Here is a 56,279-nt window from a genome sequence, read left to right on the forward strand (position 1 = left end):
CATCGGCGGGAATGAAAAGCACGTCCGCCGGCCCGCCCACCCGCAGCCAGGTGATGTCCTTGAGCGCCGCCGCTTCGCGGTTCTCACCCTTGACCGCGGGAATTCAATACGGCCCTCTGGCTGGCAAGGGATTTAAGGAAAATTCTCCCTCGCCACAGGCCTGCATGTCTTGGAAAAGTTGAGTGTCCCAAAAGCCATCACTGACTGACTATTGGCGCTACTACACGGCTGGCATGACACCGGGGCGTTGGTGGTGGCTGGGTCTGACGTTGGCTGCTTGTTTCATCCTGATCGGTGTCTTTGCCTGGGCCGCGTCACGGAGTTCGGGCCTGGTGAGTTGTGGCACGGTTGATGCCCGCGTGATCCAGTCGGGTCGGTGGGTTTCCGAGGGTCAACACGCGCCGAGGGTCCGGCAGCGGACTCTCGTGGAAACCGAAGCGGGCGAGCGGTTCATACTGTCGCCCCGCTTGGTCGAATTGGAACCCGGGCAGTCTGTACGGATCGGTCTTGTGTGCGATGCATCAGGTGAGTTGCGCTTTAGGGCTCGGCTGCTGGCTGTGGGCTAGGTGTGTTTCTGGCCCCTGTAAAACACACCCTTTCCCCCGGCCGCAGTGCCGGGGCCTGCCAACCCAGCCTTCCAGCGATGAGCTTCCCGTTGGTCCCGGACAACGCTGCGCGTTTCCGGGAGAAATGTACGCACCGGCAGAGGGACATGGACCTCTGGTCCGTGTCCCGGTGGGAGTGTTCATTGCTTGATGGCCGAGCCCGTCTTCTCGGGACACGTACCGAAGGTACATGTCCCTAAGCGTGGTGCCACATCCTCGCCCTTGATGGGCGAGGGGGACCATTGCGCAGCAATGGTGGAGTGGGTGACCTCCAAGGAATCCTGAAAGCACTGCGCGCTTTCACCCCTTCCGGCCCTTCGCGGCGTCGTCGCGTCGGACAGTCTCCCGGACTGTCCTTGGGCTCCTCCGTCCCCATCAAGGGGAAGGATGGGTAGGGTGGTATTCACGCCCATTACCTGCTCCAATTGACCCCATGATCACCACACTCCTTACCCTCCTCATCACACCCAACATCATCCCGCCCTTTGCGTGTGATGAGAGCTGGGCCCGCGAGGGTGTGTCCGAGGTGGAGTTTGCGGTGGACCTTGCTGACTGCCGGGCGGCTTTCCTGGAAGCTTTGCCGGGCTCGGCGCGGGGTCTGTTCGACCGGCAGGGGGACTGGCCGCCCTATTCCACCATTCCCGGTGCGCTGTCGGCGCAATGGGTGCATGCGATGGCCGCCTATGATGAGTGTTTCGAGGCGCGCGGCTATGAGCTGGTCAATCTGACCGGGCGGGAGCGGCGGGTGATCTATGGGCGCTATACCGAGCCGGCTGTACGCGATGCGATGCTGTTCGAGGTCGCGACGGAAGGGTAGGGGGGCTTGTCGCCAGCCCCCATTCACTCTGTCTTCATCAGCGTGCGTGCAGGCTCAGCCTCGGACAGACCGGGGGATGTCATGCGTTTTTTGGTTTCGCTTTTTGCACTGGCCGTCGCCGCCACACCGGCTGGCCTGGCCCAGGACACGCCGGTTCTGCCCGCCAATCAGACCTGGACGGTCCGGCTGGGGTCGGATGCGTGTGAATTGCGTTTGAGCGAGGTGATGGATCAGTCGGACGGGCGCTGGATCGGGGCGGGTGACTATGATTGCGGCGGTGGCGGGGTGGAGATGGTCAGCTGGGGTATCGAGCTGATCGATGGCCGGCCCGACGTCACCCTGACGGGCGATGCGGATATCTTTTATGGCGAAGGCTGCGAGGAGGGCTGGCCGGACTGGGCGGTCGGGCAGCGCGAAAACACTGTGTGCTGGCTGAGCCGCGATGTCGGGATTGGCATGACCGTCTCGGTGGAACGCACGCAATAGGCTGCGGCCTCTGGCCCAGAAAGACGGACATGAAGGGGAAGACCGATATGAAAACACGGTTCAAACTGGCTCTCGCGGCCGTGCCGCTCCTCCTTGCGCCCATCGCGACGGCCCAGGATGACGCCTCGCCGGAGGGGCAGGTCTATGCCGTGAGTTTTGGCGACAGTCCGCCGGTCAGCGGGCTGACCGTGGTCTACACGTTTGTGCCGGGGGGCGAGATCAGCTCCCAGGCGCCGCGCGGCAGTTATGACGGATATGGCGATCCCGGCGGTAGCGGGATGTGGCACGCCGAGGGGATGGTCCTGATCCAGGGCAATTCCAATGACGGTCTGGGTGAAGCGCCGGAGTTTGGCACGCATCCGGACATGCATCTTCAATTGCTCGCGCCCGGGCAGGCCGAAGTGATGTGCCAGAGCTGGCCGCAGATCGCCGTCGGCGAGAGCGCGGATCCGCAATCCCTGTGCTGGATCACCAATCCCAATGTCACCGCGGTGGTGCGGCAGCAATAGGCTGAGGCGCGCCTAGTCCTGCGTGATGGCTGTGTCGAACACGGCGCTGGCGACGGTCGGGCCGTACATGGCGGTGCCATTGCACATCGCCATCACGGTGAGGCCGCTGTCCGGTGCGCGCATATGGGCGGTGGTGAAACCGACCCAGCCACCGCTATGGCCCTGATAGGTCTGGCCATAGCGTTGTCCCAGGAACATGCCGTATCCGTAGGTGATCGGACCCTCCCAGCCTTCGCGCTCGCCGGCCGGGGCGTGCGGGGCGGGGGCCAGCATGGTCTGCGCGATCCCGTCGGGCAGGGCGTTGGCGGTGAGGGCATTGTCCCACTGGCGCATATCATTGAGCGTCGTGTAGAGCCCGCCATCGCCGACCCAGTCCAGATTGGTGTCAAAGGTCTCGAATCCGCCATCTTCGAGCGCCCTATAGCCGGAGGCGCGATTGGGGATGACCTGGTTCACATCATCATTGAACAGCGTGTCGTCCATGCCCAGCGGGGTGAAGAGCTCCGCCTGCGCATAATCAGCCAGGCTCTGGCCGGAGACGCGTTCAACAACCTGGCTCAAGAGGAAATAGGCGAGGTTGGAATATTGCCATTGCGTGCCCGGCTCATGGGACAGGGCTTGCTGGGCGACGGCGGCGTAGAATTGCTCGATCGTCCAGTAATCCTCATTGCCGAAGCGGAAGGGTTCGCCCGGGCGAACCTCGAAGTCCCCGTCATAATCGCCCATGCCGGACATGTGGTGGACCATCTGCCGGATGGTGACCGGATGATCATAGGCGGTGAGTTCGGGCAGGATGGTGTGGATCTCGGCGTCCAGATCCAGCGCGCCGCGGCTGGCCAGAAGCGCGATGGCGGCGGCGGTGAATTGTTTGGAGACCGACCCCATGCGGAACACGGTGTCCGGCGTGATCGGGACGGCATGTTCCAGATTGGCCAGGCCATAGCCCTGCGCGAAGACGAATTCACCCGCGCGTGTCGCACCGACCACACAGCCCGGCGTCGTGGCGGTCACGGCCTCACCCATAGCAGCACGGGCCGCCGCGTCCAGCCGGCTCGCTTCGCTGCCGGCCGGGGTAGAGGAGGATGGTGTCTCGCCACAGCCGGCCAGACAGGTCAGTGCCAGCGCGGATACGCCCAGGAAAATGGATTTCATTCGTTTACCCCGTGAATTCGGCCGCCAGAGTGACGGTGTGCGACCCGCACGGCAAGCCTGTCGGTCGGCGAACCGCGGCTCCGGTTGAACCCTTTTGCGGTTTCGTCCCACCTTTCCACACAGCTCACCGAGAAAGCCCCGCCATGATCGCCACATTCGCCCTCATCGGCACCCTCTTGTCCGCCCTCTGGCTCGTCTTTGTGGCGGGGCTGATGGCTGTTGCGCCGCACCGGGCGCTGGCGGCTTTGCGGGCGGCGGGCTCGACCTGGACGCTGCAGATTGGCGAGCATGTCCTGCGCGGTCTGGCCGGGCTTTGCCTGATCGGCGTGGCGGACGGGTCGCGGGCACCCACCGTGTTTCTCGTCGCTGGCAGTTTCATCCTGGCAACCTCCGTGCTGATCCTGCTCCTGCCGCGGCGCTGGCATCACGCCTATGCGGTGGCCTGGGCCGAGCGGATTTCACCGCTGGCCATGCGCTGTCTGGCGCCGTTTTCGCTGGCCGGTGGTCTGGCTTTGCTGTGGGCGATGCGGGCGGGCTGAAGCGGCGTCCGGCTGCATTGCGTAAAATTGTCCGTATTTCCCGCCGGGCTTTTTAAAACCTCCGGTTTAGACCGGCCCGTGGGAAGAGACACGGGACGGGGATGTCATGACGGGATTGGGACGGATTGTGCTGGCGGCTGCGGCCATGGCGATGGTGCAGGGTGCGGCTGAGGCACAGGACACGGCACCGGATCTGGTGCGTGACGCGCTGGCTGGCGTGTTGCCGGAGGTGACGAGCCTGCCGGGTATCCGTTCGGACTCGCGCCGCATGGCGCCGGGCACGATGGATGCGGACGGGCATTACAGCGGCAAGGGCGGGCCTGAACTGGCCGGTGCACCTGTGGAACCGGCCATTGCGCCGGAAGCTGTGCCGGCTCCCCTGCCAATGGACGCCAAGGGCCAGGCCTCCGCCGATATCGTGATGCGTGGTGGCGGTCAGGGGCCGGCGTCCCAGCCTTTCCAGTTCAACATGGACGACAAAAACCCGTAGGCAGACCATCTGCGCGCCATGCCGGAGAAACCCATGAGAGTACGCGATTATCTGAAGACTGCCTTTTCGGGCCTGGTCATTCTGGTCCTGTCGCCCCCGGGCCTGGGGTCATTGGCCTTGGCGGACACGCCGGCCTCGCCGGCTGGCCAGGTCTATGAGGCACAGGCGCTGGGCGTTGACACCGGCTATGTCTACCGCTTCCTGGCCGATGGCACGCTGCAGGTGGATCAGGGATTTGGCGCCACGCCGCCGCGCTATTCCGACGGTCACGGCACCTGGGAGATGGCGGCGGACGGGTCGGTCACGATCACCGCGCAGAATGTCGAGATGATGCCGGATGGGGCTGGCACGGTGACGTGTCAGGCCTGGCCCGACGTGCCGGTCGGTTTTGAATTCCAGGACATGCCCTGCTGGTGGCCGGCCGAGGAGCCCAGCGGCCCGCTGATCCGGCGTGAATAGGAGTATTTCGCGATGATCAAGCTGAAACACATGCAGATCGGGGCTTTGGCCCTGGCGGTCAGTGCGGGCGCGCCGGCCCTTGCCCAGGATGAGGCGCCGCTCTCGCCGGAGGGGTCCAGCTTCATCCTCTCCGGAGGGATGGGCGTGTCGAGCATCATCGTCGAGTTCCAGGCCGGTGGTGTGATTTACATCATGCAGTCGACGGATGCGCCGCCGGTGGGTTTCAACTCCCAGATCTATGAGACAAGTTGGGAGATGGATGCGGACGGTTCCGTTACGGTCCATGGTCTTCTTCTGGGGGATCTGTCCCAGCCCATCACGACCTATTGTCATGAATGGCCTCGCCTGACTGCCGGGACCACGCTGGCTTTCACGGACTTGTGCTGGGTGCCGGATGATCCGGAGGCGGAGTATTACGGCAAGTATGACACGGCGACCTACCAGCAGGACTAGGGCCGCCAGGCGAACCGGGGTCCTGCCATAGCCGGATTCAATACCCTCCATCGCAAAGATCGATTTCCTATTGATCGGATCAATCGCTAGATTTGATTCGATAGAGAAAGGAGATCGCCATGTCCGAAGACACGCTGAAATCCGCCATGCTGGCCGACCGTCGCGAGCAGGAAAAACGCGCGCAGCGGCTTGCCTCCTACGCCAAGCTGGAACAGGTCGCCGAGGCGCGGCACGATGTCCAGGCCATCCAGCCGGCGGGTCGCAGCCAGGGCATCCGCACGGTCCATATCGCGCACTGAACCCCTTTGCTGGCAGGCTGGCCTCGACTTGAGGCCATAAAATCTTAAGTCCCCCGGCATAGTTAAGGCCGCTACACGCCGTATCGGCCGATGTTCGAGGGGATTGTCATGCCGCGTATCCTGATCGCCGCGTTTGTCATGCTGGCCATGCCGGGCCTGGCGAAAGCCGAATTGCCGGAGAGCTATCAGCAATTGCTGGCCGAGGCTGACCGGCGGGATACGCCCGATGAGCGTTTCGTCGAGATTGCCGACATGGTGTCAGTCCTGGTGCCGGGCGGCCGTGCCGAAGTGCACCAAGCCATTCTCGATCATTTCTCCAATCGCGCCGATGCTTTCGCGGACTGGCCCCTGCCGGCTCCGGCCCCGGAAGTGGTGGCTCAGGCGCCGCAGCCGGAACATCGCAGCATTGAGGCACCCGTGGACCTGACCGAAGCCCCGGAAGGTTCCGGCGGCTGGCTGGCCGCACCGCTGCGCGCCCTGCAGGCGGACAGCTGGTCCGGTCATGTCAGCTTCGGCGTCAATGTCGAGCGCGGCAATTCGGAACTGACCGACTTCACCTTCGCCGTCGAACTGGACCGCGAATTCCAGCATGGCTGGCAGCTGGACAGCCAGTTCGAGTATTTCTTCTCCGAGAATGCCGTGGCGACGACACGGGACAATTGGCTGGCCGAGGCGCGGGTCTCGCGCGAGCTGGACAGCGGGATCGGCTATTATGCCGGCGGCTCCTATGAGCGCGACGAAATCGGGCTTTATCAGGCCTCCGCCTTCGTGACAGCGGGCGGCATCTGGCATGTCCTTGCCGGTGAAAAGGCCGACTGGCAACTCCGCGCCGGTGCTGGCCAGCGCTATCGCGAACGGGCCCTTGGCGGAGCCACCCAGACGGACTGGGTGGGCGAAGTGGGCTCCAGCTTTTCCTACGCTTTCTCCGAAACCGTGGAATTCTCTTCCGAGACGACCGGCTTTCTGGGCGGAGGTTCACGGGTGGACCAGCGTTTCCGTCTGACCAGCCGCCTGTTCGGTGACTGGGCCCTGCAGACCGGTCTGCGCATCGAGCATGAATTCGAGGACCGTCCGGGCTTCGAGCCGACCGACACCCGGCTGGATATCTCGCTTCTCTACGGGTTCTGATCCCGCTGCCCATGGGGCGACCAGAACCGGTAAAAAGCGCCATTGCACGCTTTATTAAGGCCTTTGAGGCGAGAGTTTTGCCCTGATGCCCGTAGAGGAGGTATCGCCATGGGCAAGATCGTGACGTCCAGCTATCGCCGCGTATCCGATCATTTCGAACCGGACCTGGTCGAGGACCCGGCCGAGCAGCGCAAGCGCCGCGGCCATCTCGAACAGATCGACTATACGGTTTTTGCTGCCAATCAGGCGGTGATGTCCAAGACCATTCACTCGGTCGGGATCGAGGATTTCCAGAATCTGGCCCTGTCAGCCTCCAAGGCCCGCAGCGCTTGGGTGGATGCCGCCATGTCGGCCGCCCGTTCCCGCTCGCCGCTGACCGAGGAAGAGGTCAAACGCCTCACCCTTCTGCGCGCGGCCTATGAGGAATTGTCCGAAGCCTATGAAGCCATGCGCCGCATGGTGGAGCGGGGCTATCTCCAGTTCAAACCACCGGTTCCCAAGTCGAGCTGACCTGCCGGACATCCGGCGGTGAACTGATATCTTCATCCTGCCTTATTGAACCCTTCCGGAAAATCCGCGCACCTTTCCCTTGAAACGGGCCTTCGGGCCGTCATCGGGATTGGGCATGGCGGATACGCGCAAACGTGTGCTGGGAGAGTATCTGGTCCTGTGCGCCCAGGATGGTGACCGGGCGGCCCTTGGCCAGCTCGTGCGCCTCTGGCAGGGCGATCTGCTGCGCCATGCCCGCCGGCTGAGCGATGATGCCGAGGAAGCCCGCGACATCCTGCAGGAATCCTGGCTGGACATTGTGCGCGGTCTCAACCGGCTCAACGCGCCGGCGGCTTTCCCGGCCTGGGCCTACCGGATCGTTTCGCGCAAGGCGGCCGCCCGGGTGAAGACCCGGCAGGGCGAGCGGCGCTTGAGCCAGGACCTGACGGCCGAACTGGCCGAGGCGCGGATCGAGGGAGAGGCGGAGGCGGAAGTGCGTTCCGATCTCGCCGCGGTCCGCCGGGCCATGACGCATCTGCCCGAAGCCCAGCGCATCACACTGGCCCTGCACCACCAGGACGGGCTGACCGTTTCGGAAATTTCCGTCGTGCTCGGCGTGCCTTCAGGCACGGTGAAGACGCGGCTCATGCATGCGCGGCGAAAGCTCGCCGCCCAATTGGATCCTCATCAGGAAGGAGAGGGATATGACACGATCAACAGATGATCTCGACCGGATGATCAGCGAGGCGCTCGATGCCGAGGATCGCGAGATTTTCGGTGAGCTGGGCGAGGAGCCCGGCTATTTCGCCCAGGCCTTCGCCCTGTTCCGGGGCAAGCTGGCCTGGGTGATGTGGGTGATCTACATCACCAATATCACTTGCGCCGTCCTCGCCGGCTGGGCGATCTGGAAAATGTTCCAGACCACCGACCCGGTGATGACCATGCGCTGGGGCGTACTGGTGATGGGCTCGCTCTTCGTCGGTATTTTCATGAAATCGACCCTGGGCTACCAACTCCTGTCCAACCGCGTCCTGCGCGAGATCAAGCGCCTGGAACTCCAACTGGCCCGTGGGCAGGCGCGGGAGAGTGTGTGAGCGAACAGTGCCTGAGTCCGGAACTCAAGCATTCACGAATGGCCCTCATTCACATCACACGGGCGTGAGGGGGTTACATTCGGGGAATGCGATCCCCAAATATGTCTCGGACACGGCAATGGGGGGCGTGCAAATGACGCATGCCCGCTGTTCGCCGATGGGATAGGATGTTGCTTATGGCCAATGCAGTTTCAGTCGCGCTTTCGCCGGAACAGGGGCTCTCCAGCTATCTTGCGGAGATCCGCCGTTTTCCGATGCTGTCCAAGGATGAGGAATTCATGCTGGGCAAGCGCTGGCGCGAGCATGAGGACACCCAGGCTGCCGAAAAACTGGTGACGTCGCACCTGCGCCTCGTCGCCAAGATCGCCATGGGCTATCGCGGCTATGGCCTGCCGGTCGCCGAAGTGATCTCCGAAGGCAATGTCGGCCTGATGCAGGCGGTCAAGAAATTCGATCCCGATAAGGGTTTCCGCCTGGCCACCTATGCCATGTGGTGGATCCGCGCCTCGATCCAGGAATACATCCTTCGGTCCTGGTCGCTGGTGAAAATGGGTACGACGGCCGCGCAGAAGAAGCTCTTCTTCAACCTGCGCCGCATGAAAAGCCAGATGCAGGCCATTGATGAGGGTGACCTCAAGCCGGAACAGGTCGAAGCGATCGCCACCAAGCTGGGCGTGACCGAGGAAGACGTGGTTTCCATGAATGGTCGCCTGTCCGGCCCGGATGCCTCCCTGAATGCGCCGCTGCGCGGCACGGAAGGCGAAGGCCAATGGCAGGACTGGCTGTCGGATGATGAGGCGGAGAGCCAGGAAGAGGAACTGGCCCAGTCGGACGAGTTCGACACGCGCATGACCCTGCTGCAATCGGCGATGGGTGAGCTCAATGAGCGCGAACAGCACATCCTGCAGGAACGCCGTCTGACCGAAGAGCCCAAGACGCTGGAAGAACTGGCCGATCATTACGGCGTGAGCCGTGAGCGTATCCGCCAGATCGAGGTGCGGGCCTTTGAAAAGCTCCAGAAGGCCATGAAGCAGATGGCCGCGGATCAAGGTCTTCTCAACTAGTTTCAGCCATTTGCGTATCGCATGACTGGACCTACCGGTGGCTTGCCGGTAGGTCTTTCGTCATTCGAAAGGTCCTGTGTATGCGCTTGTTGTCTGTTCCGCTTCTTGTGGCGGGGGCGATCTATTGCCCGTCTGCCCATGCCGATCTGTCCGCTGACTACCGGACGCTGATCGAGGCGGCTGATGCCCGACAGAGCGATGCGGAATTCCTGGAAACAGCCGAGCTTCTGGCCAGTGTGGTGCCGGGCGGGCGCGACGCGATCATCGCCGCCATCGCCGAACTGGCGCCGCGCCGCATGGATGTGATGGCCAGTTGGACGACGGCCACGGCACCGGGCGAGATTGCGCATTTGGCCGGGCCTCTCCTGGAGGGTGAAACGGGCCCGGCCGGATCCGATCAGCCCGCCGGCGATGATACCGGTGTCCGCGAAGGCGTGCAGCATTGGAGCGGCGCTGTGGACTGGCTGCACCCCTATCACTGGAACGGCCGGGTCAAGCTGGGCCTGGCGATCGATCAGGGCAATACCGAACAGACGGACTACAATATCGCGCTGGAATTCCGCCGTCCCCTGAATGGTGGCTGGGGGTTCGACGGCAAGGCGGAATATTACTACACCGAGAATGCCGGCATCACGACGCGGGACCGGCTGGTCGTCGAGGCGCGGGGTGAACAGCCCTCGATTGACCGCTGGAGCTATTTCGTCGGCTCCAGCTATGAGCAGGACCGCATGTCCGGCTATGACTATTCCACCCTTCTGGCCGCCGGGGGCACTTTCCATCCGCTCGACAGTGAGCAGCAAAGCTGGATCCTGCGTGCCGGACCGGGCGTCCGCCATCGCGTGCCGGTCGGGCAGGACGGGCGGACACGCTGGGTGCTGGAGATCGGCTCGGTCTATGATCTGGCGCTGTCGGACAGCGCCCAGTTGACCTCAGAGACGACGCTCCTGGCCGGCCCGGAGCCGCGCGGTGAGCAGCGCTTCAAGCTGACCACCGCCATTTCCGAGGGCTGGGGCGTGGAACTGGGCTATCGCGTCAAGCACGAGTTCGAGCCGCAGCCGGGGGTGGACCCCACGGACAGTCGGCTCGATTTCTCGATTGTGCGCGAGTTCTAGACCTACCAGCCCACCCGCACACCGGCGCGAGCGCCGACCCGGCCCGTATCACTGCCGACACCGACCCCGAAATTGGCCGAGACCCGGTTGTCGATCCGGGCGGCACCGGCCACGGCGATGCCGCTGGAGCCGCCGTAATAGCCCCAATTGGCCGTCACCGCGAATTGCTCATTCTGCTGCAGCCAGGTTGAACCTGACAGGGCGTTCGCGATGGCGATCCCGTCCGTGTTTTCCTGGATGGCGCGGGAATTCCGGTTGGCCTGGAGCGCCAGCGCGTCGAAATTGACCTGCAGGTCCGAGACGTCGGCGCGCAGCATGTCGATATAGCTCGTATTGCTGGCAATGGCTGTCTCATTGGCCGAGATCCGCGTTGTATTGCGGGCGATATTCGTCGTGTTGGTGGCGATGTTGGCGGTATTGGTCGCGATATTCGCCTCATTGGTATCGATCCGGCCCGAATTGGTCTGGATGTTCGCCGCATTCGTCGCGATGTCGGTCGTGTTTGTAGCCACATCATTCTGCAGATCGATGAAGTCCTGGCCATTTCCGGCGACGCCGGCCTGGAGCAGGGCGATGTCCGCGGCATTCACGGCAATGGCTGAGGCATTGTCCGCGATCGCGGTGGTGTGCGTGCCCAGCGTGGACGTGTTGGTCGCGATGTTTCCGGCATTGGTGGCAATGCCGCTGGAATTGGTGGCGATATCCGTCGTGTTGCTGGCGATATTGCCGGCATTGGTCGCGATCGAGCCCGTATTCGTGGCGATGTCGCTGGCATTGGTCGCAATGCCGGTCGTGTTCGTTGCGATATTGGACGTGTTGGTCGCGATGTCCGCCGTATTGGTGTCGACGCTGGCCTGCAGGGCACCGCCGTCCGAGGCGAGATTGCCGTCGGCATCGGTGGTGACCACGCCGGTCACCGTGCCCTGGGCCGCCGTGCTGGCAGATGAGGTCAGTCCGGGCAGGGTGTAGGTGTTGGAGGCAATGCCCAGCACGAACTGGTCGTCGCGCGTGGCTGTGGCACCGAAGCCGACCGCCCAGGCATTGTCGTAGTCGGCAGACGCGCCATAGCCGATGGCACCGGATCCATCACCGGAGGCAGATGCGCCGCGCCCGAAAGCACTGGCGCCAATGCCGTTCGCCGTGGCGTCTTCGCCGGCAGCGGTGGCGTATTGCGCGGTGGCTTCGGCGTTTTCACCCAGTGCGGTTGCGCCTTCCGCCGTGGCCAAGGCCGCCATGCCGAAGGCGGCTGTATCGGCTGCTATGGCCTGTGCGCCGGCGCCGACAGCGGTCGAGCCGGAGGCGAGGGCTCCGTCACCAATGGCCACGGCCCCCGTGCTGCTGGCCGCGCTGTTGCGGCCCATGGCGATCGCCCCTTCTGCGCTGGAGGAACTCCCCCCGCCAATGGCGATGGCATCCGTCCCCGTTGCGCTGGCATCGGCACCGGTGGAGTTCACGGCATAAAAGCCCAGATCCGCGGTTTCGGTCTGCAGGTCGGAAATATCCGACGCATTGTCGGCGATGTCGGACGCATTTTGCGCGATGTCCGTGGCGTTGGTCGCGATATCCGCAGCATTGCTCGCGATGTCGGTGACGTTGTCCGCGATATCCGAGGCGTTGGTGGCGATGTCCGTCGCATTGGTCGCGATGTCGGTTGTGTTGGTATCAACGCTGGACTGCAGGGCACCGCCGTCGGAGGCGATATTGCCGTCAGCATCCGTGGTGAGGAGACCCGTCACACTGCCCTGGGCCGATGTACTGGCTGCGGAGGTGACACCGGCCAGGGTGAGCGTGCTGGAAGAGGTGCCCAGCACGATCTGGTCAGCCCTCGTGGCCGCCGCCCCATTGCCGATGGCAATCGCATTGTCGAAGTTCGCCGTGGCTGACGTGCCGATGGCGATTGCATCCGTGCCGCTGGCCGCGCTGCCGGAGCCGATGGCAGAGGCGCGTGTGCCCGACGCTGAGGCGGATGCCCCGAAGGCGAGGGCATTCGTGCCGCCCGCCGATGTGGATTCGCCGATGGCGATGGCACCCGCCGCGCTGGCCTGGGCGCCGGACAGGGCGTCCGTGTCATCGCAATCCTCGCTCATGCCGATGGCGATGGCGCCATCAGCGCTCGCAGAGGCTTCACAGCCCTGGGCGATGGACTGGTCGCCGGTCGCGCTGGCGAGCCAGCCAATGGCGTGGGCTTCCGACCCGCTGGCGACGGCATCACCGCCAATGGCCAGACTGTCGATGCCGGAGGCATTGGCGCCGGTTCCGTCACCGTCATAGTCGGCACCGATGGCAATGGCGCCATCATCCCCGGCCGTCGCGTCGGCACCGACGGCTACGGACCCGATCCCGATGGCCGCGGCATCATTGCCCAGCGCGGTCGAGCCGTCAGCACTGGCCGTCGCGCTCTCGCCAAAGGCGCTGGCGGCAAAGCCGGAGGCTTCGGAACCCTGGCCGACCGCGGTTGTGTTTTCCTCGAGCGCCATGGCGTTCTCGCCAATGGCCGTGGCATCATCGGCATCGGCGAAGGCATTGGCGCCGACCGCCGTGGCCTGGTCCGTACTGGCTGTGGCCGCATTGCCGAGCGCGGTGGAGTCAAACCCGCTCGCCGTCGCCGTCCCGCCCACCGCGGTCGCGTATTCCGCGTCCGCCAGCGCATCATTGCCAACCGCTACGGCATCGATCTGCGAAGCCGTGGCACTTTCGCCGACAGCCACAGCCCATTCGGCCGAAGCGGATGCGCCCTGGCCGATGGCCAGCGTATTGTCGGCGGTCGCCTCGGCGCCTTCACCGATGGCTGTCGCGTCATCACTGTCCGCCAGCGCATTCGTGCCGACGGCGGTGGATTGTGCGCCGCTGGCATCGGCCCCGACGCCGCACTGGGTGGAATCGGCTCCGGCGCCGACGGCGCAGTCCGCCGTGACATTGGCGGCGGCGAGGGGACCCGGGGCGGTCGCGGCAAGGGCGGAGGGTGATTTGCCCGACGCAGTGGTCAGGACCGGTTCGCTATCGGTGATCTCCGGGAAGGCCGGGGCGAGCGTGTCGGGCATGTCCAGCGCGCCGGAGGCCTGCAACTGGGCCACGAGCACACAACTCGCTGCCTGGCTTTCCTGCTCGGCACACATTTCGCCGATTGCCTGGGCGAGGATCAGGGTCTGGAGACGGTTTTGCTCGAGCTGCTGGATGAGCGCCAGATTGGTGGCATCCCCCGCGCTTTCCTTGTTGGCTTCGGAGCTGTTTTCCTTGAGATGGACATCCTGAGCCCAGACATGTCCTGCCGGAATGAGAGCAGCCAGAATCGTCGTCAGCGCCGTGCTGGCCAAAGTGTTCGAACGCATGATGTCCCCCGGGGTGTTTACCTTGCGTTAAGGATTGTGACACCGGGGGATGCAACGACCAAGCCAGAACAGGCGCGTCCTGCATGAAAATATACGCGGCGTGTTACTCCGGTGACGGTGCAGGCTCGGTGAGACCCCAGGCGATACCGGCCTGGCCGAGATAATAGGTCACCCAGACCACCCAGCCGGCCCAGGGCAGCTGTTCGGCGAACAGGCGGACGGCCAGGACACTGTCGGAGGCCACGAAAAGCAGCGCCCCGATCACGGCAATGGGGGAGGCGCGACCGATCAGGGCCAGAACGGCCATGATCAGGATGATGGCATTATAGATCGAAGCCGGGACTTGCAGCTCGCCGAAATAAGGCTGCAGCCAGGACAGGATGACGACGCCGTAGGCAGCCAGTGCCAGCGCAGCGATCCGGCTCCAGCCTGCGCGTCCGCCATGGGTCAGGCGGATCCGCACGAAAAGATAGATATAGACGAGATGTCCCAGGCCGAAGGCGGCAATGCCGAAGGCCAGCTGGGTCGGTTCCAGGGCCAGGAAAATGTCGCCCAGCGAGCCGAGGAAGAGGCCCAAAGCCAGGATCGGGTGTTTTTGCTGGAGCGCGAAGGCGGCGAGGAGAATGATACCGGCGGCCTTGATCACCACATTGGCGGGGTAGGGCGCGGCAAAACCGAAATCATTGAAGAGATAGGCCAGGCCGAACAGGGCCGACAGGCCCAGTATGATCTGTGCCACACGGTCCCCGGCGAGCCGTTGGGTGAAGCCTGTCATTGATGTCTCCCCGATTTTTGCGGCGAGGTTAGACTGCGGCTGTCACGGGCAAAAGGGACAAGGGCATGCGGCTGGCGCGTTTGGCGAAATGGGGAGTTGCCGCGTTGTGTGCTGCGGGCCTGTCCGGCCTGGCCAGTGCGCAATTGCCTGCCGCCATCCAGGCCGCGCAGGACAGGCTGGCCGTTCAGCCGCAGGCCGTGGAACTGGTCTGGAATGAGTTGTCGGCCCAGGCCCTGCCAATCATCACGCCCCATCCGCAAGATGACAGTCTGGCCCGTGTCACCTTCGTCTACCGCTCCGCGCCGGATGTGGAACAGGTCCGGCTGGACAGTGTGGTCGCGGCACCGCTGGCCCGTCAGCCGGTCACGGATTATCGCCGTGACTTCACCTTGCCGCTGCAGCGCCTGACCGGCACGCCCATCTGGTGGATCCGGATCGACGTGCCGCGTGATGTGGAAGCCGTCTACTCCTTCGAGACCTTGCGCGCCGGGCGCTGGGAGCGGGTTCCGGATCCGGAAAACCCGCGCCATTTGCGCGGGCGCTCCGGCGAGTCGGTCCTGCGGCTGGACCGGGCACCGGACCAGGCTGCGGTGCGTCCCGTTCTGTCCTGGCCGGATGAGGCCGAGCACCGGGTTCTCCAGAGCACCGCCCTGTCCCGCTCGGTGCAGCTGAGGGTGCAGCGTTCGCACGGCGCGGCGGCCTGTGCGCCGGTCCTGGTTCTCTATGACGCCTTTCTCTGGGGCGATCGCGCGCCGGCCCGGGACATTGTGTTCAATCTGGTGCGGGCCGGGCGCATTCCGCCCACGCATCTGGTCCTGATCGATCAGCTGGACACGGCCAGTGCCGGTCGCGCCTATGCGGACCAGGTGGACTTCCTGGCCGACGAGCTGGTGCCCTGGATGCGGTCAGAGGGCCTGTCGGCGGAGAACTGCCCGGTCATTCTGGCCGGAGCCTCACGACGCGGTCTGGTGTCCGGTCTCGCGGCGCTCGAGCGGCCGGATGTCTTCACCGGTGCGATTGCGCTGTCGGGGAGTTTCTACTGGGCTCCGGACGGCGAGGCGCCGGAATGGCTGGGGCGTCAGATCGCGGCAGCACCGGCCTCTGCGCCCCGTTTCCATTTGGCGGCCGGGCGTTTGGAATATGTCGTCACCAGCACCAATGGTGGCCATGTCATGCTGGAGACGAACCGGAATCTTGCCGCGGTTCTGGCCGCGCACGGCTATCCGGTCACGCTGCGTGAATTTCCCGGCGGACATGATGTGGCCGGCTGGCGTCACGCCCTGGCCGAAGGGCTGGCGGACCTGCTCGGCCCGGAGTGATCCGGCCTATTTGGGCGGTTTGCTCGTCCCGGCGGCAGGGCGCCGCATATTGCCGATCTCGCCAGCCGCGAAATCCTCGACATATTGCGCCCAGCGGTCCGACCGCGCGGCGATATAGATCATCGGCCCGTTCGGGTTGGAGCGGAAATTGGAGTCGGTGGCGACCACGAAATACTCATCGCCCTCGCGCACCATGAAGGGTGAGCCGCTATCGCCCCGGGTCGTGTCGCAATCATGGGCCATGGTGTTGTCATCATAGACGTTGACCATGTGGCAGCCGATATTTCCGGACAAATGGGTGCCGGTGTCCCAGCTGTATCCGGCCTGGTAGAGATCCGTGCGCAGCGCCGTGCGCGAGCCGACCGCATCGACCAGACCGCGAACGCCGACATGACCGAGCTGCGCACCCAGGGGCGTGTCGATCTTCAGCAAGGCCCAGTCCGTTCCGTCCAGATCATCGGTCGAGGAGAAGCGCTGCTCATTCCATTGCGGGTCGGTGAAATAGTCGATGATCCGCGCAGAAACCGGGCCGCCGGGCAGGCCATAGCCGGTCTCGAATGTACCACGGGCGTCGAACCGCCCATTGTCCGCGATGCAATGCGCCGCCGTGACCAGGACATCGTCTGCGATCAGCGTGGCCGTGCAGGCGCCGCCGGAGTCAAAACTGATCTGGCCGACAACCACCCATGGGAAGACGGACGTGTCCATGAAGACCCGGTCGTCATGGCCGAAATAATGGTCATTGATGGTCAGCGGGCGGTCGCGGCCGAAACAATCGGCCCGGTCAGTGCGCTCCGCGCAGGTGCCATCGCCGACGCCCGGCTCGTTGCAGACGCCGTCAAAAGCGGTCTCGCAGCTGTCATTGCGGAAGCGCAGATGGATGATGTCGCCGCAATCGGCCAGGTCGGTCGCCTGGGTGCAGGCGCCGGTGCCGAAGCCGGGCTCGTCACATTCGCCATCATTGGCCCAGCGGCAGGTATTGTCCTCGACGCCCTGAACCAGGCGCCAGCAGTCTGAATAGTCCGTGCCCTGTCGGCAGGCCCCGGTTCCCAGACCGGGGTCATCGCACTCGCCATCATTCGCCCACTGGCAGGAATCATCGCCGGTATAGCGGGCGGCAGCGCCCGATGCGTCTCCCGGTTTGGGCGGTTTGCTGCCGGCCTGGCGCAGGAGGCGCGCGATCTCGCGGCTGGACAGGCGTTCTTCCGTCGCGATGGCCTGTGTCGCCGGAGGTGCGCCTTCCAGGGCCGGTTCATCCGGCAGGGCAGGCTGGGCGAGAGCCCATCCCGGCATGGCGCTGAACAGCAAGGCGGCGATCAAATGGCGAGCGGTCATCATATGTCCTGTCCCCTGTTTGAGCCGGTCTGCGGCTCCTGCCCCAAAGCTAGCGCCAATCCCGTCATGAAACCAAGCGCATCGCCTTTCTATCTAATGTTCACAAACATGACTGTCCCCTGAACGCGGTATTCAAGCCGGGCTCAGCCGCGTCATGGCTTCCTTGCATTCAACACGAAGGCTCATTGCCGAAGGAAAGGAAACGCCATGACTTCGATCAAGACACTCGCTGCCGCCCTGGTGCTTTCGACACTCGGCTCGGCGGCTTTCGCCGGCGCCGCCAGCGCCGATACCTGGGTTCTCAACGCGTCGGCCTGTCCGGATCTGCGCGAAGACCGGCATGACAGTCGCGTCACCACGAGCCGTGCGGATCTGCGCGAGGATTATGAAGACCGCCGGGTGATCAATTGTCCGCCGCGTGCCTGGCGCTATGAAGCGGATCGCTGGGATGCCCGGCTGCGTCCGGCCCGGTTTGACAATCACCGTTTCGACACGCCCGGCACGGTCTATCGCGCCCGCAATGGCGGTTTCTACATCATGGATCGCTGGGGCGACCGCCGCTGGATTGATGTCCGGATCGAATATCCGCGCGGCCGCTATCATGACCGCCGTTATCGCTTTGACGACCGGTCCGGCCATCGCGGCCGCTGGGACCGGCATGGCCGCCGGTACTGAGGCTAACCGGCCAGACTGATCTCGCCAGTGAGGAAGAGCGGTGCGTGACCATAAAGCGTCACGCGTCCGCCCTTGTCTTCCACCTCCAGCGCGCCCGGGCGCGACCCGATCTGGCGGGCTGAGAGACGCGGCCTGTCGAGGCGCTCGGCCCAGTAGGGCGTCAGCGTGCAATGCGCCGAACCGGTGACCGGGTCCTCGTCGACACCGGAGGCCGGGGCAAAGAAGCGCGAGACGAAATCCACCTCGCGGCCCGGCGCGGTCAGGATGATATTGGTGTCCAGCTTGCGCAGCTGGCCGTGATCGGGCTCGGCAAGTTTCACATCGGCCTCATCGGCCATCACCCACATCTGGTATTCGGCACCGTGAATCTTGTCGACGCGGAAGACGGCTTGGGGTTCGGTCTCCAGGCCCAGGGCCGCACTCAGGGCCGGGGAGGGTTTCGCCGGCTTGTAGCCGATCGCCGGCAGGTCCATGGCAAAGCCCGCGGCTGCGTCGCGGCTGACCTCCAGCCGGCCGGAACGGGTGTCAAACGCCGCCTTGCCGCCTTTGACGCGACCGGTCGCGAACAGGACCGAGGCCGAGGCCAGGGTGGCATGGCCGCACAAATCCACCTCGATCGCCGGGGTGAACCAGCGCAAATGCCAGACATCCTCCCCGCGCGGGACGAGAAAGGCGGTCTCGGACAGATTATTGGAGGCGGCTATGCCGGCCAGCACCCGGTCCTCCGGGAAGTCCTCCATCAGGCAGACGCCGGCCGGATTGCCGGTGAAGTCGCGGTCCGGGAAGGCAAAGGCGTGAACCTCGAAATAGGGCCAGCGCGCCATCTCACCAGACCTCGCTCTCATGGCGCTCGAAATCGAGTGCGAGGTCGGGATCGAGCAAATCGAATTGGGCGACGATTTCCGGCGTGAGCGGTTCATCACCGGCCATCTCGGAAAGCGCACCGGCCACCAGGCTGCGCGCCTGGCCGCGCAGGGTCTGGACCTGACGGGGCAGGCTGCGGCGCCAGGATTCCACTTCCCGTTCCAGCGCATCGAAATCCGGCGGACGGCCCGGAGCCGGGGCTTCGCGCCAGACGGCGATATCACGATAGGCGGCGGCGAGACGTTCGGCTTCTTCTTCCTCGAAAATGTCGATCTCCACCAGCATGGCCTGGTAGACGAGGGAGGATTCCAGCACGCCGCTGCGGGACGGGGTTTCATGGGCCCAGCGGGCAAACCAGTCACGCGCGTCTTCAATCGGCGTGGAGGCGGCGGATCCCCACCGGGTCCGGTCCTCGCGATTGAGCAGGGTTTCGCTCTCCGGGTCGATCACCAGCACGGTCGGCGTGGCATAGACGGCGGGCACGCCAAAGCGGGAGGAAACGGCCTGGTTCTCGCTGCGCCAGCCGACATCGATATAGCGCAGCACATAATTCTCCGCGATCGTTGCGGCGAGTTCCGGGTCTTCGAAATGATGCGCCAGGCCGCGGCTGTCATGGCACCAGTTCGCACCCAGTACGAGCAGCAGGCGTTTGTCGCTGTCGCGCGCTTCGGCCAGGGCTTCGTCCACGACGGGCATGGCGTTGAAATTCTGGTCGAAGGGACGCGGATGGTCGTCCTCCGCCCAGGCGGTGGGGATCAGGACGAGGAGAAAGCTGAACAGGGCAATCAGACGCATGGAAACACTCTCGTGGCGACAGGGCGGCAGCAAAGCATGACGGGGATCAGGGCGCCAGTGACAGGGATGTCAGACCGGCGCCCTGAATTCAGCCCGCAGCCAGGGCGGCGAGACGGGCATAGATGCCCGCATCATTCGCCGCCAGCTCCTCATGCGTGCCCTGTTCCACAACACGGCCGCGTTCGAAGACCAGGATGCGGTCGGCATCGCGGATCGTCGACAGGCGGTGGGCGATCAGGATCGTCGTCCGTCCCGCCATCACCGCTTCCATCGCCGCCTGCACGTCGCGCTCGGTCTCATTGTCCAGGCTCGATGTGGCCTCATCCAGGATCAGGATGGGGGCATCGGCCAGGATGGCCCGGGCAATCGCGACGCGCTGACGCTCGCCGCCGGACAGCTTCACGCCGCGTTCGCCGACCAGCGTGTCATAGCCCTGCGGCAGACGCCGGATGAAGGCGTCGGCATGCGCCGCCTTCGCCGCTTCGATGACGGCCTCGCGGGTCGCATCGGGCTGGCCATAGGCGATATTGTCCGCGATCGAACGGTGGAAGAGCGCCGGGTCCTGGGGGACCAAGGCGATATTCCGGCGCAGGCTGTCCTGGAAGACATGCCGCACATCCTGCCCGTCGATCAGGACCTGGCCCTCATTCACGTCATACAGACGCTGGACCAGTTTCACGAAGGTCGACTTGCCCGATCCGGTCGGACCCACCAGCGCGACTTTCTCGCCCGGCCGGATGGCCACGGAGAAGTCGGTATAGAGCGGGCGTTCCTGGCCGGCATAGGTGAAGCCGACCTGGTCGAAGCGGATCGCGCCCTGTTGCGGCCGGAAGTCCGTCGCATCCGGGTGATCCTCGACATCGCGCTCCTGCATTTCAAAGATCGCCAGGTCCTGGATCTCGTCCATGGATTTCTGGACCTGCTGCACCTGTTCGCCGAAGCGCCGCATATAGGAGGCGACGATCATGTAGGCGGTCAGGGCGGCCACCACATCGCCGGCACTGGCTGCACCGCGCGACCATTGCCAGACCAGCAGACCGACCAGGGCCGCCTGCATGGACAGGTCGGTGACGATATTGACCAGCCAGGAATTCACGAAGCGCGTCCAGGTCTTCTTGGCCTCCGCGCGCCAGCGCCAGGCCAGGTCGTGGAAGCGGGCATCTTCGCGCGTTTCCGCCCCGAAGGCCTTCACCGTGGCAATCCCGCCGACCGCGTCGGCCAGCGCACCGCCAATCTGGCTGTCCAGCGCATTGGAACGAATATTCTGCGGCCGGATGTAATACCGGCTCAGCATCAGGCTGGAGGTCACGAAGGCGGCCATCACACCGAGGGCGACGGCGCCGACGATCGGCCAGCGGACCGCCATCAGTCCGGCCATGCCCAGCATCACGGCGATGGACGGGGCCACGCCATAGACGATGTTCATGGTCAGATTGTCATAGGCCCACATGCCGCGCGTGATCTTGCGCACGACCGAGCCCGCGAATGTGTTCGCATGCCAGTCGAGCGAGAAGCGCTGGACCTTGGAAAAGGCTTCTGTCGTCAGGTCCGCCATGTTCGCCGAGGAGAAGGGAACCTCGCAGCGCGAGGACATCTGGCGGAACAGGTAGAAGAGGGCGGCGACACCGATATAACCGGCGAGGGCAGTCCAATGGGTATTGCCCTCGGGACCGGCCGCCAGCGCGTCGATCAGCCGGCCGGCCGCCAGCGGGATCAGGAGTTCGGTGACGGTCGCCAGGCTGACAAAGCCGATCATCCCGGCCAGCAGCCAGGGGCGCCGCGCCCATTGCCGGCCGAGATAGGCCAGGACCTGGGTATTGTTCAGGACGCGGTCACGCGTCGTTTCGTCTTCGATTTCGATAGAGTCGGACATGGCAGTTGCGGAACCGCGCCGGGGCGGGGAGAGGTTCCGTCCTCATGAATTGAATACATCCACAAACAAACAGGGCGACGCGTCGAGTGCCTGAAATCCGCCTCCGCATCGCGCGGGATTGGGTGTTCCAGGAGCGGGGCGCGCGTCGGCGCCTCGTCAGGCCGGGATGTATCGAGTCATGGATCTGCCTACCTTTGCCGATTGATCCGAGGGCCGCGGAGTAGCCCGATGCGGAGATGGGGGCAAGGCATGGTGAGCGGCACCTGCCCGGTTCATGCCGGGGTGTGGCCAAGGAGGCACAGGCCTATTTGTAGCGCCAGACCTTCGCATAGCGCACTTCCCGGTCTTCCAGGTCGCGGGTGACGGGTACGGTGTACTCGGCCATTTTTTCCAGCTTGTCCTGGGGCAGGAAGGAGCGTCCCGGATCGCCGATCAGCACGGTCGCGCCGCGGGCATTGAGCTGCTCCAGCCAGCCCCCGATCAGGCGGGCCGGTTCGGCCTCGTAGAAAACATCGCCGGCCAGCACGACATCCCAGCCATCATCCGTGCCCACCAGATCACCCAGCCGGGTCTCCAGGGTGACATGATTGGCCGCGGCATTCGCCTGGATGGCGGCAATGGCGAAAGCATCCAGCTCGCAGGCTTCCACGGAAGCTGCGCCGGCCTTCTTCGCGGCAATACCGGAGACGGCTCCGCCAGCGGCAAAATCCAGAACGCGCTGGCCGGCCAGAATGTCCGGCTGGTCAAGGCAGTAGCGTGCCAGTGCCTGCCCGCCGGCCCAGGCAAAAGCCCAGAAGGGGGGCGGCAATCCCATCTCGCCCAGTGCTTCTTCGGTACGCTCCCAGATCTCGACTGTCTCCACGGCGAGGTGAAGCTGGACTTCCGGCACAAGCGGCGGCGCCATCAAGGCCGTGTTGCGGCGGACAAAGTCCTCGGGATTGTCGAGTGAAACGGGCCGGGTCACGCACGCTCTCCTGATCGGGCTGTCCGGCGATAGAGCGGCTGTGGTTCCGGGGCAAGCCGTCACGTCATGTGCACACAGAAAAACGGCCGAGCGCGGGGCCCGGCCGTTCTCACTGTTCCGGGCTCCCGGACCTAGTCGGCGTCAGGGCGGAGGATATCCGCTCCGGCCAGCTGCGGCAGGGCCAGGACATCCTCTTCGATCAGCGCCAGATCGCCCACCAGGACCAGTGTCATCTGGTCGAGCGGGAGATAATCGCGGGCGGTCTGAGAGATGGCCTCGTCGGAGACGGCGAGGATATCGGGTACATACTGGTCCAGATAATCCGCCGGCAGGCCGAACAGGTCACGCCGGGAGACCTGGCCGATCAGGCCACCGGTCGAGGCGTTCTGCAGGATGAAAATGCCGGCCAGCCAATTGCGGATGCCCTGGGCCTCCTCATGCTCGGGCGTCTCCGTCTGCAGGCGTTCGATCTCGTAGAAGGTCTCGCGCAGGGCCGCGGCCGTATCGGCGGCCGTGACATCGGCATTGAAGGTCCAGATGCCGCCATCCAGCATCCAGGTCGAGCTGGAGCCCGGCGAGTAGGTATAGCCCTTGTCCTCGCGCAGATTGCGGACCAGGCGCGAGGTGAAGGATCCACCCAGCAGCGCATTCATCACGGTCAGCTCTGGTTCGTCTTCACTGCCCAGACCTGCGGTGGGGAAGCCGAGGCGCAGCGTGGTCTGCGGCGCATCGGGCCGGTCGATCAGCATGACCGTCGGGCCGGGCTGGGCCAGGGCCGGTGTGGCCGCGTCAGGCGCTCCGGCCGACCAGTCCGAGAAGGCTTCCCGGACAGCGGCTTCCATGGCGACCGGGTCGAAATGCCCGGCCACATAGAGGCGGGCGCGACCGGCACCGAAATGCGACGTGTAAAAGGCCTGCACATCCTCCATCGTATAGCCGCGCAACTGCTCTTCGCTGGGCAGGATATTGCCATAGGGGTGATCCGCCCCGAACAGGAGGCGGCGATAGGCTTCCGTGGCGATGGAGCCCGGCTGGGCTCGGGACACATCAACATTGCGCACCAGATTGGCCCGCACGCGTTCGAACTCGGTCTCTTCCAGGTTCGGCCGCTGGGCGACATCGGCCAGCAGGGCCAGCGCGTCCGGTCCGTATTGCGACAGCACGCCGGTCGACAGGGTGGTCGTGTGCGTGCCCACGCCGACATTGATTGAGCCGCCCATGGAGGCGATCAGTTCGGCAATTTCCGCCTTGGAGCGTCCGCCGGCGCCTTCTTCCATCATCGCGCCGGTCAGATCGGCGATCCAGGTCTGCGACCCGTCATCGATATTGCCGGCGCGCACCTGCAAGGAGATGTCGACGGTCGGGGCCAGGCCGAAAGGAATGAAGGTGACGTCCAGCCCGTTTTCCAGCGAGAAATTCCGGGTCTCGGGCAGTTCGAAGGCCACCGGTTCGCCAATGGCGGGCTGTTCGTGAACCTGGGCCTGGGCGGGAAGCGCCAGAAGGGCCAGGCAGGCGGCACTCAGGGCCGCGTGGATGAGGGTGTTTTTCATGGTCTCATGCCTCTTTCGGTCCTGAATCAGTCGTCGCTCTCGCCGGTCTCTTCGTCCGGCAGGCGGACTTCGAGAACGGTGCGATTGGTCGGGCGCAGATATTCCTGGGCCGTGGACATGACGAGTTCCGGCGTGACCTGGTTGAAGCCTTCCGTGATCCGGTTGATCCGCTCCGGGTCGTCATCGAACAGGGCGAAGGCGGCCAGAAGGTCCACCAGTCCAAAACGGGTGGAGGTGTCCACCGTGTCGTAGAAATCGGACAGGAGCTTGGTGCGGGCGCGTTCCAGATCGGCCTGGCTGACCGGCTCGGACCGGATGCCCTCGACCGTCGTGTCGATCGTCGTCATGACATCGGACACCGTGAACTCACTGTCGTGGATCAGGCCGACCGTCCACAGCATGGGACCGTCATAATTGAAGGCATTGCCCAAGAGGTTGATGCCGCCGAACACGCCGGAGGCAAAGCCTTCCTCATTGACCAGGCTCTGCGTGAGGCGGCTGTCATCGCCCTGCAGCAGCAATTGGTCGATCAGGATCATGGCATAATATTCCGGCGTTCCGCGTTCGGGCATGTGATAGCCCACGGCGAGGGCCGGCTGGTTGGCCAGCGCATCTTCGCGCACCGCAAACTTCTCTTCGGTCTGGCGCGGTTCGGAGACGTCGATCTGAGGCAGCGGGTCGCCGGCTTCGATATGGCCGAACATGGTCTCGATCCAGCCTAGCGTCTCCTCCCGGTCGATATCGCCGGCCACCACGATCACCGCATTATTGGGCGCGTAGAACTGGTCGAAGAAGGTCTGGGCATCTTCCAGGCTGGCTGCGTCCAGATCGGTCAGGTCGCCATAGAAATTGTGCGAATTGTGCCAGTTCTCATTGGCCGCCATCGGCAGGTCGATCCAGATCCAACCGCCATAGGGCTGGTTGATCACATTCACGAAGACCTCGTTGCGGACGACTTCGCGCTGATTGTCCAGCTGGCCCTCGTCGAGATCGGGATAGGCCATGCGATCGGCTTCGGCCCACAGCACCGCTTCCAGCGCGTTGGAGGGCACGACTTCGAAGTAATTGGTGAAGTCATAGCGGGTGGAGCCATTATTCACCCCGCCCGATCCGTAGATCAGGGAGTCGAAGGCACCATGCGGCAGGTTGCGCGAGCCCTGGAACATCAAGTGTTCAAACAGGTGCGCGAAACCGGTGCGGCCCTGGGGTTCATTGCGGAACCCCACCCCGTAATAGACGGCCACCGTCGCGGTGGGCACGCTGTCATCCTCGGACAGGACGACCCGCAGACCATTGTCCAGCTGGTGATAGCTGACATCGACCGTGAAATCGGTCGACAGGGCGGGAGCGGAAGTGTCGGTCGTGGCGGTGTCGGTCCCTGTCTCTTCCGGTGCGTCTGCCGGTTGGCAGGCGACCAGGAGCAGAGCACCGAAACCGGTGACCAGGCCTGTAATGGTGCGCATGAAATCCCCACTGCGAGCTTGAAAACGCGTCGGCGCCATCAAAGCCGCGGCAGCTCTGCCGGTCAAAGGGTCATGGACAAGATTTAATGCGAACGCGCCGATCTACTCGTTTTCGCCCTCCCGAACGAAGCGGACATTCTGCAGCTGAGGCAAGGCGCGGATACCTTCTTCGATCCGGTCCATGTCGCCGACAATCACCAGGGTCATGCGGTCGCGTGCCAGGAATTCCCGCGACAGATTCATCACGGCATGCCCATCGACGCGGCGGATCTGGCTGGCATAGGTGTCCAGATAGTCTTCGGGCAGGTCGAATTCATTGCGCAGGGCAATCTGGCTGACCAGGCTGAGCCGCGACCCGATCGACATGATGTAGCGGGCGATCATCCAGTCCGCGATGCCCTCGGCCTGCAAGGGCCGGAAGGTGGAATAGTCGATAATGGTCAGCACGTCCTGCAGGGCAGAGACCGTCGCTTCGGTGTCGATATCGTCGGTATAGGACCAGGAAGCGCCGCCGCGGGTCCAGTTGAGGAAAGTCTGCGGCGCATAGGAATTGCCGGTCTCGATCATGCGACCAACGATCATGCCGCCCATCGCGGTATCCATCACTTCCAGGGCCGGGGCCGATTTCGATGTGATGGGCGGTACCGGATAGCTCAAGAAGACGGTGGATTGGGGCGCGCCGGGACGGTCGATCAGGTGGACGACATTGTTCACCTGCGGAATGGCATCAATGCCTTCATCCGCCGGACCGCGTTCCCAGTCGCTGAAATGCTCCCGCACGGCGGCTTCCATGGCCTCGGCGTCGAACTGGCCCGTGATGTAGATATGGGTGCGCCCCGCCCCGAAATGCTCGCGGTGGAAACGGCGCACATCGGCCAGGGTGTAGCTGTCCAGCTGGGCCCGGCTGGGAATGGTTGTGTAGAAAGGGTGGTCTTCGGGGTGCTGGTAAAGGTTCAGCGCCGCCGTGGCGATCAGGCCGGGCTGCTGACGCCAGCCCTCGGCCAGCTGGATGATCGTGCTTCGCGCGGCCTCGAAGCGCTCTTCGGGAAAGTCGGGTTCGCGTACGGTTTCCGCCAGCAGGGCCAGGGCTTCCGGCCCGTATTCCGACAGTACAAAACTCATGAAGGTGGCGCGGTCGGTGCGGACGCTGGACATCAGCGATCCGCCCATCGCCCCGAAGGTCTCCGCAATCTCGTCGTCGGTCCGGCCGCCCGCGCCTTGCGACATGACTTCCACGGTCAGGTCGGAGAGCCAGGTATTGCGGCCTTCATCAATATTGCCGGCGCGGACTTCCACGCGGATATCGATGGTGGGCGTCATGCCCCAGGGGATGAAGGTCACTTCCAGCCCGTTATCCAGAACCATTGTCCAGTTGTTGGGGGTTTCGAACCCGGGGACCGGACCGGGCGGCGCGATATAGGCCGGCAGGTGGGCATTGGGTGCCGGATTGGTCTCGCCAGCCTCCTGGGCCAGGGTGGGCGAGAGGGCGATCAGGCTGGCGAAGCCGGCGGCGGCAAGGCTGCGCAGGGAGTGGATAATGGCGTGGGTCATGATCACTCTCCTGCCTCGGCTGAGGAACCGGGAATGGCCATCACGACGCTGCGCCGTTCGGGCCGCAAATAGGTGCGGGCGGTTTCGCGGATCAGCTCTGGCGTGACGTGTTCAATCCCTTCCTCGATCCGGTTGATCCGCGTCGGGTCATCGTCGAACAGGGCGAAGCTGGCCAGCAGATCGACAATTCCGTCGCGCTCGGACGGGTTGTCGATGGAAATGTAGAATTCCACCAGGCGTTTGGCACGGGCGCGGGCGATTTCCTCTGGGCTGACGAGTTCTTCGCGCAGACGGGCAATCTCGCCATCGAGCATGGCCAGGACATCGTCCGAACTCACCGTGTCGGGATGGATGATATTGTACTCCCACAGCATCGGCCCGTTGTAGTCATAGGCATTGCCCAGGGCATTGATGCTGCCCGAAACCCGATTGCCATAGCCCTGGTCAGCGGCCACGCGCTGCATGCGGGCGTCATCGCCGGAGATCAGGATCATGTCGATCAGCATCATGGCGTAGTATTCCGGGGTTCCGCGCGGAGGCATGTGATAGCCCACGGCGACACCGGGCTGGGTGGCATTGGGATAGGTGAGGTCGCGGCGGCGCTCAGCGGTCTGTTCCGGTTCGCTGACATCCAGTTCCGGCAGGGCGGGACCCTGCGGGATCGGTCCGAACCAGTCGGCGATGCGCGTGCGGGTCGTCTCCAGGTCGAAATCACCCGCCACGACCAGGACGGCATTATTCGGCGTGTAGTATTGGCGGAAGAATTCGCGGGCATCCTCGGCCGTGGCAGCGTCGAGATCGCTCAGATCGCCGTAGAAATTGTGCGCATTGTGCCAGTTCACGAAGGCCGTCATCGGCAGGTCGATCAGCGGCCAGCCCTGATAGGGCTGGTTCTCGACATTCAGGAAAATCTCGTTGCGCACGCCATTGCGGTGGGAATTGATGTGGCGACGCGTCAGCAGCGGGCCGGACATGCGGTCGGCCTCGGCCCACAGGATCATGTCCAAAGCGTTGGACGGGACCGTGCTGACATAGCGGGTGAAGTCGAAACGCGTGAACGCGGCCGACGAACCGCCCGTCTCCGAGATGATCGCGTCGAAGGGGATATCCCCACGCAATTCGGCACCGGCGAAATAGAGATGTTCGAACAAATGGGCATAGCCGGTCCGGCCGGGCGGTTCACTGCGGAAGCCGATGCCGAAATAGAGGCCCACGGAAACGGTCGGCACAGTGCTGTCCGGTGACAGGACGACGCGCAGCCCGTTGTCGAGGGTTTCATAATGGATGGGGATGTCCAGCGAGGGCGTGTCGGCATGGGCCGGTTGGCTCAGGACCAGACCCGTCCCGAGGACGGCAGCAAAACAGGCCACACGGGAGGCAACCCGTGCGAAACGCTTGAGACTCAACAACATCCAGTTTGACCCCGGCTCTCTTCTCACCCTTGAGGGTTGTATCCAGCCATGAACCGGACGGGCCGTCAAACCAGGGCGCCCACCATGAAGGTCAGGACGAGAAGCAGGCCGCTGGTCCGGTTCGCCTTGAACAGGGCGAGGCAGCGGGCCCCGTCGGTGATGTCCAGTTCGCGCACCTGGTTGAACAGATGGGCAGTGTAGAGCGTGAAGGGGATGACGACGAAGGGCGAGGCGTCACTCAGCCAGATGGCCAGCGCCACGCCCACGGCATTGAGGCCGTAAAAGCCGGCGACCCAGTATTGCGAATTCTCGCCGAACAGGCGGGCGGTGGATTTCACGCCGACCAGCGCATCATCCTCGGCATCCTGATGGGCATAGATCGTGTCATAGCCCAGCGTCCAGAAGACGGCGGCGGCATAAAGCGCGAGGGCGGTAAGGTCGAATGTGCCGGCCACGGCGGTATAGCCGACGGGAATGCCCCAATTGAAGGTCAGGCCAAGCCAGGCCTGCGGCCACCAGGTGATCCGCTTCATGAAGGGATAGGCGGCGACCAGTAGCAGGGAGGCCAGGCCGACCCCGATCGCCAGGATCGGCAATTGCACCAGCACGACCAGGCCGACCAGGCTTTGCGCCACTAGGAACAGCCAGGCCTGTTTGCGCGAGACCGAGCCGGCCGGCAGCGGCCGGTCCGCCGTGCGGGCGACCTGGGCATCCAGGTCCTGGTCGACAAGGTCGTTATAGGTGCAGCCTGCACCGCGCATGGCGACGGCACCGATGGCGAACAGGACGGCATAATAGAGATCGATCCAGCCCAGGCCTTCGCCGGTGCGCGCCAGCATCAGCCCCATCCAGCAGGGCAGGCCGAGCAGCCAGAAGCCGATCGGCCGGTCATAGCGGGCCAGACGCAGATAGGGGCGCACCGCGGTCGGAGCGCGGTCCACCCAGGATTTAGGAAGGCTGTCGGCGACTCGCCGGTCGAAATTCAGTTGCATTTTCGCGGTGTGGCAAAACCATGGGGCCAATTCAAGGCGCTCTTGACGTTGACGCACAGCGCCGTCAAAGCGGGGGAATGTCAACCGATCCGCGCCTCTATGTCACCCAGAACCTCCAATCCGGCCAGGCCATCGCCCTGCCGAAAGAGGATGCCCACTACCTCATCAATGTGATGCGGCGGGGCGAGGGCGACACGGTGCGCCTGTTCAACGGACGCGATGGCGAATGGCGTGCGCGCCTGGTCGAGGCCAGCCGCAAGACGGCTGTACTGGAACCGGTCGAGCAGACGCGCGAACAGATCGGCGTGCCCGATCTCTGGCTGCTCTTTGCTCCGGTGAAACGTCAGAAGACCGATCTGATCGTCGAGAAAGCGACCGAGCTGGGCGTGGCCCGTATCGCGCCTGTCGTCACCGCGCGCACCCAGAGCGACCGGATCAAGCCGGAACGGCTGCAGCTGATCGCCAAGGAAGCCGCCGAACAGACCGAACGCCTCGACCTGCCCGAGCTCGCCGGACTGGAAAAGCTGGACCGGGTGCTTGATGGCTGGGACGCCTCTCGCACGCTGATCTTCTGCGACGAGGCGGGCGATGAGACGGGCCAGCCCTGGGGCGGCGCCCGGGGCCGGGGGCGGCCCATGTCTGACACGTTGGCGGACGCGGAAGCGGGACCGGCGGCGATCCTGATCGGGCCGGAGGGCGGGTTTTCCGAGGCGGAACGCCAGCGCCTGCGGGATCACGATGCCGTCATTGCGGTGACGCTGGGGCCGCGCATATTGCGGGCGGAAACCGCTGCCGTGGCAGCCCTCGTGCTCTGGCAGAGCCTGCAAGGGGATTGGCGCAGCTGATCCGCGCATCGCACAAATACAGGCATCAACCCTTGTCCCGGGCCGAACACCCCCATATCTGATGCGGACATTTTGAGGCAGAGCGGGGCGCTTCGATGAGCGGCACGTATAATCCGGGCGGCGAAGGTGCTCCCATTGAGAACCTGGACCAGCTGACAGGCTATTTCGCCGCCGGTTCCAAACCGGCTGATGCGTTCCGCATCGGGACCGAACACGAGAAGTTCGGCTTTGCCCTGGGCGATCACACACCCCTTCCCTATGAGAATGGCGGCGGTCCCAGCGTGAAGAAGATGCTGGAAGGCCTGCAGCGTTTCGGCTGGGATCCGGTCGAGGAAGACGGTGTCCTGATCGCGCTCAAGCGCAAGGGCGCCTCCATCACGCTGGAGCCGGGTGGCCAGTTCGAGCTTTCCGGTGCGCCGCTGGAGACGATCCACCAGACCTGTGGCGAGGTGAATGGCCATCTCAAGGAAGTGCGTGAAGTGGCCGACGAGATCGGTGCCGGCTTCCTGGGCCTGGGCTTCTCGCCGAAATGGTCCCTGGAAGAGACGCCGATGATGCCCAAGGCGCGCTACAAGCTGATGAAGGCCTACATGCCCAAGGTGGGCACGATGGGTCATCAGATGATGTTCCGCTCCTGTACGGTCCAGACCAATCTGGATTTCTCGTCGGAAGCCGACATGGCGAAGAAATTCCGCGTCTCGCTGGCCCTGCAGCCGATCGCGACGGCGCTGTTCGCCAACTCGCCCTTCAAGGACAAGGGGCTGAACGGCTTCCTCTCCTATCGCGGCCATGTCTGGACCGACACGGATAATCACCGCACCGGCATGTTGCCCTTCGTCTTCGAGGACGGGTTCGGTTTCGAACAGTATCGCGACTGGGCGCTGGACGTGCCGATGTATTTCGTCAAGCGCAACGGGGAATACCTGGATGCGACGGGCAAGTCCTTCCGCGACTTCCTCGCCGGCAAGCTGGACATCCTGCCCGGCGAAAAGCCGGTGATGAGCGATTGGGAAGACCATCTCTCCACCGTTTTCCCGGAAGTGCGTCTGAAGACCTTCCTGGAAATGCGCGGCGCCGATAGCGGCCCGTGGAACACGCTGTGCGCCCTGCCGGCCTTCTGGGTGGGCCTGCTCTATGACGATACCGCTCTGGATGCCGCCTGGGATCTGGTGAAGGATTGGACCGAGGCCGAACGCGATGCCCTGCGTCTGGGCGCAGCCAAGACCGGTCTGCATACGCCTTTCCGCAATGGCACGCTGCAGGATGTCGCCCAACAGGTTCTGGCCATTTCCCGCGCCGGTCTCAATGCGCGCAAGCGCCTGAACGGCCACGGCGAAAACGAAGCGCTCTTCCTCGATGATCTCGACGAGATCGCCCGCACCGGCCGGACCCGCGCCGACGATCTGATCGCCCGCTTCAAGGACGAATGGGGCGGCGAGATCGAGCCCGTCTTCACCGAGTGCGCCTACTAGATCACCCAGGTTTGACCGGCCCAGCCGCGTCACAGGCTTGAGTGGTCTTCTCCCCCATGGTCAATTGCGCGCCATGATTTTTCCCGCGTGGGGCGGGTAATGGGGAGATTTTGCGTGACGGACACGACCGCAACGCCAGCAACGGCGGAAAACAAGGACACGTCCTTCTTCGGGCATCCGAAGGGCCTGGCCATCCTTTTCCTGACAGAAATGTGGGAGCGTTTTTCCTATTACGGGATGCGCGCCCTGCTGATCATTTACCTGACCCAGCACTTCCTTTTCTCGGAATCGCAATCGGGCATCATCTACGGCGCCTATACCGCGCTGGTCTACGTGATGACGATCATCGGCGGCACGCTCGCCGACCGGTATCTGGGACAGAGGAAAGCGGTCACATTCGGGGCCATCCTGCTCGTTCTGGGCCATGGCCTCATGGCCTTCGAGGGGTCCGGTTCGCAGCAGATTCTGACCTATGAAGGCAGCGAATACGTCATCGAACTGGACGGCCGCAGTGCGACTGCCAGCCAGATGATCGTGTCCGATAGCGGCTCCTCGATGATCTCCTTCTCCGAAGGCGGCGCCAGCATTCTGGTGCAATCGCCCGAGGCAGTCGGCCTGCCGGCGGAAATTCCCTATGATGAGAGCATGACGCGCGTGGAGCAGCAGGAGCTCTACGTAAACATCCTCTACCTCGCTCTGGCCCTGATCATTGCGGGTGTTGGCTTCCTGAAGGCGAACATCTCCACGATCGTGGGCTCGCTCTACGGGCTGGGTGATACGCGCCGGGATTCCGGTTTCACCATCTTCTACATGGGCATCAATCTGGGCTCGCTCCTGTCCTCCGCGACCATTGCCTGGATTGGCATCGTCTATGGCTGGGCCTGGGGCTTCGGTCTGGCCGGTATCGGCATGCTGGCCGGTCTGGCGACTTTCCTCTTCTTCCAGCCCTGGCTGGAAGGCCGCGCCGAGCCGCCGAACCCGGAAAAGCTGAAGGAGAAAATCCTCGGCCCGCTCAATGTCGAATATGCCTGCTATCTGTCCGGTCTGGCGATCATCGCCGTGGCCATGCTGGCCGTGATGAACCCGGAATACATGGGCGGCATTCTCGGCCCGTTGGGCGTGATCATGCTGCTTGTCCTGTGCGGCATGGCGCTGTTCACGATGAAGGGTTTGGAACGCCGGCGCATGTTCGCCGCGATCTATTTCGTGCTCGCACAAATCCCGTTCTGGGCTCTGTTCGAGCAGGCCGGTTCCTCGCTGAACCTCTTCACCTTCCGCCTCGTCGACACGACCATGTTCGGGGTGAATATCCCGGGCACCGTGTTCCAGGGGCTGAATTCCGGCTTCATCGTGATCTTCGCGCCGCTCCTGGCCTGGGCCTGGATTGCCCTGGCCAAGAAGAAGCTGAACCCGTCCACGCCGGTGAAATTCGCGCTGGGCGTCTTTATGGCGGGCCTGGGCTTCTACGTCCTGGTGTTGGGCATCAATTCCGTGGGCGCAGCGGCGCTGACGCCGGTCTTCTTCATCTTCGCCATCTACTGGATCCACACCATGGGTGAGCTGATGCTGTCCCCGGTCGGTCTGTCGGCCGTTACCAAGCTCGCTCCGGCGCGTGTGGTCGGCATGACGATGGGGGCCTGGTTCCTGTATTCCGGCCTGTCCAACTTCCTGGCCGGTGTGATTGCATCGAATACGGGTGCTGAGACACTGGGTGGCCAGCTGACCGACGTGGCGGCCGCCAAGGCGGGCTATGCCGAGGTCTATTCCAATGTGGGCCTGGTCGCGATGGGTATCGCCGTCCTGATGCTGCTCCTGTCGCCGGTCATCAAATGGCTGATGGCGGGCGCTGAAGACCAGATGGTCCCCCATCCGACCGAGACCGAGGCGGGTGGCCAGTCCATGGACCGCTCGTCCGACGCGCCGTAAGCTGGCGTCGGATCCAAACAGAAAGGCCGCGGGGTTCGCTCCGCGGCCTTTTTCTTTTCGTGACTGTCAGCTTTAGCGGCAGTCGAACCGGTTGGTGGCGGCCGCCAGTTCGAAGGTTCCGGTTTCCCGGTCGACCGTGATGCGGGCGTGCTGGAGGGCGTCCATGCCCAGGATGAGAGCCGGTTCGTCCTCCCAGCCCATGTGCCGGAAGATGTCGAGATCACCCTCCAGCATCTGGAAGCCGGCAAAGCACAGCCCACCGATCTCCACATTGCGCACCATCAGCGTGTCGATGTTTTCCTGCTCGCGGCCATCAATCCCGTTCACCGTGCCCATGCGCAGCCCCATTCGGCGTGAGCCGGCCGCGCGGACGAGCGGAAAATTGGCGATGGAGCGGGCGCTGCCGGAATCCACCAGGACGTGAACCGGCCGGTAGGTGCGCCGCATGCTGGCCGTGGTGATCAACAGACCGATCGAATTGATCTGCCCGTCCACGCGTTGCGGCGCGGCGGCGTCCAGGGTCAATTGGCCGAGGGCAAAGTCGATGGCATAGCGGGGTGAGCCGATTGCGTCCGCGCCTAGCAGGCCGGCCACGGGGATGGGATGCCCTTCGGGCACCGGGATGACCACGCTGTTGATATTGGCGGGCGCCCGGCCGGAATAGCCCAGATTGGGCAGTTCGAAGAATTCGGCCGAGAAGCGCGTGGTCAGCGCCTGGACCTGGTCGAATTCGTCCCAGTCCGACTGGAAACCGTATTGCTCGGCCACCGCCGAGGCGACGGCGCTGTGGCTGGCCCCGGTATCAAGGATGAAATCATAGGGTCCGTCACCATTGATCGTGACAGGGATGAGCAGATGTCCGCTCGGCGCCCGTTGCAGCGTCACGTCCTCATCGAGGGCGAACGTGGCGGGCAGGGCCGTCAGGCCCAGAGCGGCCAGGGCGATTCCGGTCTTCAGGATTGAATGCATGCGTCTGGCTCCCGCGACAGTGATCCCGGGACCCGATGTCCCGTATCAAGGTGCTGCCAGCTGCCCCCTTGCTGGAGCCGGTCCGGCGCTTCTGCGGCACCGGTCCCTTGTCTCGCCATTCTAGCCGCGAACGGCCCGAGGCGGCAAATGGGACCCGGCGAACCGGGTCCCTGATGCGTCAGAACGTGTCGACGACGCGCAGATAGACGGTCTGCCCCATGGACACATTGCGGTGTTCGGTGGCGAAGATGACGCCATTCGCCCGCGATCCATTGTAGAGCGTCCGCGTCCGGTCATCGCCATTATTGAAGACGCCATCCACGCCGGCGCGGATCGTCATGCCGAACCAGTTGGTCGTCTCGGCATAGATGTCCAGATCGCCATCGGTATTGTCGAAGACCTGAAAACGCTGGGCCCGGTAGACTTCGCCATTGGAGACCCAGTGATAATCCCAGCCCCAGGCATAGCCGCTCTGCGGGAAGGTCTGGCGGAAATCCAGGGCCAATTCCCATTCGCGCGGGCCGGACCAGACACGGTCTTCGCCGGTCAGCGGGTCTTCCACATTGGTGTTGTACCACTCCAGGAAGACGTCCAGCACGGCATTGGACAGGCCGAACCGGTCCAGCGGCGTGGTCAGATTGCCGGTGATCCGCAGATTGGTGCCGTCACCGATATTGCCCGGCGCATCAAACACGCCGCCCGGCGTAGTGACGGGCACCCAGCCATCGAGATCCTCGACCATGTCATAGCCGATCTGCAGCGAGGCCGAGCCGTCTTCACCAAAGCGATGCTCCCACTCTGCTTCCAGTGTCCAGGTGCGCTGGGGCACATAGTCCGGATTGCCGAGCGTGGAGTTGTTGTCCTGAATGTCGACCGAGCTCGCGAACTTGTCGAACTGCAGCTGGGCGACGTCGCGGCGTGCCGTGAAGCGGAAGCGGTTATCGTCATCCTGACGCCAGTTCACGGTGATGCTTGGCTTGGGATAGGTGAAGGAACGCGATTGTTCGGCGTCGCCGGTCTGTTCGATCTCGGAGATCTCGTAGCGCAGGCCGGACTCGATGCTCAGCCGGTCATTGACCTGCCAGACATGGTTGGCGAACAGCTCGCTGCGGGTTTCCTCGACGCGGGTCGAGGTGACCGGCAGGACGATCGGCGTCACCGTGACACCGTCATCCTGGAACAGGTTCACCGTGGTATCGCGGGCATTGACCGCCGTCTCCGCGCCGAATTCCAGATTGTGGTTGGCGATCCGGTTCCAGTTGAAGGTCTGGCGCAGGGCGGTTTCTTCATCCTTGGTCTCGGACACCACGATCGTGGCACCGACGAAACCGGTTTGCGCGTCATACAGCGCATAGGGTTCCGGACCTTCTTCCCAGCGGCCGCGCGAGGCCAGCAGGATGGTCTCCGAGGAGAGATGTTCGCCCAGCTCGCGCGAATAGGTGATCGTGCCGGAACCGGACGTGCCGTAATTCATCGTTTCATTGAGTTCGATGAAGAGCGGATCGCCATTCGGCTCGAAACCGTAATTGGCGCGGTTGCGGTGCCAGTCCCAATACTGGCCCTGCGCGTCCAGGCGCAGGCTGGAGCGTTCGTCCAGCGTCCAGTTCACGGAAAGCGTCGGGATGATTTCCGTGTAGCGGCGCTGATCGCTGTCACGGGAGAAGTATTCCTGGTCGCCATTGGCATCATAGCGTTCTTCGCGGCGTCGCATCCGGTTGCCGGAGAAGCCGGCATCCACGCCCAGGGTCACATCGGCATTGCTGACAGGGAAAGAGTAGGACAGCTGATGGCGTGTACCGAGACGGCCGGAATCCGACAGGGTGAGATTGCCGGTCCAGGCACCGGAACGTCCGGCGCCTTCACGCAGGATCACGTTCACGAGGCGGGCATGGCCGCGCATATTGTATTGCGGCAGGGCTTCCTGGATCAGCTCGATCTGCGCGACATCTTCCATCGGGATGCGCTGCAGAACGGTTTGCAGGGTCAGGGATTTGTTGGACGGGCGGGCGCCATTGATCAGCAGATTGCCGAAACTGTCGCCCAGGCCACGCCGGTTCGTGTCGCCATTGGACAGGGAGAAGCCCGGAATGCGGGCCACCATGTCCAGCGCGGTCACGGGTGAATAGTTGGAGAAGAAGCCCGGCGCATAAACTGCGATGCCGGTCTGACTGTCCACTTGGCTGTCTGCAACGTCACTCGCCGCGTCGTCGCGGAGTGCCCATGCCGAATTACTCAATAATGCGACTGTCGCGACCCCTGCGGCCACGCTCAATACTTTCCCTCGCATAATGTCCCTAACGCTTGTGCCTGCCCAGGCCCCCTTGAGGACCGGGGTAGTACAAGTCGAACCCTTATCAAACGTAAGGATCGGTAAGGTGGATCACAGCCGCGTTATGCTGCAGCGCAGCTAGCCGCCGGCCCCGCCGACGGTCAGGCCGGTGATCTTCAGGCTGGGTTGGCCAACGCCGACGGGCACGCCCTGTCCGGCCTTGCCGCAGACGCCCACGCCCGGATCCATCTCGAAATCATCGCCGATCATTTCCACGCGGGTGAGGGCGGTCGGGCCATCGCCGATCAGGGTGGCACCCTTCACCGGGGCGACGATCTTGCCGTCCTGTACGCGATAGGCCTCGGTGCACTGGAAGACGAATTTGCCGGAGGTGATGTCCACCTGGCCGCCGCCGAAATTCACGGCATAGATCCCGTCCTTCAGGCTTTCGATCATTTCCTCGCGTTTGTGCTCGCCGGCCAGCATGTAGGTATTGGTCATGCGCGGCATGGGCGCGTGGGCATAGCTTTCGCGGCGGCCGTTTCCGGTCGGTTTCTGGCCCATCAGGCGGGCATTCATCCGGTCCTGCATGTAACCGACCAGCTTGCCATCCTCGATCAGGACGGTGCGCTCGGTCGGCGTGCCCTCATCATCAATGGTCAGGGAGCCGCGTCGCTCCGGCATGGTGCCGTCATCGATCACGGTGACACCCTTGGCCGCGACCTGCTCGCCCATCCGGCCGGAAAAGGCGGATGTGCCCTTGCGGTTGAAATCGCCTTCCAGCCCGTGGCCGACCGCCTCGTGCAGCAGCACGGCCGGCCAGCCGGAACCCAGCACAACGTCGAACACGCCGGCCGGTGCGTCCACGGCATCCAGATTGACCCGGGCAATGCGCAGGGCTTCGTCGGCCAGCGGCTTCCAGGCATCCGGCGCGATCCAGCGGTCGAACTCGGCGCGGCCGCCCGCACCGGCAGACCCGGTTTCGCGGCGTCCATCCCGTTCCACGGTGACCTGGACATTCAGGCGCACGAGCGGGCGCACATCTGTCTTCATGTCGCCATTGGCGCGGATGATGGAGATATTGCGCTTGGAGCCGGCGATGGAACAGGAAACCTGGACGACGCTGGCATCCTTGGTCCGGCAATAGGCGTCGATCTCCTGCAGGAGTTGCACCTTGGTGTCGAAGGTCGGGTGCGCCACCGGATCGACGGCATCGTAGAGCTTGCGATTCGTGCCGACCGGCGCATCCGCCAGGATACCGCTATGGCCGCGCCGTGCGGCACCGGCCGTTTCGGCGGCCCGTTTCACGGCGGCCAGGGTCGGGTCGGAGGAGTGGGCATAGCCAAAGGCCTCGCCGGAGACGCAGCGCAGGCCGAAGCCGCGATTGCTGTCGAAACTGGCGGATTTCAGCCGGCCATCATCGAAGACCAGGGCTTCGGAGACGGCGGTTTCCAGGAACAGCTCGCCATCATCCGCCCCGTTCAGCGTATCGGACAGGATGGGCGCGACATCGTCGGCATCGAATTCGAATTGGCTGATCGCATCGTCTGACATGGCGCACACTCCTTGGAAGGCTCGACATCATGACATAGTCGAGCCTGCCCCGGTAGCAAACACACCTCACTGCGTCAGCGCGAGGATTCCACGGTGAAGCGCGAGACTTCACGCTGGGCCATGGGCCAGTCCGGCCGCAATTCGAGCGCGCGGGAATAGGACCGGTAGGCACCCTCCAGATCACCCATGAACTCCAAAGCCACACCGCGATTGAGCCAGGCCTCGGCCAGATTGCGCTCATTCAGGGCTATGACGATATCGGTCTGTTCGATGGCCTCGGAGAAACGGCTCAACCGGATCAGGGCGCTGGACCGGTTCAGGGCCAGCGAGGCCGGTTCCTCGGCCCCCATCTGCTCGGCACGGTCATAGGAGACCAGTGCGCCTTCGCTGTCGCCGCGATACATCAGGATGATGCCACGATTGATGAAGGTCGCGATCCGGTCTCGCCGGCGCACACTGGTGGTTTCAAGCGCGCGATCGCAATCATCGAGGGCGCGAAGGTCGGACCGGCCTGCGGCCGCGTTCTGGAAACACATGGCGGCCGGTGATTCGCCGACGACCAGAATCTGGCCGCTGGCGGGGGCTGCCAGACTGACTGACGCGAGGAACAAAACTGAGACGAATGGACGCATCACGGGCTCCTTTCACTCGATTTCGGGCGCTATATGGTACCACAAGACGAGCCGGGGGATGGTTCAACTTTCTGTGCCCCCAATAAAATCTGAAATAATTCAAGGGTTTGAAAATAGAGCTGAGCTTTTGTGCGAAAGCCTCCACAAAAAATACCGTTGATGGCCTGACAGGGCCGGGGACGGGCTCTATATTCCGCCGCCATCGGCGGGAGTTCCCTGCCTTAATGCCTGACTTGTATGGGGAAGCCATGCGATTCCTGACCGCAATTGCGCTCACTTGGATGACTGCCGCCGCCGGCGCCTTCGCGACGCCCGGCCAGCCGACCGACGGAAATCTGGGCTTCCAGCCCGCTGTTACGCCCATCATGGAGCGTATCAACGAATTCCATAACCTTCTGCTTTGGATCATCATTCCGATCACGATCTTCGTGATGGGCCTGCTTCTGTGGGTAATGATCCGCTACAACCGCAAGGCCAATCCGACGCCTTCCAAGAACAGCCACAACACGCTGCTCGAAGTGGTGTGGACGGCCGTTCCGATCCTGATCCTGGTCGTGATCGCGGTCTTTTCCTTCCCGCTCCTGTATTTCCAGGACGAGATTCCGGAAGCCGACTTCACCATCAAGGCGACGGGTTACCAGTGGTATTGGGGTTATGAATATCCGGACCAAGACGTTCCGGAATACATCTCCACCATGGTGGCCGAGGAAGACCTGGCTGAAGGCCAGCTGCGCAACCTGTCGGTCGACTACCCGCTGGTCGTGCCGGTCGGTGCCACGGTCCGCCTCCAGGTGACCGCTGCCGACGTGATCCACAACTGGGCAATGCCGGCCTTTGGCACCAAGATGGATGCTATTCCGGGCCGCATCAACGAAGCCTGGTTCCAGGTGAACGAGGAAGGCACGTATTACGGTCAGTGTTCCGAACTGTGCGGCATCCGCCACGCTTTCATGCCGATCGAAGTGCATGCGGTGTCCCAGGACGTGTTTGACGCCTGGGTGGCAGCCGGTCCGGGTTCGGACGAGGCCAATGCCGTGATTGCTGAATACTCCGCCGCGCGGGAAACGCGCCTGGCGCAACTGGACTAGGGATGGGCTGAACCATGTCTGCTGACGCTGCTACGCACGACGATCACACGCCGTCCATGTGGGACTGGCGCCGTTGGGTCTTCTCCACCAACCACAAGGACATCGGCACGATGTACCTGCTCTTCGCGATCTTCGCGGGGATCATTGGTGGTGGCCTGTCCGGCCTGATGCGCTGGGAACTCGCAGAACCGGGCCTTCAGGTCTTCAACAACGGTTTCTGGGGTAACGAGCACAATTATAACGTCGCCACGACGATGCACGGCCTGATCATGATCTTCTTCATGGTCATGCCGGCCATGATCGGTGGTTTCGGCAACTGGTTTGTGCCGCTCATGATCGGGGCGCCGGATATGGCCTTCCCGCGCATGAACAACATCTCCTTCTGGCTCCTGCCCTTCGCCTTCATCCTTGCGGTGATGTCGATGTTCGTGCCGGGTGCCGGTGGCGATATGGGCTTCGGTGGCGGCTGGGTGCTCTACCCGCCGCTCTCGACATCGGGCCATAATGGTCCGGCGATGGACCTGCTGATCCTGTCGCTGCACATTGCCGGTGTCAGCTCGATCCTGGGTTCGATCAACTTCATCACCACCATCTTCAACATGCGCGCTCCGGGCATGACCATCCACAAGATGCCGCTCTTTGTCTGGTCGGTTCTGGTGACGGTCTTCCTGCTGCTGCTGTCGCTGCCGGTTCTGGCCGGCGCCCTGACCATGCTGCTGACGGACCGCAATTTCGGCACGGCTTTCTTCGCGCCGGAAGGTGGCGGCGACCCGGTGATGTACCAGCACTTGTTCTGGTTCTTCGGTCACCCGGAAGTCTACATCCTCATCCTGCCGGGCTTCGGCATCATCTCGCACATCGTGTCGACCTTCTCGCGCAAGCCGATCTTCGGTTATCTCGGGATGGCCTACGCCATGGTCGCGATCGGCTTCATCGGCTTCATCGTGTGGGCACACCACATGTATACGGTCGGCATGCCGGTTGATCTGAAGGCCTATTTCGTGGCCGCCACCATGGTCATCGCGGTTCCCACAGGCATCAAGATCTTCTCCTGGATCGCGACGATGTGGGGCGGTTCCATCGAGTTCCGCACGCCGATGATGTGGGCGATCGGCTTCATCTTCCTGTTCACCGTTGGCGGTGTGACGGGCGTGGTGCTGGCCAATGCCGGCGTCGACCAGGCCCTGCACGACACCTATTACGTGGTGGCGCACTTCCACTACGTGCTGTCGCTGGGTGCCGTCTTCGCGATCTTTGCCGGCTGGTACTACTGGTTCGAGAAGATCTTCGGCGTGAAGTACAACTCGCTGTTCGCACGGCTGCAATTCCTGTTCTTCTTCGTCGGTGCCAACATCATCTTCTTCCCGCAGCACTTCCTGGGCCTGCAGGGCATGCCGCGCCGCTATGTTGACTATGCGGACGGCCACGCCTTCTGGAACATGGTGTCGTCCTGGGGCTATGTGGTGATGCTGATCGGTATGGCGTTCTTCTTCCTGGTGCTGATCGATGCGATCATCCGCCGCCGGAAGGCCGACGCCAATCCGTGGGGTGAAGGGGCAACGACGCTCGAGTGGACCCTGTCCTCTCCGCCGCCCTTCCACCAGTTCAGCGAGCTGCCGAAGATCAAATAAGGTAGTCCGTTGGATACGCTGACCAATTCCAGCGTCAATCGCGCAGAGGGCGAGGCTGTTTCGACAGCCTCGCCCCGCGACTTTTTTGACCTGATGAAGCCGCGCGTGATGACGCTTGTCGTCTTCACCGCCTTCGCCGGTCTGGTCGCAGCGCCGGTCGATGCGGATCCTTTCCTGGCCGCGATGTCGATCCTGTGCCTGGCCGTGGGTGCCGGTGCCGCCGGTGCGCTCAACATGGCCTATGATGCGGATATCGACGCGACGATGAAGCGGACGCAAAAGCGCCCGGTTCCGCGCGGTGCCGTCTCGGTCAGCAATGCCTATGGGTTCGGGATCGTGGCCTCGGTGCTCTCGGTTCTGCTGATGGCGCTGGCCTCGAACTATCTGGCCGCGGGCCTGCTGGCCTTCTCCATCTTCTTCTATGCCGTCATCTACACGATGTATCTCAAGCGCCGGACGCCGCAGAATATCGTGATCGGCGGTGCCGCAGGTGCCTTCCCGCCGATGATCGGCTGGGTCGCTGCGACCGGCGAGATCTCGCTGGATGCGGTCATCCTCTTCATGATCATCTTCCTGTGGACGCCGCCCCATTCCTGGGCGCTGGCGCTCTACAAGTCCGGTGACTATGCCGCTGCCGGTATCCCGATGATGCCGGTCGCCAAGGGTGCCAAATCCACGCGTCTGCAGATCCTGCTCTATTCGCTGGTCCTGGTCGTGTTTGCCGGGGCTCCGGTCCTGACCGGTCTGGGCGGTGTCGTCTATGCGCTGACCTCGCTGGGCGGTGGTGCACTCTTCCTGCTGCTGGCCTGGCGCGTGTTCAATTCGCGCGCCGGTGAGGCAGGGTCGGCCGAAGAGGGTGCGCTGTATGCCGTCCGCGCCGGTGACAAGGCCGCCCGTGACCTGTTCGCCTTCTCCATCGGCTATCTGGCTGCGCTTTTTGCCGCATTGATCGCCGAGCACGGATTTGGTGCTTATCTCGCCATCCCCGGAGTGATCGGATGAGTGACGAGACAAAAACCCTGACAGAGGCCGAACAGGCGGCGAAGGATCGCGCCGACAATTTCGGTTTTTACCATCGCGAAGGCCGCCCGACCGGTGAACAGGTCGCGCTGACGCCGGAACAACTGGCTGCCCGCAAGAAGCGCAATGTCTATATCGCGCTCAGCCTTGTCGCCTTCATGGTTGCGGTCTTCCTGATCACGGTTGTTCGCCTCAGCCAGAATGTTGCAGCGGGAGCCGCCGGATGATCCGTTTGCCAGCCAGCCAGAACACGCGCGTCGCCCTGATGGCGGCGGCCACGTCCATCACCATGGTCGGCGCAGCCTTTGCAGCCGTGCCGCTCTACAACCTGTTTTGCGCGGTGACCGGCTATGGCGGTACCACGACCATAGCCACGGGCGAGGCCGGAGCGATTCTCGATCGCGAGATGACCGTCCTGTTCGACGCCAATGTGAACCGCAATCTGGGCTGGGAATTCAGCCCGGTGCAGCGGTCCATGACCGTCCGCGTCGGCGAGACGGCCCTGGCCTATTACACGGCGACCAATATCACCGACCATCCGATCACCGGGGTGGCGACTTTCAACGTGGCGCCCTTCAAGGCCGCCTCCTATTTTTCCAAGCTGGAATGCTTCTGCTTCACCGAGCAGACGCTGCAGCCTGGCGAGACTGTGCAGATGCCGGTTCTCTTCTTTGTTGATCCGCTGATCGATGAGGAACGCCGGCTGGATGACGTCCACACCATGACGCTGTCCTATACGTTTTTTGAATCCGAGGGGGATGCGGCTTCGTCTGACGCCGCGCCTTAGCATTGAACCTTTTGAGCCCACCCTGTATCAGGGCGCAAAGGGCTGATTGATATCGCAGGAGATTCGCGATGGCTGGGCATGCCGCTAAGCACGACTACCACCTTGTTGACCCGAGCCCGTGGCCGTTCGTCGGCTCGCTGGGCGCTTTCCTTCTGGCCGTAGGCGCCGTTGGCAATATGAAGGGTCTGGTGGGCGCCGATCACCCGCTGGCCTTCATGTATGGCGACGGTTCGTTCGGTGGTCTGATCCTCGGCTTTGCCGTGGTCATCTACACGATGATCGGCTGGTGGGGCGATGTGATCAAGGAAAGCCGCCAGGGTGACCACACCCCGGTCGTGGACCTGCACCTGCGCTATGGCATGATCATGTTCATCGCGTCCGAAGTGATGTTCTTCGTGGCCTGGTTCTGGGCCTTCTTCGAATACGCGATCTTCCACGAGGTTCGCCTCGACCCGGGTCTGGCCCAGTGGCCGCCGGCGGGTGTCGAGACCTTCAACCCGTGGCACATCCCGCTGATGAACACGCTGATCCTGCTGCTGTCGGGCACCACGGTGACCTGGGCGCACCACGCGCTGCAGCACGGCGATCGCAAGGGCGCCAAGCTGGGCCTGATCTTCACGGTCATCCTGGGCGTCTGCTTCACCTCTCTGCAGGTGGTGGAATACATGGAAGCGCACTTTGCCTTCTCCATGGCTGATGGCGGCAATCTCTATGGTTCCACCTTCTTCATGGCGACCGGCTTCCACGGTGCCCACGTTGTCATCGGTACGATCTTCCTGGCGGTTTGCCTGGTTCGCCTTCTGGCCGGCCAGTTCACCCCGGAGAAGCATTTCGGTCTCGAAGCGGCCGCCTGGTACTGGCACTTCGTGGACGTGGTCTGGCTCTTCCTGTTCGCCTTCGTCTACGTCATCTTCGGCTAGGCGCCGGCGTCATGGACCAACCCTCTCCCATCCAGGCAGGCCTGTCCGGCCACTGCCCGGCCTGCGGAGAGGGCGCCATGTTTGACGGACTTCTCAAATTGGCGCCGCGCTGTGATGTGTGCGGCGCCGATTTTGAATCTGCCGATGTCGGCGACGGGGCCTCGGTCTTCGTCCTCTTCATCGTCGGCTTCCTGGCGGTCGTGCTCTACCTTCTCATCGAGGTCGCATTCCGGCCGCCCTGGTGGGGGCATATGCTGATCCAGCTGCCCTTCATTCCGGTCGCCTCGATCGTCTTCCTGCGGCCCATCAAGGGCCTGCTCTTCGCCCTTCAATACCGTCACGATGCCCAGGAAGCCCGGTTGGACGACTAGGCCCTCGCGGCAGTGATCCTTGTGGACGCCATGCTCCATTTCCGACCGCATCCCTGGCTGACCGTGTTTTCCATTCCGGCGCTGGCGCTCCTGCTCTGGCTGGGGCACTGGCAGGTCGAACGCATGGGCTGGAAGGCCGAGCGGATTGCCGCCTATGAAAACCGGACCACGATCAACGGGTTTGGCCCCGCCGTGTGCACACTCGGCGAGGCCGGGTTTTCACCCCGGGTCGAAGCGCCGATGCCCCTGACGGGCGATACGCTGCGCTATTACACGCTCCGTGACCGCGCCGGATGGGTCCGGCTGGGCGCGATCCGCTTGCCGGCCTGCGGCGAGGGAGGGGAGACTTCCTATCTTCTCGTTGAGACCGCATTCGAACCCCTGCAGGGCGAAGATCGTGTCGCACCCCGGGCCTGGCGGCTGGAACCGGTCCCGGCTGCAGGGATTTTCAGTTCTCGCAACGATCCGGATACCAATCAGTGGTATCGTTTCGATCCTGCTGCCATGGCGGACGCACTCCAGATCGACCCGGATCAGGTTCTGGATGTGTGGGCTGTGGCGGATAACGGTTTGCCGGCTGTGCTGGCCCAGACGCCACCTTCGCGCCATTTCGGCTATGCGCTGACCTGGTACGGGCTGGCCCTGGCGCTGGTCGGGGTTTATCTCGCCCTGCATATCGGTCAGGGGCGATTGAAACTGGGCGGGTCAAACCGGCCTGAATGATGTAGAGAAGGTGGCCTCGAAGCCGCCCGGACAGGAGAGTGGAACCGGTGGCAGTCTGGCGCGAAACCGCTTGGGATGAGACCCTGATGGGACAGGGCGTGCGTTTGCGCGCGCCGCGGCTGGAAGATTATGAAGCCTGGGCGAAACTGCGCAGTGCCTCGCGGTCCCACACCGAGCCCTGGGAACCGGCCTGGACGGCCGACGAATTGTCCAAAGGGGCCTTCCGCCGCCGGATCGAGCGCTATGATGCCGACCGCAATGCCGGCTCGGGCTACCCCTTCTTCGTGATGCGCTCCAGGGATGATGTCCTGCTCGGCGCCTGCAATCTGAACAATGTCCGTCGCGGCGTGCTCCAGAGTGCCGATATCGGCTATTGGATCGGCACCCCCTATGTGCGCCAGGGCCATACGCGCGCTGCCGTGCGCCGTGTCCTGGCCTTCGCCTTTGACGAGCTGCGCCTCCACCGGGTCGAGGCGGCCTGCCAGCCTCAGAACAAGGCCTCGCGCACCCTGCTGGAAGGCGTGGGCTTTACCCATGAGGGCCTGGCGCGCTCCTATCTCAATATTGCGGGTGAGTGGCGCGACCATGAGCGCTACGCCATCATCGCCTCCGATCCGCGTCTATGACCCAGGCTGATTTCGAAGCCGGCGTCCGCGCCGCAGGGGCGGTGGCCTTTGCCTATGATGCGGTGGCGGACCGGCTTGTCCTGACCGGCGACCCCGCAGCTGTCGGCTTGAGCCAGAGCGAATTCGACTGGGCGGGTTTTCTCGCCCGGCTCGGCCCGGCGGATCAGGCGCGTCTGGAAGCGGCGCTGGGTACGGCGCGTATCGATCTGCGTATCCGGGTGATCGGCGAGGAGGGCCGTCTCTCCTATGTCCGCCTGATGGGGCAGCGCGTCAGCGAGACCCGGATCGAAGGCCTGATGACGCCGGCCGGCTCCAGTGCCATGCATGCCGACCGCATCAGCGAGGAACACGCCCTGGCACGCGGCGTGGAGAATGGCGATGTGCTGGCCTGGTTCCAGCCGATCATTGCGCTGGATACGGGATGTTTGGCCGGGTTCGAGGCCCTGGCCCGCTGGGACCGGCCCGAACTGGGCGTCATTGGTCCGGATGATTTTCTCGACATGGCCGATGATCTCGACCTGTTGGAGCGCATCTCCGACTGTGTTCGCGAGCATGCCGCCACCGAATTGTCGGCCTGGCGCAGCGCGCATGACATGGCGCAATCGGTTTTTGTCTCGGCCAATGCGACTGTCAGCGAACTGGTCGATCCGGATTTCTGCGACCGGCTGATCGAGCGGGTGCAGGCGGCCAGGCTGCCGGCCGGCCAATTCAAGCTGGAGATCGCCGAGACCGAGATCATGCGTGATCCGGAACGGGCTGCGGAATCCATGGCCCGTTTGTCAGAGGCGGGCATTGCCCTGGCGCTCGATGATTTCGGGACCGGTTATTCCTCGCTGGCGCGTCTCGACATGCTGCCCTTCGATATCGTCAAGATCGACCGCTATTTCGTGCGGGCCATGACGGCGGACGAAGCCGCCGGGACGGTCGTTAAATCCGTCATCCAGCTGGCCACGCATTTCGGCATGAAAGTCGTTGCCGAGGGCGTGGAGACCGAGGATGCCGCGCATCGGTTGGGCGAGATGGGGTGTCACTTCGCCCAGGGCTTCCGCTATGCTGGCGCCCTGTCGCCCGAGGCGGCCGGCCAGGCCATCCGCGCCGGGATTGCCGGACGCTTCCGGGCGCCGTCAGCCTAGCGGTTGCGCAGACGTTTGATCGTGCCGGAGAAGTTCAGGCAGATCGCGTCTTCGCATGTCACCACACCGCGCACGAAGATCAATGATCCGCCGGCGCGCAGAACTTCGCCGCGGGCTTCCACCAGCTGGCCGATCCGGGCACCCGCCAGAAACTCCGTATTCATGCTGACCGTCACGCCATAGGACTGGCCCAAGGCTTCCTGGGCGAAGCCGAACAGGCAGAAATCCGCAAATGTCATGAAGCAGCCGCCATGCACGGAGCCCATGCCGTTGACCTGGTGCGGCTGGACCCGGAAGGCACATCGCACGCCCTGATCGTCCTCAGTCATGTAGAAAGGGCCGGCGGCCAGTTCGAACGGATCTTCGGGCCAGTGTTTCCAGCCGGCGAACTCGCCGCTGTCCATGATGTGTGCGGGCATGGGAGGACCTTGGTTTTTGTGTGGGTCTTCGGGAGGATGGCAGCCCGGTCAGGCGTGACCGGTCAGTGCTGACAGGTGTTCGGGTGTTACGCCCAGCAGGTCAAGAGCGCGTTCCCATTTGGCCGAGTCCGGCGTGTCGAAGATCAGGCCGGCATCGGGTTCCGTGACGAGCCAGGCATTGGCTGTCAGCTCATCTTCCAACTGCCCGGCACCCCAGCCGGCATAGCCCAGCGCCATCAGGCTGCGGCGCGGCGGATGCGGCGAGGCGATGGCCTCCAGCACATCCTTGGTCGCGGTGAGGGCGAGGCCCGGGCAGACGGGAAGGCTGGACTCCGGCGTCATGTAGTCCGTGGTGTGGATGACAAAGCCGCGATCCCGGTCGACGGGCCCGCCGAGAAGGACGGGACGGTCGGGCGCTTGCCGGCAGGCCTCGATATCCAGCTGCTCCAGCAATTCCGGCAGACGGATGCCCTCAATGGGCTTGTTGATCACAATTCCCATTGCGTGTTCGGCGGAATGATCGCACATCAGGATCACCGAGCGGTCAAAGCGGGGATCGCCAATGCTGGGGGTGGCCACAAGAATTTTGCCGGCCAGGAAGCTGTCATCCACATCTGTCGGGCGGTCGGACTGCATGAGTTGCATGTTCGCTCCAAACAGGGGATGCGTCCAGCCATCTTCCCGCTATCTTGCCGTGTGGTAATGCGATCATATTCATTGGAGGAGAAACAAGATGACGCTTTCGGTTGGTGACCGTCTTCCCGACGCCACGTTCATGACGATGACGCCGGATGGTCCGAACAAGCTGAGCACGGATGACGTGTTCAAGGGCAAGACTGTCGCCCTGTTCGCCGTGCCGGGTGCCTTCACCCCGACCTGTTCCGCCAAACACCTGCCGGGCTTCGTCGAGAAGGCCGAGGAGATCAAGGCCAAGGGTGTCGACACGATTGCCTGTGTCTCGGTCAATGATGTCTTCGTTATGGATGCCTGGGGCAAGTCCCAGAATGCCGGTGATGATGTGGTCATGCTGGCAGACGGTAATGGCGATTTCGCCAAGGCGATCGGCCTGGTGATGGACGGATCCGGTTTCGGCATGGGAACGCGCTCCCAGCGTTTCTCCATGATCGTCAAGGACGGGGTCGTATCGGAACTCAATGTCGAGGGTCCGGGCGAGTTCAAGGTCTCGTCTGCCGACTACATTCTGGGTCTTCTCTGACCTGGAATCTGTTCCGGGGGCCTGCGTGCCCCCGGCAACCACAACAAGGAAATGGAGGGTTCACATGGATTTTGGACTGATCGGAATTGGTGTCCTGTTCCTGCTGGCGCTGTTCATCATCGCCTCGGTGATCAAGACGGTGCCGCAAGGCCGGGAATTCACTGTGGAACGCTTTGGCCGCTTCACGCGGACGCTGAAGCCGGGCCTCCACTTCCTCGTGCCCTTCATCGACTCGGTCGGCTACAAGATGAATATGCGCGAGCGTGTTCTCGACGTGCCGAACCAGGACGTGATCACGCGCGACAATGCGACCGTTTCGGTCGATGCCGTGGTCTTCATCCAGGTGCTGGACGCGCCGCGCGCGGCCTATGAGGTCGATAATCTGGAATTTGCCATCATCAATCTCGCCCTGACCAATGTGCGGACGGTGATCGGTGCCATGGACCTGGACGAGACCCTGTCCAAGCGTGACGAGATCAATGCCCGTCTTCTGGGCGTGATCGATGCCGCGACCAATCCCTGGGGCGTGAAAGTCACCCGGATCGAGATCCGGGACCTGTCCCCGCCGGTCGACATCACCGAGGCGATGGCCCGTCAGATGAAGGCGGAACGCCTCAAGCGTGCCGAGATCCTCGAAGCGGAAGGGGCCAAACAGTCCGCCATCCTGCGCGCCGAGGGCGAGAAGGAAGCCGCGATCCGCGAAGCCGAGGGCCGCAAGGAAAGTGCCTTCCTGGACGCTGAGGCCCGTGAACGTGAAGCCGAGGCCGAGGCCAAGGCCACGCAGATGGTGTCCGATGCCATCGCCAAGGGTGACGTTTCGGCGATCAACTACTTCCTGGGCCAGAAATATGTCGAAGCCTTCGGCATGCTGGCGACCAGCGACCAGCAGCGCACCGTGATCATCCCGGCCGAGTTCTCGAACATTATCGGTACGATCACCGGTGTGGGTGAACTGGGCAAGGCTGCGCATGACGCTGTCAGCGAGGCCACCAGGAACAAGACCTAGGATCAAGGATCGAAAGGAGGAACTCGATGGATATCATCACGGACCTTTTCGGCCGCATGAATATGTGGGCCTGGTGGGCGATTGCCGGCCTGATCCTGATCGGCGAGGTGCTGACCGGTACCACCTATCTCCTCTGGCCGGCGGCGGCCGCCTTTCTGACCGGTTTCGTCGCCATGGAGATGTTCGGTGTCAGCTGGCCGGTGCAGCTGGGCGTGTTCGCCGTGCTGACCCTGCCCCTGCTTTGGGTGGGGGACCGCTATGTCCGTCCGGCCCTGAAGGCGGGCGCGAACAGTGGTCTGAATGACCGCTCGGCCCGCATGGTCGGCGAACGCGTCGTTGTGGTCGCCGATTTTTCCTCCGGTCGCGGCCGGGTTCGCTATGGCGATACCGAATGGGCGGCGGAAATGGAAAGCGGCGAAGACGCCAAGGCCGGCGACACGCTCATTGTGCGCGCGGTCAAGGGTGTGATCCTTATCATCGCACCGCAATAAGCTTTCTGCGGACCGGCCTTGCGGGGCTGGTCCGCCGCCGTTTTGTGCAGCGCATGGCGCCGTGCATACCTTATGACAGTGATAGATCGAATTTTACGAAATCTGGAAGCTGGCTGGAAACTTGCCGGGTCTAGATACGCGCTCGCTTTCGCATTCCAAACCTCAAGTGAGCGTCATGAAAAAACAAATCGTCTCCGCCCTCGTCTTCTCCGCCATCCTGGCTCCGGCTGCCCTGACGGCTCCGGCCTCCGCCCTGACCACGCCGGACCGTGAAGCGGTCGAGCTGGTCGCTCCGGAATATCCGCGTGGTGCCGAGCGCCGTGGCATCGAAGGCTCCGTGCGCATCGAGTACTCGATTGCTGCGACCGGCGAAGTCGTCAACGCACGCGTGGTCGAGGCTGATCCGGCTGGCGTGTTCGACCGCGCTGCCCTGGCTGCCATCGAAAACTGGCGCTATGCCCCGGCTGGCGAGCAGACCGACGGCCACAGCCGTGAGCTGGAATTCCGCCTGTCCAACTAGGATGGCGTGATCGCCGGGGCAGGGAAACCGGCTGCCTGGCAGATCTGATTCAGGGCTGTATCCGGATGGATACAGCCCTTTTTCTTGCTCCGCCTGGATGCTTTGCAAAACTAGACCTGTTTAGAGGGTAGTAATCGTGTTTGTGCAGAGTCCCGAAAACGAAAAGCGCCCTGTGGAACTTGCGCGCTTCTGGGAGCGCGGATGAGCGATTTTCGCGAAGACAAACGGATTCAGGCCCTCAAGCGTCTGGACCTGCTCGACACGGATGTCGATGCGGGCTTCGACGCGCTCGTCGAGCTGGCCGTGGCCGTCACCGGCACGCCCATGGCGGCGATTTCCCTCGTCGATGAGAACCGTCAATGGTTCAAGGCCCGCACGGGAATCGCTCAACAGGAAACACCGCGGGCTGACGCGATCTGTCCGGTTGTGCTGGAGAGCGATGCTCTGGTCGAGATACCGGATGCCAAAAACGATCCCCGCTTTGCCGAAAGTTCCATGGTTCATGGGTCCGCCTGCATTCGGGGATATGCGGGAATTGCCATTCACGAACCCGGCGGCGAGCGCATTGGCGTCTTGTGCGTCATGGACAGTAAGCCCTTGAACCTGGATGCCGGTGCCAGGCAACAGCTGGTCAGCCTGGCCAGGCTGGTCGAAGACCGTATCGCCTCCGAGTTTGCGGCCGCCCAAGGCCGCGCTGCCAACGCGATACTGGACGAGATTGCGCGCGAGCATGGCGATTATCTCGCTGACCCGGCTGTGATGGATACCGCGTTCCGGCGCTTGCTCGAATTGCTCGCGGAAATCACGGGAACCGGTATCGCCTTTCTCGGCGAAATGCTGGAAGACGATGAGGGCCGGCTTGTTCGGGCCCAGGTCTTTGTCGAGTCGAAGGATGATCGTCGGGATTTTGAGTCCTACGGGCTCAATGCGGCGGTTCCGCTGGAATACCGGTGCGGTGGCTCCCTGGCGGGCGAAGTGGCACAGACCGGCGAGCGCATGTTCTGCAACGCGCCGGCGGCCAATCCGCTGGCACGCCCCATGCCGAACGGTGAGTTCGTTGACAATTTTGCCGGCATCCCGGTGCGCTGTCTGGGCGAGGTCGTGGCCATCGTTTCCCTGGCCAACCGTGAGGGCGGGTATACCGACCGCTTGCTGGATTCCTGTGAACCCCTGATCCAGGTCATTGGCGATCTCAATCATGCACGCCGGTCTGCACGGGCCCGGTTCGAGGCCCAGCAACGCCTTGAGCGTTCCGAGCGCCGCTTCCAGCTGGCGCTCAATGGTGTGTCGGCCGGGATCTGGGAAATCGACATGGAGGAGGGGACGCTCTTCACCTCGAACCGGCTGCTTGAGATCCTTGGCCGGACCGCCAGTGAGGGTCAGGCGCGCGGCACCTATGCCAGAAACGGCATCGATCTCCTGCTCAGCCGTGTCCACCCTGAGGACCGGCATCGCGTCGAACAGGGGCTGGGCGAGGCCTGGAATGACGGTACCGCGCTTGAGATGACCTATCGCTACCAGCATGGCGACGGGCACTACATCGATCTCTTCGTGCGCGGGCATACGCAGTATGACGAGAACGGCAAGGCCATTCGCATGGCCGGTTCCGCAGAAGATATCACCGAGCGCATGCGCCTGGTCGAAGCCGAAGCCCGCAGCCGCTCCCGTCTGGAAGCGGTCACCGAGCTGGGCGGTATCGGCAGCTGGGAATACGGGTTCGAGACGGACACGCTGGAATGGGATGCCATCACGCGGGGCATATTCGGTGTTTCCGAGGATTTCATGCCGTCCGCCCGCGAGGCGACCGGCTTGTTCGAGCCGGAGGTTTATTCTCGCCTGTTGCGTCACATCCTGGTCTCGATCCGCAAGGACACGACCTGGGATCTGGAATTGCCGATCAAGGCCGGCGATGGCCGGACAGTCTGGGTCCGGGCTGTCGGCAAGCCGGTCTTCCGCCGGGGCAAGCCCCACAAGCTTCTGGGATCGCTGGAAGACATTTCCCAACGTAAACTCCATGACGATCAGATGGCGGCCCTGTCCGCACGCCTGGCCGTTGCGCTGAATTCCTCGGGGATCGGTGCCTGGGAGTTCAACCTGGATACCCAACAGCATTGGTGGGATGAGGGCTCTCTTCGCCTCTTCGGACACCGGCCGGGCGATGATACCGACACGCTCGACTTCTGGCGTGAGTGCGTGCATCCCGAGGATCGGGACACGGTCAGCGCCGTCGTGGAGGCGGCTTTCGAAGAGCGCAAGGATTACCGCAGCGAGTACCGGATCGTCCGGCCCGACGGCGATATCCGCCATGTGCGCTCCCATGGTGTGTTCCGCCGGCGCCTCGACGGCACCACGGTCGTGTCCGGCGTGAATATCGACATCAGCCAGGATGTGAGGACACAGGCCGAGATCGAACGCCGACGCGTCGAGGCCGAGGCCGCCAATGCCGCCAAGTCGCAATTCCTGGCCAATATGAGCCATGAAATCCGCACGCCGCTCAATGGCGTGCTGGGCATGGCGCAGATCCTGAAAATGACGGGTCTGGACGCCAAACAGTCGCATTATGTCGAGACGCTGCAGGCCTCCGGCCGGGCTTTGCTGGACCTGATCGAAGACGTTCTGGATATCTCCAAGATCGAGTCCGGCATGGCGGAATTCATCAGCGAGCCCTTTGACCCGTTCGACCTGGTCAGCGGTGCCGCTGAAGTGGTCCGGCCCATTGCGGAAGGCAAGGGGCTGGCGCTCCAGCTGGACCTGGACAAGACACTGCCCGAGCATGTTCTGGGGGACGCCAAGCGGGTTCGCCAGGTTCTCATCAACATGATCGGCAATGCCGCCAAATTCACCGATACGGGGTCTGTGCGCGTACGGGCCCGGGCTCTGCCGCAGGATCACGTCCGCTTTGAAGTGATCGATACCGGGCCGGGTATCGCCGCGGACCGGCACAAGCATGTCTTTGATCGCTTCGCGCAGGTGGACGACTCGGCCACGCGCCGCCATGGCGGGACAGGCCTGGGTCTGACCATTTGCCGCGAAATCGTCGAGCGCAATGGCGGCCGCATCGGTGTCGACAGCCGTCCGGGCGAGGGGGCGTGTTTCTGGTTTGAACTTCCCCTGCCGCCGGTCGAAGCGGCGTCAGAAGCCTCTCCTGTCGTACCCCTGAATGTGGCACCGGCCACGTCCAGCGGTGGCCGGGTCCTTGTGGTCGATGATGTGGAGACCAACCGGATCGTGGCCGCGGCCCTTGTCAGCAAGGCGGGCTATGAGGTCGAGACGGCATGCAATGGCCAGGAGGCCATCGACTGTCTGGAATGCAGTGAATTCGATGCCGTCTTCATGGACATCCAGATGCCGGTCATGTCCGGGGATGATGCCATCGCCATAATCCGGGACAGCGGAAAACCCTATTCGAACCTGCCCATCTATGCGGTGACGGCGGATGCGACGTCCGGCGCCCGGGAACGGTATCTGGAGATCGGCGCGACGGGTTATCTCGCCAAGCCGCTCGACCTGGCTCTGGTGCAGTCGGCGCTCAATACGCTCGCCGAGGAGCGAAAGCGCGCCTAGCGCGCTTCGGCCAGGCCTTCGCGCGCGAGTTCATCGGCGCGCTCATTGCCCGGATCGCCGGCATGTCCCTTCACCCAGCGCCACTCGATCGTGTGGGCTTTCGCCAGCTCGTCCAGATGCTGCCAGAGATCGACATTCTTGACCGGCTTCTTGTCGGCGGTCTTCCAGCCGCGCTTTTTCCAGCCATGGATCCATTTGGTGATGCCATCGCGCAAATAGACGCTGTCCGTGATCAGGATGACGTCCTTGTCGGAGCGCTTGAGCGCTTCGAGAGCCTTGATGGCCGCCATCATCTCCATCCGGTTATTGGTCGTCTCCGGCTCGCCGCCCTTGAGTTCCTTGCGATGGCCATTCCATTCCAGGATGGCGCCCCAGCCGCCGGGACCGGGATTTCCGGAACAGGCGCCGTCGGTATGAATGATGATCTGTGTCACGCGATAATATCGTCCAAGGGTATGCCCTGAGCCTTGTAGAAGGTCAGGCGGTCAAAGTAGCCGCGTTGTAGCCGGATCAACCCGTCCTGGACATGGAAGAAGCCACATCCGCGCAGCCCCGCCGGATCACTCCATTCCAGGATCGCCCAATCGCCATCCTCAAACAGGTTTTCGACATTGCAGACCATGGTGGCACGGGCGAATTCGGTCTCGAACAAGCGGCGGATGTTGTCGCGGCCTTCCAGCGGCGTATAGGCGACCTGGTGGTTCACCGCATCTTGATGATAGAGCGCGGTCAGGGCGTCGATATCGGCCGCGTTGAAGGCATCGACCCAAGCCTGAACGATGGATTTGGGAGAGGTGGGCATCAGGCACCGTCCGGGTATTTCTCGGCCATGTCCGCCAGGCCGGCCCGGATCAATTCCTCGAGGACGTCCAGATCCACATCGGCGAGCTTGTTGATGTAGAGGCAGGATTTCCCCAGCTTGTGTTTGCCGAGACGGGCGAGGATGCTGCTGAAATCGGTATAGCCGGGCATGATGTAGACAACGAGATTGGCCTTGCGGGCCGAAAACCCGGTCCGCATGAAATCGCCTTCGCGGCCACTGTCATACTTGTAGTGATATTCGCCGAAGCCGACGATGGACGGGCCCCACATGCGGGCCTCCCATCCGGTGATCCGGCTCATCATGTCCAAAAGGGTTTCTGCATCGGACCGGCGCACGGGATGTTCGATCGACGCGACATGGTCGGCCGGTGAAACCTGTGTCGGCTGGGTCTTGTTCTCTGCCTGTCCCATGGGGCCTCGCTATGCCGTCAGGACGGGCCTCTCCCGGTCTCAGGCGACGGCGCGGGGCAGCTTAAACACGATGTCCTCATCGGTCACCCGGACATCTTCCTGGGTGACGTCGAAACGTTCCTTGAAGGCCTCGATCAGACCCTGGACGAGATCTTCCGGAGCCGAGGCCCCGGCCGTGATCCCGACGGTTTCCACCGGGCCGAGCTCGTCCCAGTCGACATCGGCCGCGCAGGACACAAGCTGGGCGCGCGGCGCTCCGGCGCGCAGGGCG

Annotated in this window: 57 protein-coding genes (1 of these 57 running past the window's edge); 34 read left to right on the forward strand and 23 right to left on the reverse strand. The window is 63.5% G+C overall.

Annotation, left to right across the window (positions count from 1 at the left end):
* The first annotated feature begins 1,038 nt into the window (after positions 1-1,038).
* The 3 genes from I0K07_RS14675 (at position 1,039) to I0K07_RS14685 (ending at position 2,417) form a co-directional block, all read left to right on the forward strand.
* A complete protein-coding gene (locus I0K07_RS14675; protein WP_203294737.1) occupies positions 1,039-1,422 on the forward strand; it encodes a hypothetical protein in 384 nt (127 codons plus the stop codon).
* An 81-nt stretch (positions 1,423-1,503) separates the two neighbouring features.
* Complete coding sequence (locus I0K07_RS14680) at positions 1,504-1,908, forward strand: hypothetical protein (RefSeq protein ID WP_203294739.1); 405 nt, start codon at positions 1,504-1,506, stop codon at positions 1,906-1,908.
* A gap of 47 nt (positions 1,909-1,955) precedes the next feature.
* Entirely contained in the window at positions 1,956-2,417 is a 462-nt protein-coding gene (locus tag I0K07_RS14685; RefSeq protein ID WP_203294741.1) for a hypothetical protein, read from the forward strand.
* A 12-nt stretch (positions 2,418-2,429) separates the two neighbouring features.
* On the opposite strand, the gene I0K07_RS14690 is transcribed toward I0K07_RS14685, so the two are convergent.
* The gene (locus I0K07_RS14690) at positions 2,430-3,569 is read right to left on the reverse strand and encodes a serine hydrolase domain-containing protein (RefSeq protein WP_203294743.1); all 1,140 of its coding nucleotides are present in this window, start codon (positions 3,567-3,569) and stop codon (positions 2,430-2,432) included.
* Positions 3,570-3,712: 143 nt separating this feature from the next.
* On the opposite strand from I0K07_RS14690, the gene I0K07_RS14695 reads away from it, so the two are divergent.
* The 11 genes from I0K07_RS14695 (at position 3,713) to I0K07_RS14745 (ending at position 10,696) form a co-directional block, all read left to right on the forward strand.
* Entirely contained in the window at positions 3,713-4,108 is a 396-nt protein-coding gene (locus I0K07_RS14695) for a hypothetical protein (protein ID WP_203294744.1), read from the forward strand.
* Positions 4,109-4,214: 106 nt separating this feature from the next.
* Positions 4,215-4,598, forward strand: coding sequence for a hypothetical protein (locus I0K07_RS14700; protein ID WP_203294746.1), 384 nt, complete (start codon positions 4,215-4,217; stop codon positions 4,596-4,598).
* A 33-nt stretch (positions 4,599-4,631) separates the two neighbouring features.
* Positions 4,632-5,057 carry a hypothetical protein gene (locus tag I0K07_RS14705; RefSeq protein WP_203294748.1) on the forward strand — a complete coding sequence of 142 codons (426 nt, stop codon included), beginning with the start codon at positions 4,632-4,634 and terminating at the stop codon, positions 5,055-5,057.
* 12 nt (positions 5,058-5,069) lie between these two features.
* On the forward strand, positions 5,070-5,510 hold the full coding sequence (locus tag I0K07_RS14710) for a hypothetical protein (RefSeq protein ID WP_203294750.1): 441 nt from the start codon (positions 5,070-5,072) through the stop codon (positions 5,508-5,510).
* A 119-nt stretch (positions 5,511-5,629) separates the two neighbouring features.
* Positions 5,630-5,809: a hypothetical protein gene (locus I0K07_RS14715; RefSeq protein WP_203294752.1), complete on the forward strand. Its 180-nt coding sequence runs from the start codon at positions 5,630-5,632 to the stop codon at positions 5,807-5,809.
* Positions 5,810-5,917: 108 nt separating this feature from the next.
* The gene (locus I0K07_RS14720) at positions 5,918-6,937 is read left to right on the forward strand and encodes a DUF481 domain-containing protein (RefSeq protein WP_203294754.1); all 1,020 of its coding nucleotides are present in this window, start codon (positions 5,918-5,920) and stop codon (positions 6,935-6,937) included.
* A 108-nt stretch (positions 6,938-7,045) separates the two neighbouring features.
* Positions 7,046-7,447, forward strand: coding sequence for a hypothetical protein (locus I0K07_RS14725; protein WP_203294756.1), 402 nt, complete (start codon positions 7,046-7,048; stop codon positions 7,445-7,447).
* A gap of 115 nt (positions 7,448-7,562) precedes the next feature.
* Entirely contained in the window at positions 7,563-8,150 is a 588-nt protein-coding gene (locus I0K07_RS14730) for an RNA polymerase sigma factor (RefSeq protein ID WP_203294758.1), read from the forward strand.
* Positions 8,131-8,520, forward strand: coding sequence for a DUF6768 family protein (locus tag I0K07_RS14735; protein WP_203294760.1), 390 nt, complete (start codon positions 8,131-8,133; stop codon positions 8,518-8,520). Before I0K07_RS14730 ends, I0K07_RS14735 begins: the two co-directional genes overlap by 20 nt.
* A 176-nt stretch (positions 8,521-8,696) precedes the next feature.
* The gene (gene rpoH / locus I0K07_RS14740) at positions 8,697-9,584 is read left to right on the forward strand and encodes an RNA polymerase sigma factor RpoH (protein ID WP_203294762.1); all 888 of its coding nucleotides are present in this window, start codon (positions 8,697-8,699) and stop codon (positions 9,582-9,584) included.
* An 80-nt stretch (positions 9,585-9,664) separates the two neighbouring features.
* Positions 9,665-10,696, forward strand: a complete 1,032-nt coding sequence (locus I0K07_RS14745) for a DUF481 domain-containing protein (protein WP_203294764.1) — start codon at positions 9,665-9,667, stop codon at positions 10,694-10,696.
* 2 nt (positions 10,697-10,698) lie between these two features.
* Here I0K07_RS14745 and I0K07_RS14750 read toward each other — a convergent pair whose 3' ends face one another.
* Entirely contained in the window at positions 10,699-14,025 is a 3,327-nt protein-coding gene (locus I0K07_RS14750; RefSeq protein ID WP_203294766.1) for a beta strand repeat-containing protein, read from the reverse strand.
* A 103-nt stretch (positions 14,026-14,128) separates the two neighbouring features.
* Entirely contained in the window at positions 14,129-14,800 is a 672-nt protein-coding gene (locus I0K07_RS14755) for a lysoplasmalogenase (RefSeq protein WP_203294767.1), read from the reverse strand.
* A 65-nt stretch (positions 14,801-14,865) separates the two neighbouring features.
* Here I0K07_RS14755 and I0K07_RS14760 point away from each other — a divergent pair, with 65 nt between their 5' ends.
* Positions 14,866-16,119, forward strand: coding sequence for an alpha/beta hydrolase-fold protein (locus I0K07_RS14760; RefSeq protein ID WP_203294769.1), 1,254 nt, complete (start codon positions 14,866-14,868; stop codon positions 16,117-16,119).
* A 6-nt stretch (positions 16,120-16,125) separates the two neighbouring features.
* Here I0K07_RS14760 and I0K07_RS14765 read toward each other — a convergent pair whose 3' ends face one another.
* Positions 16,126-17,454 carry a trypsin-like serine peptidase gene (locus tag I0K07_RS14765; protein WP_238934928.1) on the reverse strand — a complete coding sequence of 443 codons (1,329 nt, stop codon included), beginning with the start codon at positions 17,452-17,454 and terminating at the stop codon, positions 16,126-16,128.
* A 207-nt stretch (positions 17,455-17,661) separates the two neighbouring features.
* Between I0K07_RS14765 and I0K07_RS14770 the strand changes: the two genes are divergently transcribed.
* Positions 17,662-18,129, forward strand: a complete 468-nt coding sequence (locus tag I0K07_RS14770) for a hypothetical protein (protein WP_203294771.1) — start codon at positions 17,662-17,664, stop codon at positions 18,127-18,129.
* A gap of 2 nt (positions 18,130-18,131) precedes the next feature.
* On the opposite strand, the gene I0K07_RS14775 is transcribed toward I0K07_RS14770, so the two are convergent.
* The 9 genes from I0K07_RS14775 to ubiA all read right to left on the reverse strand — a co-directional run bounded on the left by I0K07_RS14775 (position 18,132) and on the right by ubiA (position 29,593).
* On the reverse strand, positions 18,132-18,953 hold the full coding sequence (locus I0K07_RS14775; RefSeq protein WP_203294773.1) for a PhzF family phenazine biosynthesis protein: 822 nt from the start codon (positions 18,951-18,953) through the stop codon (positions 18,132-18,134).
* Between the two features lies 1 nt (position 18,954).
* A complete protein-coding gene (locus I0K07_RS14780) occupies positions 18,955-19,788 on the reverse strand; it encodes a thioredoxin family protein (protein ID WP_203294775.1) in 834 nt (277 codons plus the stop codon).
* 88 nt (positions 19,789-19,876) lie between these two features.
* Positions 19,877-21,661: an ABC transporter ATP-binding protein gene (locus tag I0K07_RS14785; RefSeq protein ID WP_203294777.1), complete on the reverse strand. Its 1,785-nt coding sequence runs from the start codon at positions 21,659-21,661 to the stop codon at positions 19,877-19,879.
* A gap of 304 nt (positions 21,662-21,965) precedes the next feature.
* Positions 21,966-22,565: a class I SAM-dependent methyltransferase gene (locus I0K07_RS14790; protein WP_203294859.1), complete on the reverse strand. Its 600-nt coding sequence runs from the start codon at positions 22,563-22,565 to the stop codon at positions 21,966-21,968.
* Between the two features lie 191 nt (positions 22,566-22,756).
* Entirely contained in the window at positions 22,757-24,175 is a 1,419-nt protein-coding gene (locus I0K07_RS14795; protein ID WP_203294778.1) for a M16 family metallopeptidase, read from the reverse strand.
* A gap of 26 nt (positions 24,176-24,201) precedes the next feature.
* Complete coding sequence (locus I0K07_RS14800; RefSeq protein WP_203294780.1) at positions 24,202-25,638, reverse strand: M16 family metallopeptidase; 1,437 nt, start codon at positions 25,636-25,638, stop codon at positions 24,202-24,204.
* 102 nt (positions 25,639-25,740) lie between these two features.
* Positions 25,741-27,189, reverse strand: a complete 1,449-nt coding sequence (locus tag I0K07_RS14805; protein ID WP_203294782.1) for a M16 family metallopeptidase — start codon at positions 27,187-27,189, stop codon at positions 25,741-25,743.
* Between the two features lie 2 nt (positions 27,190-27,191).
* Positions 27,192-28,601: a M16 family metallopeptidase gene (locus I0K07_RS14810; protein ID WP_203294784.1), complete on the reverse strand. Its 1,410-nt coding sequence runs from the start codon at positions 28,599-28,601 to the stop codon at positions 27,192-27,194.
* Positions 28,602-28,666: 65 nt separating this feature from the next.
* Positions 28,667-29,593, reverse strand: a complete 927-nt coding sequence (gene ubiA, locus I0K07_RS14815; protein WP_203294786.1) for a 4-hydroxybenzoate octaprenyltransferase — start codon at positions 29,591-29,593, stop codon at positions 28,667-28,669.
* A 77-nt stretch (positions 29,594-29,670) separates the two neighbouring features.
* On the opposite strand from ubiA, the gene I0K07_RS14820 reads away from it, so the two are divergent.
* The 3 genes from I0K07_RS14820 (at position 29,671) to I0K07_RS14830 (ending at position 33,836) form a co-directional block, all read left to right on the forward strand.
* Positions 29,671-30,438, forward strand: a complete 768-nt coding sequence (locus tag I0K07_RS14820) for a 16S rRNA (uracil(1498)-N(3))-methyltransferase (protein WP_203294788.1) — start codon at positions 29,671-29,673, stop codon at positions 30,436-30,438.
* 95 nt (positions 30,439-30,533) lie between these two features.
* The gene (locus I0K07_RS14825) at positions 30,534-31,910 is read left to right on the forward strand and encodes a glutamate--cysteine ligase (protein ID WP_203294790.1); all 1,377 of its coding nucleotides are present in this window, start codon (positions 30,534-30,536) and stop codon (positions 31,908-31,910) included.
* Positions 31,911-32,024: 114 nt separating this feature from the next.
* Entirely contained in the window at positions 32,025-33,836 is a 1,812-nt protein-coding gene (locus I0K07_RS14830) for an oligopeptide:H+ symporter (protein ID WP_203294792.1), read from the forward strand.
* 72 nt (positions 33,837-33,908) lie between these two features.
* Here I0K07_RS14830 and I0K07_RS14835 read toward each other — a convergent pair whose 3' ends face one another.
* From I0K07_RS14835 to I0K07_RS14850, 4 genes are all read right to left on the reverse strand, one after another.
* Entirely contained in the window at positions 33,909-34,805 is an 897-nt protein-coding gene (locus I0K07_RS14835; protein ID WP_203294794.1) for an aspartyl protease family protein, read from the reverse strand.
* 178 nt (positions 34,806-34,983) lie between these two features.
* Entirely contained in the window at positions 34,984-36,981 is a 1,998-nt protein-coding gene (locus tag I0K07_RS16075; RefSeq protein ID WP_203294796.1) for a TonB-dependent receptor domain-containing protein, read from the reverse strand.
* A 231-nt stretch (positions 36,982-37,212) separates the two neighbouring features.
* Positions 37,213-38,628: a metalloprotease TldD gene (tldD, locus tag I0K07_RS14845; RefSeq protein ID WP_203294798.1), complete on the reverse strand. Its 1,416-nt coding sequence runs from the start codon at positions 38,626-38,628 to the stop codon at positions 37,213-37,215.
* A 74-nt stretch (positions 38,629-38,702) separates the two neighbouring features.
* A complete protein-coding gene (locus I0K07_RS14850; protein ID WP_203294799.1) occupies positions 38,703-39,260 on the reverse strand; it encodes a tetratricopeptide repeat protein in 558 nt (185 codons plus the stop codon).
* A 248-nt stretch (positions 39,261-39,508) separates the two neighbouring features.
* Here I0K07_RS14850 and coxB point away from each other — a divergent pair, with 248 nt between their 5' ends.
* The 10 genes from coxB to I0K07_RS14900 all read left to right on the forward strand — a co-directional run bounded on the left by coxB (position 39,509) and on the right by I0K07_RS14900 (position 47,559).
* Positions 39,509-40,348 carry a cytochrome c oxidase subunit II gene (gene coxB / locus I0K07_RS14855; RefSeq protein ID WP_238934930.1) on the forward strand — a complete coding sequence of 280 codons (840 nt, stop codon included), beginning with the start codon at positions 39,509-39,511 and terminating at the stop codon, positions 40,346-40,348.
* Positions 40,349-40,362: 14 nt separating this feature from the next.
* Positions 40,363-41,979 carry a cytochrome c oxidase subunit I gene (gene ctaD, locus I0K07_RS14860; RefSeq protein ID WP_203294803.1) on the forward strand — a complete coding sequence of 539 codons (1,617 nt, stop codon included), beginning with the start codon at positions 40,363-40,365 and terminating at the stop codon, positions 41,977-41,979.
* 18 nt (positions 41,980-41,997) lie between these two features.
* Entirely contained in the window at positions 41,998-42,981 is a 984-nt protein-coding gene (gene cyoE, locus I0K07_RS14865; RefSeq protein WP_420828493.1) for a heme o synthase, read from the forward strand.
* Positions 42,978-43,226: a protoheme IX farnesyltransferase gene (locus I0K07_RS14870; RefSeq protein ID WP_238934932.1), complete on the forward strand. Its 249-nt coding sequence runs from the start codon at positions 42,978-42,980 to the stop codon at positions 43,224-43,226. The genes cyoE and I0K07_RS14870 overlap by 4 nt, the downstream gene beginning before the upstream one ends.
* Positions 43,223-43,786 (forward strand): cytochrome c oxidase assembly protein, encoded by a 564-nt coding sequence (locus I0K07_RS14875; protein WP_203294807.1) that lies wholly within the window; start codon positions 43,223-43,225, stop codon positions 43,784-43,786. The genes I0K07_RS14870 and I0K07_RS14875 overlap by 4 nt, the downstream gene beginning before the upstream one ends.
* Before the next feature lie 68 nt (positions 43,787-43,854).
* Positions 43,855-44,706 (forward strand): cytochrome c oxidase subunit 3, encoded by an 852-nt coding sequence (locus I0K07_RS14880; protein WP_203294809.1) that lies wholly within the window; start codon positions 43,855-43,857, stop codon positions 44,704-44,706.
* An 11-nt stretch (positions 44,707-44,717) separates the two neighbouring features.
* On the forward strand, positions 44,718-45,077 hold the full coding sequence (locus I0K07_RS14885) for a DUF983 domain-containing protein (protein ID WP_203294811.1): 360 nt from the start codon (positions 44,718-44,720) through the stop codon (positions 45,075-45,077).
* Between the two features lie 30 nt (positions 45,078-45,107).
* Positions 45,108-45,800: an SURF1 family protein gene (locus I0K07_RS14890; RefSeq protein WP_203294814.1), complete on the forward strand. Its 693-nt coding sequence runs from the start codon at positions 45,108-45,110 to the stop codon at positions 45,798-45,800.
* A gap of 47 nt (positions 45,801-45,847) precedes the next feature.
* On the forward strand, positions 45,848-46,426 hold the full coding sequence (locus tag I0K07_RS14895; RefSeq protein WP_203294816.1) for a GNAT family N-acetyltransferase: 579 nt from the start codon (positions 45,848-45,850) through the stop codon (positions 46,424-46,426).
* A complete protein-coding gene (locus I0K07_RS14900) occupies positions 46,423-47,559 on the forward strand; it encodes an EAL domain-containing protein (protein WP_203294818.1) in 1,137 nt (378 codons plus the stop codon). Before I0K07_RS14895 ends, I0K07_RS14900 begins: the two co-directional genes overlap by 4 nt.
* Here I0K07_RS14900 and I0K07_RS14905 read toward each other — a convergent pair.
* Both I0K07_RS14905 and I0K07_RS14910 read right to left on the reverse strand, forming a co-directional pair.
* Positions 47,556-47,978, reverse strand: coding sequence for a PaaI family thioesterase (locus I0K07_RS14905; protein ID WP_203294821.1), 423 nt, complete (start codon positions 47,976-47,978; stop codon positions 47,556-47,558). The genes I0K07_RS14900 and I0K07_RS14905 overlap by 4 nt on opposite strands.
* A gap of 48 nt (positions 47,979-48,026) precedes the next feature.
* Positions 48,027-48,614, reverse strand: a complete 588-nt coding sequence (locus tag I0K07_RS14910; protein WP_203294863.1) for a YqgE/AlgH family protein — start codon at positions 48,612-48,614, stop codon at positions 48,027-48,029.
* A gap of 97 nt (positions 48,615-48,711) precedes the next feature.
* Here I0K07_RS14910 and I0K07_RS14915 point away from each other — a divergent pair, with 97 nt between their 5' ends.
* From I0K07_RS14915 to I0K07_RS14935, 5 genes are all read left to right on the forward strand, one after another.
* Positions 48,712-49,194, forward strand: a complete 483-nt coding sequence (locus I0K07_RS14915) for a peroxiredoxin (protein ID WP_203294823.1) — start codon at positions 48,712-48,714, stop codon at positions 49,192-49,194.
* 64 nt (positions 49,195-49,258) lie between these two features.
* Positions 49,259-50,200, forward strand: a complete 942-nt coding sequence (locus I0K07_RS14920; protein WP_203294826.1) for an SPFH domain-containing protein — start codon at positions 49,259-49,261, stop codon at positions 50,198-50,200.
* Between the two features lie 26 nt (positions 50,201-50,226).
* Positions 50,227-50,691: an NfeD family protein gene (locus tag I0K07_RS14925; RefSeq protein WP_203294827.1), complete on the forward strand. Its 465-nt coding sequence runs from the start codon at positions 50,227-50,229 to the stop codon at positions 50,689-50,691.
* Between the two features lie 175 nt (positions 50,692-50,866).
* Positions 50,867-51,211 (forward strand): energy transducer TonB, encoded by a 345-nt coding sequence (locus tag I0K07_RS14930; RefSeq protein WP_203294829.1) that lies wholly within the window; start codon positions 50,867-50,869, stop codon positions 51,209-51,211.
* Positions 51,212-51,412: 201 nt separating this feature from the next.
* Complete coding sequence (locus I0K07_RS14935; RefSeq protein ID WP_203294831.1) at positions 51,413-54,775, forward strand: PAS domain-containing protein; 3,363 nt, start codon at positions 51,413-51,415, stop codon at positions 54,773-54,775.
* Here I0K07_RS14935 and rnhA read toward each other — a convergent pair.
* The 4 genes in view from rnhA to ispH are tightly spaced (at most 39 nt apart) and all read right to left on the reverse strand, a layout consistent with a single transcriptional unit that may run on beyond the window.
* Positions 54,772-55,209: a ribonuclease HI gene (rnhA, locus tag I0K07_RS14940; RefSeq protein WP_203294833.1), complete on the reverse strand. Its 438-nt coding sequence runs from the start codon at positions 55,207-55,209 to the stop codon at positions 54,772-54,774. The two genes, I0K07_RS14935 and rnhA, sit on opposite strands and share 4 nt — an antisense overlap.
* Positions 55,206-55,577 carry a nuclear transport factor 2 family protein gene (locus tag I0K07_RS14945; RefSeq protein WP_203294835.1) on the reverse strand — a complete coding sequence of 124 codons (372 nt, stop codon included), beginning with the start codon at positions 55,575-55,577 and terminating at the stop codon, positions 55,206-55,208. The genes rnhA and I0K07_RS14945 overlap by 4 nt, the downstream gene beginning before the upstream one ends.
* Positions 55,577-56,008, reverse strand: coding sequence for a DUF1801 domain-containing protein (locus tag I0K07_RS14950; protein WP_203294837.1), 432 nt, complete (start codon positions 56,006-56,008; stop codon positions 55,577-55,579). The genes I0K07_RS14945 and I0K07_RS14950 overlap by 1 nt, the downstream gene beginning before the upstream one ends.
* 39 nt (positions 56,009-56,047) lie before the next feature.
* Positions 56,048-56,279, reverse strand: partial view of a 4-hydroxy-3-methylbut-2-enyl diphosphate reductase gene (gene ispH / locus I0K07_RS14955; RefSeq protein ID WP_238934936.1) — the 3' end only. 716 nt of this gene lie beyond the right edge of the window; the window shows 232 of its 948 coding nt (coding positions 717-948); its start codon lies off the right edge, out of view; its stop codon occupies positions 56,048-56,050.

Source organism: Maricaulis parjimensis, assembly GCF_016817355.1.
Taxonomy (GTDB): Bacteria; Pseudomonadota; Alphaproteobacteria; order Caulobacterales; family Maricaulaceae; genus Maricaulis; species Maricaulis parjimensis.

Bases quoted from the DNA above. Each gene is read 5' to 3' on its own strand.
- I0K07_RS14810 (WP_203294784.1), bottom strand. From the start codon at position 28,601: ATGTTGTTGAGTCTCAAGCGTTTCGCACGGGTTGCCTCCCGTGTGGCC.
- I0K07_RS14910 (WP_203294863.1), bottom strand. From the start codon at position 48,614: ATGCAGTCCGACCGCCCGACAGATGTGGATGACAGCTTCCTGGCCGGC.
- I0K07_RS14755 (WP_203294767.1), bottom strand. From the start codon at position 14,800: ATGACAGGCTTCACCCAACGGCTCGCCGGGGACCGTGTGGCACAGATC.
- I0K07_RS14900 (WP_203294818.1), top strand. From the start codon at position 46,423: ATGACCCAGGCTGATTTCGAAGCCGGCGTCCGCGCCGCAGGGGCGGTG.
- I0K07_RS14785 (WP_203294777.1), bottom strand. From the start codon at position 21,661: ATGTCCGACTCTATCGAAATCGAAGACGAAACGACGCGTGACCGCGTC.
- I0K07_RS14790 (WP_203294859.1), bottom strand. From the start codon at position 22,565: ATGGCGCCGCCGCTTGTGCCGGAAGTCCAGCTTCACCTCGCCGTGGAG.
- I0K07_RS14850 (WP_203294799.1), bottom strand. From the start codon at position 39,260: ATGCGTCCATTCGTCTCAGTTTTGTTCCTCGCGTCAGTCAGTCTGGCA.
- I0K07_RS14875 (WP_203294807.1), top strand. From the start codon at position 43,223: ATGATCCGTTTGCCAGCCAGCCAGAACACGCGCGTCGCCCTGATGGCG.
- I0K07_RS14715 (WP_203294752.1), top strand. From the start codon at position 5,630: ATGTCCGAAGACACGCTGAAATCCGCCATGCTGGCCGACCGTCGCGAG.
- I0K07_RS14835 (WP_203294794.1), bottom strand. From the start codon at position 34,805: ATGCATTCAATCCTGAAGACCGGAATCGCCCTGGCCGCTCTGGGCCTG.
- I0K07_RS14745 (WP_203294764.1), top strand. From the start codon at position 9,665: ATGCGCTTGTTGTCTGTTCCGCTTCTTGTGGCGGGGGCGATCTATTGC.
- I0K07_RS14795 (WP_203294778.1), bottom strand. From the start codon at position 24,175: ATGAAAAACACCCTCATCCACGCGGCCCTGAGTGCCGCCTGCCTGGCC.
- I0K07_RS14675 (WP_203294737.1), top strand. From the start codon at position 1,039: ATGATCACCACACTCCTTACCCTCCTCATCACACCCAACATCATCCCG.
- I0K07_RS14805 (WP_203294782.1), bottom strand. From the start codon at position 27,189: ATGACCCACGCCATTATCCACTCCCTGCGCAGCCTTGCCGCCGCCGGC.
- I0K07_RS14760 (WP_203294769.1), top strand. From the start codon at position 14,866: ATGCGGCTGGCGCGTTTGGCGAAATGGGGAGTTGCCGCGTTGTGTGCT.
- I0K07_RS14825 (WP_203294790.1), top strand. From the start codon at position 30,534: ATGAGCGGCACGTATAATCCGGGCGGCGAAGGTGCTCCCATTGAGAAC.
- I0K07_RS14950 (WP_203294837.1), bottom strand. From the start codon at position 56,008: ATGGGACAGGCAGAGAACAAGACCCAGCCGACACAGGTTTCACCGGCC.
- ubiA (WP_203294786.1), bottom strand. From the start codon at position 29,593: ATGCAACTGAATTTCGACCGGCGAGTCGCCGACAGCCTTCCTAAATCC.
- I0K07_RS14700 (WP_203294746.1), top strand. From the start codon at position 4,215: ATGACGGGATTGGGACGGATTGTGCTGGCGGCTGCGGCCATGGCGATG.
- I0K07_RS14720 (WP_203294754.1), top strand. From the start codon at position 5,918: ATGCCGCGTATCCTGATCGCCGCGTTTGTCATGCTGGCCATGCCGGGC.
- I0K07_RS14885 (WP_203294811.1), top strand. From the start codon at position 44,718: ATGGACCAACCCTCTCCCATCCAGGCAGGCCTGTCCGGCCACTGCCCG.
- I0K07_RS14800 (WP_203294780.1), bottom strand. From the start codon at position 25,638: ATGCGCACCATTACAGGCCTGGTCACCGGTTTCGGTGCTCTGCTCCTG.
- I0K07_RS14775 (WP_203294773.1), bottom strand. From the start codon at position 18,953: ATGGCGCGCTGGCCCTATTTCGAGGTTCACGCCTTTGCCTTCCCGGAC.
- I0K07_RS14925 (WP_203294827.1), top strand. From the start codon at position 50,227: ATGGATATCATCACGGACCTTTTCGGCCGCATGAATATGTGGGCCTGG.
- rpoH (WP_203294762.1), top strand. From the start codon at position 8,697: ATGGCCAATGCAGTTTCAGTCGCGCTTTCGCCGGAACAGGGGCTCTCC.
- I0K07_RS14685 (WP_203294741.1), top strand. From the start codon at position 1,956: ATGAAAACACGGTTCAAACTGGCTCTCGCGGCCGTGCCGCTCCTCCTT.
- I0K07_RS14780 (WP_203294775.1), bottom strand. From the start codon at position 19,788: ATGCGTCTGATTGCCCTGTTCAGCTTTCTCCTCGTCCTGATCCCCACC.
- I0K07_RS14935 (WP_203294831.1), top strand. From the start codon at position 51,413: ATGAGCGATTTTCGCGAAGACAAACGGATTCAGGCCCTCAAGCGTCTG.
- I0K07_RS14820 (WP_203294788.1), top strand. From the start codon at position 29,671: ATGTCAACCGATCCGCGCCTCTATGTCACCCAGAACCTCCAATCCGGC.
- tldD (WP_203294798.1), bottom strand. From the start codon at position 38,628: ATGTCAGACGATGCGATCAGCCAATTCGAATTCGATGCCGACGATGTC.
- I0K07_RS14695 (WP_203294744.1), top strand. From the start codon at position 3,713: ATGATCGCCACATTCGCCCTCATCGGCACCCTCTTGTCCGCCCTCTGG.
- I0K07_RS14870 (WP_238934932.1), top strand. From the start codon at position 42,978: ATGAGTGACGAGACAAAAACCCTGACAGAGGCCGAACAGGCGGCGAAG.
- I0K07_RS14915 (WP_203294823.1), top strand. From the start codon at position 48,712: ATGACGCTTTCGGTTGGTGACCGTCTTCCCGACGCCACGTTCATGACG.
- I0K07_RS14890 (WP_203294814.1), top strand. From the start codon at position 45,108: ATGCTCCATTTCCGACCGCATCCCTGGCTGACCGTGTTTTCCATTCCG.
- I0K07_RS14710 (WP_203294750.1), top strand. From the start codon at position 5,070: ATGATCAAGCTGAAACACATGCAGATCGGGGCTTTGGCCCTGGCGGTC.
- I0K07_RS14920 (WP_203294826.1), top strand. From the start codon at position 49,259: ATGGATTTTGGACTGATCGGAATTGGTGTCCTGTTCCTGCTGGCGCTG.
- I0K07_RS14680 (WP_203294739.1), top strand. From the start codon at position 1,504: ATGCGTTTTTTGGTTTCGCTTTTTGCACTGGCCGTCGCCGCCACACCG.
- I0K07_RS14880 (WP_203294809.1), top strand. From the start codon at position 43,855: ATGGCTGGGCATGCCGCTAAGCACGACTACCACCTTGTTGACCCGAGC.
- I0K07_RS14765 (WP_238934928.1), bottom strand. From the start codon at position 17,454: ATGACCGCTCGCCATTTGATCGCCGCCTTGCTGTTCAGCGCCATGCCG.
- I0K07_RS14735 (WP_203294760.1), top strand. From the start codon at position 8,131: ATGACACGATCAACAGATGATCTCGACCGGATGATCAGCGAGGCGCTC.
- I0K07_RS14770 (WP_203294771.1), top strand. From the start codon at position 17,662: ATGACTTCGATCAAGACACTCGCTGCCGCCCTGGTGCTTTCGACACTC.
- I0K07_RS14690 (WP_203294743.1), bottom strand. From the start codon at position 3,569: ATGAAATCCATTTTCCTGGGCGTATCCGCGCTGGCACTGACCTGTCTG.
- ctaD (WP_203294803.1), top strand. From the start codon at position 40,363: ATGTCTGCTGACGCTGCTACGCACGACGATCACACGCCGTCCATGTGG.
- I0K07_RS14945 (WP_203294835.1), bottom strand. From the start codon at position 55,577: ATGCCCACCTCTCCCAAATCCATCGTTCAGGCTTGGGTCGATGCCTTC.
- coxB (WP_238934930.1), top strand. From the start codon at position 39,509: ATGCGATTCCTGACCGCAATTGCGCTCACTTGGATGACTGCCGCCGCC.
- I0K07_RS14905 (WP_203294821.1), bottom strand. From the start codon at position 47,978: ATGCCCGCACACATCATGGACAGCGGCGAGTTCGCCGGCTGGAAACAC.
- I0K07_RS14730 (WP_203294758.1), top strand. From the start codon at position 7,563: ATGGCGGATACGCGCAAACGTGTGCTGGGAGAGTATCTGGTCCTGTGC.
- I0K07_RS14750 (WP_203294766.1), bottom strand. From the start codon at position 14,025: ATGCGTTCGAACACTTTGGCCAGCACGGCGCTGACGACGATTCTGGCT.
- I0K07_RS14705 (WP_203294748.1), top strand. From the start codon at position 4,632: ATGAGAGTACGCGATTATCTGAAGACTGCCTTTTCGGGCCTGGTCATT.
- I0K07_RS14725 (WP_203294756.1), top strand. From the start codon at position 7,046: ATGGGCAAGATCGTGACGTCCAGCTATCGCCGCGTATCCGATCATTTC.
- I0K07_RS14930 (WP_203294829.1), top strand. From the start codon at position 50,867: ATGAAAAAACAAATCGTCTCCGCCCTCGTCTTCTCCGCCATCCTGGCT.